Origin of the sequence: Buchnera aphidicola str. Sg (Schizaphis graminum), assembly GCF_000007365.1 — a bacterium.
GTDB lineage: Bacteria > Pseudomonadota > Gammaproteobacteria > Enterobacterales > Enterobacteriaceae > Buchnera > Buchnera aphidicola.
In genome coordinates, this window is sequence record NC_004061.1 from 461,373 (window position 1) to 519,043 (window position 57,671).

Consider the following 57,671-nt stretch of genomic DNA (forward strand, 5'->3'; position numbering starts at 1 on the left):
CCTTTAAGATTAGAATGAACAATTAATTCTATATTGAAAGATTTAGAAATATAATCTCTAAAGGAATACATTTCTTTAAATTTCCATCCAGTATCTATATATAATAATGGAAAAGGTAAATTGCCAGGATAAAAAGATTTTCTCGCAAGATGAAGCATAACTGAAGAATCTTTTCCAATAGAATAAAGCATTACAGGATTTTCAAATTCAGCTATTACCTATCGCATTATATAAATACTTTCTGATTCTAATTGACGTAAATAGGTTGTATTTTTTTTAAACATATTATCACCTTAAATTAAATGTATTATAAAAGAGATATTTTTTTTATTATTAAATACACTAGGGGTATTAAACCATTCTAATTTTTTATGTAAAAAAACAACTTTTCCAATAATTAATAAAGATAGGTTTATAGTAAATTTAACTATTTTATCAAGTTCATCTAAACGTCCTATAATAACTTTTTGTTTTATAGTAGTACCTTTTCCAATAACAGCTATTGGTGTTGATTTAGAGCGACCATGTAAAATAAGATTTTGAGAAATATATGAAGCTTGTAAAGTTCCCATATATACAACTAAGGTATAAGAAGAATCACATAAAGTAGACCAATTATTTGATATATCATTTGAACACTTATGACCTGTAATAAATATTACGCCTTTTGCATAGTCTCGATGTGTTAATGGTATACCCGCATATGCTGAAACACCAATCGCAAATGTGATACCTGGAACAACTTGAACACTAATACCTTCTTTTTTTGCTGCTTCTAATTCTTCACCGCCACGGCCGAAAACAAATGGATCTCCTACCTTTAAAGAAATAACTTTTTTCCCTTTCTTTGCTAAAGATATTAATAATTAAATAATTTTATCTTGAGTAATATTTTTTTCACAAACAGTTTTACCAACGTAAATGCGTTTTGCATCTCGACGAATAAACTCTAAAATTTCTGAAGAAACTAAACGATCATATAGCACTACATCTGCTTCCTGTAATACCTTCAATGCTCTTAAAGTTAAGAGTCCACTATTTCCAGGACCAGCTCCAACCAAAATAATTTCTCCAGTTAATAGATCGGGTTTACGAATCATTTTTGTTAAGAATTTAACTGCTTTCTTTATTTCCCCGTTGATTATATATTAAACAAAAATACTATTAAATAACTTTTCCCAAAAACGACGTCTTTCTAATAGCGTTTGAAATTTTTTTTAATTATAGATCTCCAACTACCTGCAATTTTAGCAACATTACCTAATCTTACAGGAAGAATAGCTTCAATTTTTTCACGTAATAAACGCAATAAAACAGGTGCTATTCCTCCAGAAGAAATACCTATAATTATAGGAGATCGATCAATAATAGAGGGAAAAATAAAAGAACATTTCGATTGATCATCAACTACATTGACCAATTTGCAGGAATTGTTACATGTTTCAAATATTTTTTGATTTAACTGAATGTCATTAGTAGCAGCTATAACCAAAAAAAAATTATTTAAATCAGAGAAATGAAACTGCTTAGAAATCCAAAATATTTTTTTTTGATCTAGAAGTTTTTTAATTTCTAAAGATATATCTTTACTAAAAATACTAATTATAGCTCCTGAACGAAGTAATAATGTAATCTTATTAAAAGCTACTTGTCCGGCACCAACTACCAATACATTTTTATATTTTAAATCTACGAAAATAGGAAGATAATTCACGTTTACCCTGTTTAAAAAAATAATAAAAAATTTATGTCAATTTTTGAAAATATTTAATTTTTTTATCTTTAAATACATAAAATTTTCAAAAGTATGCAATTTAATCTTCATGTAAGCCACATTCACGTTTTAATCCAAAAAAAACGAGTTTCTTCTTCTAACATCATATCTTTTTTAAATTTTTTAGTAGTATGAACATCTCCTACAGATATATAGCCTTCTTTTAATAAGGGATGATTATTTAAGTTATTTTCTTTTATATATTTATATATTTCATCATTAGACCAATCTAAAATTGGTAATACTTTGAAAATTCCTTTCTGAATAGAAATATAGGGTAATGAACTTCGACTTTTAGATTGTTCACGACGTAATCCTGAAAACCATGTTTTTACTGATAATTTTTTAAAAGCTAAATTCATTGGTTCTACTTTGTTGATAGTGTTATATAAATTGATTCCTTCAATTCCTTGCTTCTATAATTTCCCATATCGAGCTTCTTGCCAAGATGAAGAGATAGATGATTGAAACACTTTTAAGTTTAAATTCCACTTCTTCACTAATATATCAATAAAATTATATATTTGAGGAAATAAATATCCAGTGTCAATCAATATAATAGGAATATTAGGTTTTTGTTTTACTATAAGATGTAATAATAAAATGGATTGAATACCAAAACTAGATGACATGACATGTGTAAATGGTAAATTCTTTAATGCCCAAGATATGCGTTTTTCAGGAGAGTATCTAGATACTATCATGTTAAATTCAGATAACATTTCTTTTTTTTTTAGAATCTAACGAATTTATATTTTCATAGTTAAATTGAAACATTTTTCATCACCACTAATTCCAAAAGTCATAAATAGGATTAACAACTTTTTTTACAACATTCCTTCTAATAACAAAATCTCCAAAATGTTCTTTTTTTTGACGTTCAATAGACCAAATTTTTATTAAAAAATCTAAATGAATTAATATTTCTTGTTCTGTAATATTTTCTTTGTATATTTTAGGAATTCGACTTCCTATTCGATTTCCGCCAATGTATAAATTATATCGACCAAGAGATTTGCCAATTAAACCAATTTCAGCTAATAAAGATCTTCCACAACCATTCGGGCATCCAGAAATACGTAAAATTATTATTTCTTTTTCAATGCCATATTTTAACATGATATTCTCTACTTTAGTAATAAAAAAAGACAAAATACGTTCAGATTCAGCTATTGCTAATGGACAAGTAGGAAAAGAAACACAAGCCATCGAATTTTCACGTAAGGAACTTACTTTTTTTATTAATCCATGAGATATAGCAATTTCTTCTATTTTTTTCTTATTTTTGTCTAATATTTCCGATATTACTATGTTTTGATTTGCTGTTAATCTAAAATTACCTGTGTGTAAATTAGCTATTTTTAATAAACCTGATTTTACTAATTGTTTATCATTATCATATATTCTTCCATTTTGAATAAAAACTGTTAAGCTCCAGTCATTATTAATGTTTTTTGTCCATCCAAATCTATCTCCTCGACTAATAAAATAATAAGGTTTTATAGTTTCGAAAGTCATATTAGCTCTTTTTTCTACTTCTTTTTTAAAAACACTTAATCCTACTTTTGCTATAGTGTACCTAGTTTTTGCATTTTTTCGATCAGTACGATTGCCCCAATCTCGTTGCGTTGTTACTATAGATTCAGCAACAGATAAAGTTTTTTCAAGAGTAATATAACCTAACTCTACAGCAAGAAAAGGCCATGTATTTTTATTTCCATGATTGATAGATAAACCACCACCTATTAATACGTTAAATCCTACTATTTTATTATTTTTTGTAATCGCTATAAAATTCATATCGTTAGCATATAAATCTACATCATTATATGGCGGAACTACGACTGTAGTTTTAAATTTTCTTGGCAAATAAGTTTTGCCTAAAATTGGTTCTTGATCTGTAGTAGCAATTTTTTTCTGATTTAACCAGATTTCTGCATATGCTTTAGTTTGAGGTAATAAAAAATTTGAAATTTTTGAGACCATTCATAACATTGTTGATGAATTAAAGATTCCATAGGGTTAGATGTACAAAGAACGTTTCTATTAACATCATTAGCTGTACCTAAGGAATCTAAACCTATTTTATTTAACATTTTATGAGCATCTTTTAATGTTTTCTTTAAAATTCCATGAAATTGAAAAGTTTGAAGATTATTCAAACGAATTGTTCCATATAATGTATTTTTACTTGCAAAATGATCAATTTTCAACCATTTTTTAGCTTTAATAATTCCTCTAGGTAAACGACAACGCAACATCATTGCATAACGGGGTTCTAATTTCTGTTCATTACGTTCTAAACGTAAATCTCGATCATCTTATTGATACATACCATGAAACCGAATTAGGGAAAAATTATCTCCAGTAAAACCATTAGTAATCTCATCTTTTAAATCGTCAATAATAGTGCCTCTAAGATAATTACTGTTTTCTTTAATTCGCTCTTCTTTAGTATTTTTTAAAAATACTTTTTTATAATCTTTTTTCATTAGTATACATCTCTTTGATAACGTCTTGTTATTCTCAAGTTATTTAAAAACTCACTAGATTCTTCAATATCCATTGAACCATTCTTACTAAAAACATCTAACAATTCTTTTTCAACGTCTTTTGCCATTTTAGATGCATTACCACAAACGTAGATTTGTGCCCCTTGATTGACCCATTCCCATAATTCTTTTCCATTTTCTCTTATTTTATCTTGTACATATATTTTTTCCTTTTGATCTCGTGACCAAGCTAAACTCATTTTAGTAAGAAGTTTTTTTTTCAAATATTTTTGCCATTCTAATTGATATAAAAAATCTTCAGTAAAATTAGGATTACCAAAAAATATCCAATTTTTTCCTGTAGCTTTATCATTATCTCGTTGTTGTATAAAAGCACGAAATGGAGCGATACCAGTTCCTGATCCAATCATAATAATAGGTACATCTTTATTTTCAGGTAAACGAAAATTACTCTTTTCTTCAACAAAAATTTTTACAGAATCATCAATTTTTAAAAATTGTGATAAATAACTAGAAGAACCTCCTAAATGTATAGTACCAGAAATTTGTTTCTTCACTACTCCGACTGTAATATGAACTTCATCATTCATTTCAGATTGAGATGAAGAAATAGAATATAATCTAGGTTTTAAAGGTCGTAAAATACTAATTAATTGTTGAGAAGACAGTTTTTTAGGATGATCATATATCATCTTTAACAAAGGTGTTTTTTTTACATAGTTGTTTAATTTTTTATTATCAGATATAATTTTTTTCAAAAATTTATTTTGTGTAACATCAGTATATTTTTGAATAATATGCTTAGTATTTGTAGTTAATTCAAAATTTTTTTTCAAAGCTTCAAAAATAGTAATTATTTTATCTTTAACTTTAACTTTATCAGATATTCTTATAGAAAGTAGTTTTAATATTTGTTTTATTAATTGACTACTATTTTGATACCATACACCTAACGCATCACCAGGTGTATAAACAATATTTGAATTCGTTATATCTAACTCAATATGATGAACATCTTTAGTTGAATTTCGACCGGTAATTTTTTGATTTAATAAAACTGTAGCAACAGCAGGTTTATACTTTGTATAATTTAACTTATCAATAAAATTTTTTTTATCATTTTTTTTGAACACAGAACAAGTAGAAACATCTATTTTGTTTATAGCAAGTAACAACTCTTCTGACCATTGTATATAATTTGATTCATATTCAATATCTGAATCTAGTCTATGAAGTAAACTTTTTCCTCCTAATTCGCTGAATCTTTTATCAAAATCTTTTCCTGCTTGACAAAATAAATTATAAGAAACATCTCCTAATCCAAATACACTATAGTGTAAATTCTCTAATCTCGGAGCTTTTTTTGACATAATAAATTTATAAAAAGATAGTGCTTCTTCTGGAGGTTCACCTTCTCCTTGAGTAGAAATAATTAGAATTAAAAACCTTTCATTTTTAATTTTTTTGAAATTATAATCAGCAGCATCAATTAAATTAGTTTTCTTATTTTCATTTTTTAAATATTTATTAAAACGTTTAGCAAGCTGTCTAGCATTTCCAGTTTGAGAAGCAGATATAATAGTAATTATTTTCTCTTCATTATCTTTTCGAAAAAATTCATTTTTTTCACATATTAATCGAGAAGGAGTTTGATTAGCTAAATTCCAAAAATAACCTGAAAGCCAAGCATATTGAATACTAGAACAATTTTTTTTAATTTTTTCTAAATTTTCTATTTTATCTAAACTAAGGGGAAAAAAAATATTAAAGGGATTTTTATTTTTCATTACACTAAATGCCTAAAGTTTATTAGTTTTAAAAAACTAATATTATTAATTTAGTATAATTTACAGAAAATATTAATTTTTATCTACTAATAAGAAGTCAAAATTTTATAGAAAACTATTTTAAAAAACATTATCACTTTCTAATTCAATTAATTTCTTTTTTGCATCTTGTATTACAATATCTGGAATCCCAGATAAAGAAGCTACTGCTATACCGTAACTTTTTTTTGAAATTCCTTTTTTAATTTTATATAAAAAAGCTATATTTGAATCATGTTCAAAAGCAGAAAAATAAAAATTTTTTATATTTTTAAAAAAATTTTCTAATTTTGTTAATTCAATAAAATGAGTCGATAATAAAATCATAGATTTATTTTTAGTCATTAAATATTTAGAACATGACCAAGCTAATGCTAATCCATCTTTATTTGATGTTCCTCGTCCTAATTCATCTATTAAAATTAAACTATTGCAAGTTGCATTATGAAGAATATTAGATATTTCTGTCATTTCCATCATGAAAGTTGAATAACCATTACTAACATCATCTGCAGAACCAATACGTGTAAAAATTTTATCAATCAAACCAATAGAAGCATACTTTGCAGGTACAAAACTACCTATACAAGCCATAATAATAATAAGTGCAACTTGACGCATATAAGTACTTTTACCACCCATATTAGGGCCTGTAATAATAAGCATTCTATTTTTTTTTGATAAATCAACAGAATTACTAATAAAGGGATTTTCTAAAAAACATTCAACAACTGGATGACGACTTTCTACCAAGGTAATACCATATTTTTTAGTCATTTTAGGACAAACATAATTTAAAGATATAGAACGTTCAGATAAATTGACTAAAACATCTAATTCCGACAATGCAAATGCACTATTTTTTAAGTCTTCTAAAAACGGTTCGATTATATCAAATAATTCCATATATAGCGTTTTTTCTAAAAAAATAGCTTGAAATTTAGCACTAATAACTTGTTTTTCATAATTTTTTAATAGAGGAACACTATATCGTTCTACATTTTTTAAAGTTTGTATCTTAAGATAAGAATGCGGAATTAAATGAGAATGACGTTTGTTAACTTGAATATAATAACCGACGATATTGTTGTATCCGATTTTAAATGAATCAATATTTAATCTACTTTTTTCTTTTACTTCAAAGTCTTGTAAATATTTTTGAGAATTTTTTTTTAAAGAGCGTAATTCATCAAGTTTTTTATTATAATTACATGCTATTACACCTCCATCTCGAATAGAAGAAGGAACTGTTAAATTTATCGATTTTTTCAGCAAAAATAATATTTTTTCAAATTTTCCAATAGACATGAGAACATTATTAATGCTAGTCGATTTTATTTTTTTTAATATTAAACATAAATCAGGTAAAATATTTAATGTCGAACGCATTCGGACAAAATCACGGGGTAAGGCAGTACGTAAAGCTAAACGTGAACATATTCTTTCGAGATCACTCACTTGACGAAGAATACATTGTATTTCTTTATAAAAAGGTCGTAAAAGTTTTACCATTCCATGACGATTTTTAATTAAACTTAAATCTTTTGAAGGAGTATTTAACCAGCGATTTAATAATCTTCCACCCATAGATGTGACTGTTTTATTTAATACTGAAGATAGAGTATTTTTACTTTCACCAGAAATACTTTCAATGATTTCAAGGCTTTTACGTGTACTCGAATTCATAAAAATATTATTTTCTATATAATTAAATTGTATTTTACGAATATGAGGTAAAAATGATATATGCATCAATTTGATATAATTAATTAAACAACCAGCAGGGCGAATAACAAAATGATTTTTCTTAATACCAAATCCATTCAAATTAGAGGTTTTAAACTGTAAAGTTAGTAACTTATATGAAATTTTTATATCAAAATCTAATAATGGACGTTTTTGTATGCATTTCTTATGAGATATCAATAACATATCTTCGAAATTTTCAGGATATAATAATTCTGTAGGATTTGTACGTTCAATTTCTGATAATAAAGAATTTCTATCGAAATGTTCAGAAACACCAAAAAATCCCAAAGAAATATCTAAAATAGCATATGCAAATTTATTATTTTCTTTCCAAACCGCTGCAATAAAATTATCTTTGTTTTCTTCAAGAAATGCTTCATCTGTAATAGTACCAGGAGTAATAACTCGAACTACTTGACGAGTTAGCAATTTTTTTTCAGAATAAACATCTTTTATTTGATCACATACTGCAATAGATTCTCCCATTTTTACAAGTTTAGAGAGATAATACTCTGCAGTATGACATGGCACTCCAGCCATAGGAATAATATTGTTATTTGAATTGCCTTTTTTGGTTAAAGTAATTTTTAATAATCTAGAAACGCGTTTGGCATCTTCGTAAAATAATTCATAAAAATCACCCATTTGATAAAAAAGAAGCATATTAGGATATTGTGATTTTAAAGATAAATACTGTTTGATCATTGGAGTATGATTACTATTTTTAGTAGAAAAATTAGTTTCAGTCATCTGGAACTCAAATATAATTAAAAATTATGAAAAATTTAATATTTCAAGAATTTATAAAATGAAAATTTAACATTATATACTAGATAGGTGTATTCTTTCATTTTATGAATTGTTTTAAAATTTTTTATTTATAAAAAAATTATAGAATATGGATAGAAAAATGAAAAAAATATTGATTGTTTTATACAGTATATTTTTATCTTTTACTGCTTCGTCTTATGAATTTAATAATAAAAAAGAATATGAAATAGAAAAAAGAAATATTTCTAATGTTCCTAAAGTGATGCATTTTTTTTCTTTTTTTTGTCCGTATTGTTATGAATTAGAAAAGATATACAATATTCAATCTTTAATTAAAAATAAAATAGATAAAAAAATAAAAATACAAACTTATCATGTTAATTTTTTAGGAGGAGAATTTAGCAAAATACTAACAAAAATTTGGATAATAGCTCAAAAAATGAAAGTGGAAGAAAAAATTATGATGCCTATATTTAAAGAAATTCAAGAAAATAATACTATAAGTCATACTTCTAATATTAAAAATATATTTTTGCAAAAAACAGGCATAAATAAAGATCAATACAATAAATTTTGGAATAGCTTTACAATTAAAATGCTAATAAAAAAAAATGATAATGATATAAATAAAATTAAATTAAATCATGTTCCTACTATGATAGTAAACGGAAAATATGTAATTGACTATTATAAATTAGAAAAGATTTTTAAAACAAATTTCTCTAAAAAATATATAAAATTAATAAAATTTTTACTTTCAAAAAAGTAAGTTAATACGATATAAATATCAAGATCTATATTTTCTATGGTAAAATTACTTTAAGTAGTAATAAATATTTTTAATATTTAATTTCAATCTTTTTTATACTACTTTTTTAAAATTAAATTAACTTAACTTTTTCAGTTTATTAAAAAATAAAAAAATATTATATTGATATTTTGTATTTTACATATAAAGTCATCTATAAAATCACTTTTACTAAAAAAAATTATTTAATAGTATACTATTTTCTTTTATTTTACTAAATTCAGTTTTAACTAATTAAAAGATAAAATTCATGCCGTACACAAAAAAAAAACCGATTATCATAGTAGATGGAAGTTTATATTTATATCGTTCTTATTTTACATTTCAAAACTTTAACAGTAATGAAGAAAATCCGTCTGGAGCTATATATGGAATGTTAAAAACGATACAAAATATTTTAAACAAAAATTATAATTCAAAAAAAATTATTATTATTTTTGATTCTTCTAAAAAAAATTTTAGAAATACAATATTTAAAGAATATAAAAGTAATAGATCAGCAATGCCTAACAAACTCTACGTACAAATCCAACCTCTTTTTAAAATACTTGAGGAAATTGGAATTAAGACATTAAGTATTTTAGGAATAGAAGCCGACGATATTATTGGAAGTTTAGCATATAAACTAGAACAAAAAGGAGAACAAGTATTAATTGTAAGTCATGATAAAGATATGATACAACTTATAACTGATAATATTAATGTATTGAACATCAGTAAAAACAGTATTCTTACTCCAGAGAAAATACAAGAGAAATATGGCATTTATCCTAAAGAATTTATTGATCTTTTGGCTCTAATGGGAGACTCCTCGGATAATATTCCAGGTGTTCCTAAAATTGGTATAAAAACTGCATTATTTCTATTAAAAAAATTTTCAAATATCAAAAATATTTACAATAACATTGAAAAAATACAATCTTTACCCTTTCGAAATGCTAAAAATGCTGCTATTCAATTAAAAAATTATAAAAAAACTGCTTTTCTTTCATATCAATTAGCCAAAATAAAATTAGATGTTCCTATTAATATTACTTCTGAAGAAATTACTTTAAAAAAAACATGTTTTAAAAAATTATCTAATTTGATTCGATGGTATTCATTTAACGAATAAAAAATATTCATATTCAACGATATTTTTCGTACCAAAAGTTTAATTTAGATTTTAGTTTTTCAATTCCTATTTTTTTTAAAGATGAAAATAGTTGAATATGAAGTTCATTCAAAAATTTATCTAATTTTTCATACACTTTTTGAAATTGAATTTTTTGATTATTTATTGTAAACTTATCACATTTCGTTAGTAATAATAAAATAGGAATTTTACAATTTAAAGCCATACTAATGATATCTTGATCAAGAATTTTTAAAGGATATCTAATATCCATTAACAAAACTAATCCTTTTAAAGATCTGCTATTTTTTAAGTAACTGTATATCATATTTTGCCATTTTATCTTAATTAATAAAGGAGCTTTAGCATAACCATAACCCGGAAGATCAACAATTCTAAAATCAGAAGTCACTTGAAAAAGGTTAATTAATTGAGTACGACCAGGCGTTTTACTGAAACGAGCTAGTTTTTTTTGATTAGTCAACGCGTTAATAGCGCTCGATTTTCCTGAATTAGAATAACCAATAAAAGCAATTTCAATTCCATGTTCAATTTGTATATCAGAAATATTAGAAATACTCTTTAAAAAAAATGTTTTGTTATAATTTAAAATAATCAAAATTTAACCTCAAATGTTTAGAATCAAGGGTAACTTAAAATATTCTTTACATAAAATTAATACTTTTTTTTAAAAAATATTTCTCAAATACGTTTGATATTTTTAACATAAAAAAACATAATCCGCAAAATTTTATCTTTTCTCAAATTCTATCTAAAATTAATCTCTATTATATATCTATCTATTAAAAAAAGATTAATTTTTAAAGGAAGAAAAATGCATCAAAATATAAGAAACATTGCTATTATAGCACATGTTGATCATGGTAAAACCACGCTACTTGATCAACTATTACAACAATCTGGAACTTTTCAAAAACATGAAGAAAAGAAAGAACGTATTATGGATTCTAATGATTTAGAGAAAGAGAGGGGGATTACAATATTATCTAAAAATACTTCTATTAAATGGAAAGAATATAAAATTAATATTGTTGATACACCAGGTCACGCTGATTTTGGCGGTGAGGTAGAACGAGTAATGTCTATGGTTGACTCAGTTTTACTAATAGTAGATGCATTAGATGGACCTATGCCACAAACTCGTTTCGTCACTAAAAAAGCATTTAAATATGGCTTAAATCCTATTGTAGTTATTAACAAAATTGATAGAAAAAATTCTCGTCCTGATTGGGTTATAAATGAAATTTTCGATCTCTTTGTTAATCTTAATGCTAATGATAAACAACTTGATTTTCCAATTATATATACTTCTGCAATTCTTGGAACTTCAGGGATAAATTATCTTGACATGAAAGAAAATATGATTCCATTGTACGAAGCAATTATTAAATATGCCCCAGCGCCTAATGTAGATCCTAATCAAAAATTTCAAATGCAAATTTCGCAACTTGACTACAATAATTATTTAGGAGTAATAGGTGTTGGTCGTATTAAACAAGGTCATATAAAACCAAATGATTCAGTAGTTATTATTGATAGTTTAGGAAACACCAGAAATGGTAAAATTAATAAGGTATTAAATTATTTTGGACTTAAAAGATTAGAAATACAAAAAGGAGACGCAGGTGATATAATTGCTATTACAGGTTTAAATAAATTAAACATTTCTGATACAATCTGCCATCCAGATAATTTATGCCCTCTTCCACCGTTAATTATAGATGAACCTACAGTCAACATGTTTTTTTCAGTAAATACTTCACCTTTTTCAGGAAAAGAAGGTAAATATATTACATCACGTCAAATTTTAGAAAGATTAAAAAAAGAGACCATACACAACGTAGCTTTGCAAGTAAAAGAAACAAAAGATGCAAATATTTTTTCTGTTTCTGGACGTGGCGAATTGCATTTATCTATACTAATAGAAAATATGCGTCGTGAAGGATTCGAATTAGAGGTATCTCGTCCCAAAATAATTTTTCGTGAAATAAATGATATTAAGCAAGAACCGTTTGAAAATATCATCCTAGACATTGAAGAAAAACATCAAGGCAATATTATGAAATTTATAGGAGAAAGGAAAGGTGAATTAAAAAATATAACTGTTGATCCTAATAAAAGGATACGTCTTGAATATCTTTTATCGAGTAGAGCTTTAATTGGATTTCGTACAGAATTTATGAGTATAACTTCAGGAACTGGACTTTTTTACTCATCTTTCAGTCACTATCAAAAATATCAAAAAAATGATATAGGACAAAGAAAAAATGGCGTTTTAATATCAAATAGTACTGGTATGGCGGTAGCTTTTGCTCTATTTAATTTACAAGAAAGAGGAAAATTGTTTTTAGGACACGGTACTCAAGTCTATGAAGGTCAAATAATCGGACTACATAATCGTTCTAACGATTTAACAGTAAATTGTCTTACAGGAAAAAAACTAACAAATATGAGAGCTTCAGGGACAGATGAAGCTATAATTTTAACAACGTTTACAAAATTCACATTAGAAGAAGCTTTATCTTTTATCAATGATGATGAATTAGTAGAAATCACACCAAAATCAATACGTTTAAGAAAACGTTATTTAAAAGAAAACGAACGAAAAAAAGCCAATCGAGATAGAACTACTATAGTTGATTAAGCTATTTTTGTTAAAAAAATCAACTTTTATTAATTATATAATTCTATTTTCTCAATAGAATTATATAAATAATTTTAAATAAAAAAAATATTTCATACAGAAAAAATTTTATAGTTTTAACTTTTTAATAATTGAGAAATTAATACATTATGCTTATTTTTTTGATGAAATAAACATAAATGCTCAGCAATAATAATAGTTCTTAAATCATTTATAGCTTTTTGAAAATCATCATTAATAATTAAATAGTCATATTCTGAATAATGATTCATTTCATCAACAGCTTTTTCCATTCTTTTTGAAATAACTGTATCACTATCTTGTCCTCGTTCTCTTAATCTTTTATATAATTCATCTTTAGATGGAGGAAGCAAAAAAATACTCTTCGAATTTGGCATTTTATACCGAATCTGATTAGCTCCTTGCCAATCTATATCAAGAAAAACATCAATCCCTGAAAGCAACATTTTTTCAATAGATTGACGTGAAGTTCCATAATAGTTATTAAACACTTTAGCATATTCTAAAAAAGATTCTTGTTTAATCATTATTCTGAATTCTTTTTTTGATATAAAATAATAGTGTTTTCCATGAGATTCACCAGGTCTCATAACTCTAGTAGTATGAGAAATAGAAACTTGAATATTATATAAAAATTTTGTTTTTAATAATCCTTCAATTAAGCTAGATTTTCCTGTTCCACTTGGTGCTGAAATAATAAAAAGAATACCTTGAGACATGATTTTTTAAACAATATTATCTAAATTTTTGCAAAAAAAAGAATTTTTTTTAAAAAAAAATCATTAAATAAAAAATACTAATTTTTAATTAAAAAGATATTTTTAAATTCATAAATTCTGAATATGTTTTGAATATTTATAGATTTATTTAATACAGCTTGTATAACAGTTCTATTAAATTCAACATGAACGATTGCTAGTAAGAAGCCAATTCTATACCATTTTTCTTCTTTTTTCATTTCAATAATAGAACCAATTTTAGGATTAATATTTCCTTTACTTGATAAAAGATATAGTGAATATTTATTTAAATTTTTATAAAATACTCGTGCTATTGTTTCCTGTCCATAATAACATCCTTTATCGAAACTTACAGCTTGAAGCAGTATTAAATTAATAGATTGCGGCAAAAATTTTTGAGAAGTTTGTTTGTCAATAATAGGAAACCCTGCTTCTATATCAAATAGAAGCCATTGTTTACTGTTATTCAGCAAGGTTATTTCGTTTTCTTTTCTCTTTAAAAGCAGTAAGTCTTTTAAAGATAAAACTAACAAAAATCTTTCACAAGGTTCTGAAAACCAAAGTATTGTCCTATCCTGATTAGAAATTAATGAACAATTTTTGTTCGGTATATCAACAAAATTTTTTGATAAAAAAAACTTAGCATTAAACCCAGAAAGTCCAAATAAATAAATGTCATCTAACTCTCGAATTTCTACTTTAGAAAAAATAGCATATTTTTTTAATTCTTTAATTTGTATTTTAGCGATGCTTTTACGAATAATATAAGCAAAACCTTTTTTATAATGAAAAATAAACATAGTTGCCCATACTTTTCCATTAAAATTACAATGAGCACAAAGCTTATATTCTTCTTTTTTTAAACAATTTATATCAATAGTAAATTGATTTTGAAGATGTTTTTTACTATCAATACCACATATATAAATTAAACACCATTCTTCAAGTAAACTTAATGTTAAAGGTAAATTAATTGAAGGATAAATAGAATTTTTAAAACATTTAGATAATGACATGACTTTCCTTAAAAAGTTAAAATATATTAACTAAAAAAAAAAAAAATTATCAAATTAAATATATAATAAAAAAATAAATTTTTTTTAATCATTTTTATAAAAAAAACTTAAAATTATTTTTTAAAACAAATTTTTGGAAGAAAAAATGACAATGGAAATTAATATAATAACAAATAAAATAAACAAATTGATACAACGTAAAAAAGATTTGAAGAGGTATCTTTGACTATGTAGCAAAAAGTACACGTATTTTAGAAATCGATTTAGAATTATCATCAACTGAAATCTGGAAAAAAAAAGAATATGTACATAATCTGAATAAAGAAAAGAATTTATTAAATATTATAATAAATAAAATTAATAATATTGAAAAAAATATAAAAGAGATGATTATTTTCTTAGATTTAGCTATAGAAACAAAAGACAATGCAATCATACAAGAGATATCTGAAGAAATTAAAAAAATAGCAGAAAAAATACAAGAACTTGAATTTTATCGTATGTTTTCAAATCAGCATGATCATTGCAATTGCTATATTGATGTACAAGCTGGTTCAGGAGGAGTAGATGCTCAAGATTGGTCAAAAATATTATTAAGAATGTATTTAAAATGGTCTGATAAAAAGGGATTCAAAACAGAGATAATTGAAGAATCTACAGGAGAAATAGTTGGCATAAAATCATCTACTATTAAAGTTTCTGGACAATATGCTTTTGGATGGCTACGAACAGAAACAGGAATACATCGTTTAATTAGAAAAAGCCCATTTGATTCAGGAAAAAGGCGTCATACTTCATTTAGTTCAATTTTTATATATCCAGATATAGAAGATAAAATTAATATTGAAATCAACCCATCTGATCTTAGAATAGATGTATACAGAGCTTCAGGAGCAGGAGGACAACATGTAAACAGAACAGAATCAGCTGTTCGAATTACTCATTTACCTACAAATATTGTTACTCAGTGTCAAAATAATAGATCACAGCACAAAAATAAAGAACAAGCAATTAAGCAAATGAAATCTAAATTATACGAAATGAAAATAAAAGAAAAAAAGGAAAAACAAAAAAAAATAGAGAAAAATAAATCAGATATCAGCTGGGGTAATCAAATTCGTTCTTATATATTGGATAATTCAAAAATAAAAGATCTTAGAACAGGAGTAGAAAAATATAATGTACAATCTGTATTAGATGGTGACTTAGACGATTTTATTGAACAAAGTTTAATAATGGGATTATAGAAAATAAAATGATTAAAAAAACAGATTTAAATAATAATATTTTTCAAAAAGAAAAACAAATAAGAAAAGAAAAACTGATTAATATGAAAAAAAACGGATTTTCTTTTCCAAATAGTTTCAAAAAAAACACTAACTCTATCAAAATACATCAAGAATATGAAAATAAAACAATTAATGAACTTAAAGTTTTAAATGTTGAAGTTACGATTGCAGGTCGTATGATACAACGAAGAATTATGGGAAAAGCATCTTTTTTTACATTACAAGATATGGAAGGAAAAATACAAATTTATACAAGAGAAAAAGAGATTACATCAGATTTTTACAACAATCATTTTAAAAAATGGGATATTGGAGATATTCTAGGAATAGAAGGAATATTGTTTAAAACAAAAACAGGAGAATTATCTATTTTTTCTAAAAAATTAAAAATATTAACTAAATCTTTAAGACCCTTACCTGATAAATTTCACGGATTATCTAACCAAGAAAAACGTTATAGAAAAAGATACTTAGATTTAATTAGTAATAATCAATTATTTAATATTTTTAAAAATCGTTCTAAAATAATCAGGTTCATTCGAAATTTTATGATAGAAAACAATTTTTTAGAAGTAGAAACTCCTATGTTACATAATATTCCTGGTGGAGCAAATGCTCGACCTTTTATTACTTATCATAATGAAATTAATGAAGAAATGTACTTAAGAATAGCACCTGAATTATATTTAAAACAACTAATTGTGGGTGGTTTTGAACGTATTTTTGAACTCAATCGAAATTTTCGTAATGAAGGAGTTTCTGCTCGACATAATCCAGAATTTACTATGATGGAAGCATATATAGCTTATTCTAATTATGAAGATATGATGAATTTTACTGAAAATTTACTAAAAAATATAATCAAATCAATTTGTGGAAAAAGTGAAATAAAATATAATAAGTATTACTTAAATTTTAATATTCCGTTTAAAAAATTAACGATGAAAGAATCTATTTTGCAATTTAATTCAAATATTTGTTTATCAGATTTAAAAAATTTACAAAAAATTAAAAAAATTGCAAATAATATTGGTATCGAAATAAAAGACAATTGGAATATAGGTTATATAGAAAATGAAATTTTTGAAAAAACAGTAGAAAAAAACCTTATTCAACCTACTTTTATTACTGAATATCCAGTGGAAGTTTCTCCCCTAGCTAGACGTAACGATTTTAATTCTAATGTAACAGATAGATTTGAACTTTTTATTGCTGGATATGAAATTGGAAATGGATTTTCTGAATTAAACGATTCAGAAGATCAAAAAAATAGATTTTTAAATCAAATGAAAATAGCAGAAAAAGAAAAAAATAAAGATATGTTGTATGATGAAAATTACATAGAGGCATTAAAATACGGTTTACCTCCTACTTCAGGTTTAGGAATTGGAATTGATCGTCTGATTATGATATTAACTAATCAAATAAGCATTCGGGACGTTATTTTATTTCCAACATTACGTTCATTTAAAAAATAATTCTTATTTTTTTATAAATTTATTTTGAGTAGGTGTGTAATTATACAATAATAAAATAGGAAAAAAAATGCCAGAATTATTAAATAAAACTAAAACAAATCTTAATTTTGAAAACATTAAAATACTAATAAAAAAATTCCAGTCTCCATTTTGGGTTTATGATTCAAATATAATCCATAAAAAAATCAACTTACTAAAAGAATTTGATATTGTTCGATTTGCTCAAAAAGCGTGTTCAAATATTCATATATTGCGTTTAATGAAACAAAAAAATATAAAAGTAGATGCAGTTTCATTAGGTGAAATAGAACGAGCTTTAGTAGCTGGATTTAAACCTAATTCCAACGAAATAATTTTTACTGCAGATCTCTTTGATGAAGAAACCTTATCTAAGGTAATTGATTTTAAAATTCCAGTTAATGCCGGATCAATAGATATGCTAGAACAATTAGGTAAACTTTCCCCTGGTCATCATGTTTGGTTAAGAATTAATCCAGGATTTGGACATGGACATAGCAAAAAAACTAATACTGGAGGGGAAAACAGTAAACACGGCATTTGGAATCCTCGTTTAGCGATACCTATTATAAAAAAATATAAATTAAAACTGATAGGTCTACATATGCATATTGGTTCCGGAGTCAACTATAAACACCTTAAAAAAGTCGGTCAGGCCATGATAGAAAAGGCAATGGAAATAAATGAAAAAATATTATTTATTTCCGCTGGAGGTGGTTTGCCAATACCCTATACATTTAATGAAAAACCTATTGATACCAAAAAATACTTTATAATTTGGGATGAAGCAAGAAAAAAAATATCTCGTTTTTTAAATACACCAATACAATTAGAGATTGAACCAGGTAGATTTTTAGTAGCAGAATCAGGAATTTTAATTTCACAGGTAAGAGCAATTAAAAAAATGGGAGATAAAAATTTTGTTTTAATTGATGCTGGTTTTAACGACCTTATGCGTCCAACTATGTATGGAAGTTATCATCATGTATCTGTTGTTACTAAAGATGATCGGAATATACACGAAACAGAAACAATAGATACGATTATAGGTGGTCCTTTGTGCGAATCAGGTGATATTTTTACACAAAAAGAAGGAGGAAATATAACTACTAGAAAATTACCAATATTAAAAATAGGGGATTATTTGATTTTTCACGATGTAGGTGCTTATGGTGCTTCAATGTCGTCTAATTACAATACAAGACCACTTATTCAAGAAATTTTGCTAGAAAACAACACATTTAGAACAATTAGAAGACGACAAAAAATCAATGAATTATTAAATTTAGAAAAATAATACTTTTAAAAATATTATTTATTACACTAAAATCTAATTTCAGTTTAAAAGGATACAATACAATATATGTATATCAATTTTCCAAATATCAATCCTATTATTTTTTCGATTGGTTCTTTTAAAGCTCACTGGTATGGTTTTATGTATCTTATAAGTTTTATGTTTGCTGTATGGTATGGAAAAAAGAGCGTTAAAAAAAAAATCAGATAAAAAAAACATAGAAAATTTATTATATATTATTTTTATAAGTTCATGTATTGGAGGTAGGATAGGATATATAATTTTTTATAATTTTTCATATTTTTCTCAAAACATATTATGCTCATTACACATTTGGGAAGGTGGTATGTCATTTCATGGAGGATTAATAGGAGCAATAATTGCTATGTATTACCTTTCTTTAAAACAAAATGTAAAAATATTAAAAATATCTGATTTCATAGTTCCACTAGTACCTTTTGGATTAGGAGCAGGAAGGTTAGGAAATTTTATTAATAGTGAATTATTCGGTCGTATAGCACCAAATTTTCCATATGCCTTTCTTTTTCCTAACACATATAAAGAAGATTTAAAAATAGTTTCTAAAAATCCTGAATTACAAGACATATTAGATAAATATGGAGTATTGCCTCGTCATCCCTCACAATTATATGAATTTTTTTTAGAAGGCATCTTTTTATTTTTCATAATCTATTTTTTTACTAGAAAAAAAAGGAATACAGGTAGTATTAGTGCTTTATTTTTAATAAGTTATGGAATATTAAGAATAATAAGTGAATTTTTTCGAGAACCAGACCCTCAAATTGGACTATTAAAAAACATAATAACTATGGGTCAAATATTGTCTATTCCGATGATTATTATTGGATGTATTATAATATGTAAATCTATTTATAAAAAATAATTCTTTTATTGAGGCAGTATGAAACAATATTTAGATTTAATAAAAAAAATAATTAAAAATGGAAATTCAAAAAAAGATCGAACCGGTACAGGAACTTTATCTATTTTTGGACATCATATGAAATTTGATTTAAAAAAAGGTTTTCCTCTTATCACAACAAAAAAATGTCATATACCATCAATTATTCATGAACTTTTATGGTTTCTTAGGGGAGAAACAAATATTAAATATCTTAACGAAAATAAAATATCAATTTGGGATAACTGGGCAGATAAATTTGGTGATCTAGGTCCAATTTATGGAAAACAATGGAGAAGTTGGGATACATCTAACGGAAAAAAAATCGATCAAATAAAAAACGTACTAAAACAAATAAAAGAAGATCCTGATTCACGTAGAATTTTAGTATCTAGTTGGAACGTTGGAGAAATTGATAAAATGTCTTTAGCTCCATGTCATATATTATTTCAATTTTACGTATTAAAAAAAAAATTAAGTTGTCAACTTTACCAACGTTCTTGCGATGTATTTCTTGGTTTGCCTTTTAATATAGCTAGCTATGCAATACTGATACATATGATAGCTCAACAATGTAATCTACAAGTTGGAGAATTTTTATGGACAGGAGGTGACGTTCATTTATATAAAAATCATGTTGAATTGGCGAAAAAACAAATATTGAGAATACCTAAAAAATTACCAGAGTTAATAATTTTAAAAAAACCTCAATCATTATTTCAATATTCTTTTGAAGATTTTAAAATTGTTGGGTATAAACCATATTCCTTAATTAAGGGAAAAATATCTGTATAAAAATACGATATTTTTACATAAAAGTAGGATTAATTTTACTAAAATGAAATATATATATATAAAAACTTGGGGTTGTCAAATGAATGAATATGATTCATCTATGATAACGGTATTTTTAGAGAAAACAGGAAGATATTTAATTACTAAAGAAGTTGAAAAAGCAGATATATTAATTTTAAATACTTGTTCTATAAGAGAAAAAGCTCAAGAAAAGGTTTTTCATCAATTAGGAAGATGGAAAAAATTAAAAAATAAAAAACCTGATGTTATTATTGCCGTAGGAGGTTGTGTAGCAACACAAGAAGGTAAAGAAATTTTTAAAAGAGCAAACTATGTAGATATTGTATTTGGTACACAAACTTTACATAAACTAGCTCAAATGATTGATAAAGTAGAAAAAAATCGTCGATTTATGATTGATATTAGTTTTCCTCAATTAGAAAAATTTAATTATTCTTTAGAACCTAAAAAAACAGGATATACAGCTTCTATTTCTATCATGGAGGGATGTAATAAATACTGTTCATTTTGTGTTGTACCATATACTAGAGGACATGAAATCAGTCGTCCATCTGATGATATTTTGTTAGAAATATCAATCTTAGCTGAAAACGGTGTAAGAGAAATTAATTTATTAGGACAAAATGTTAATGCATATCGAGGTCGAACGTTTAATGGAAAAATTTGTTTTTTCTCAGAATTATTGCGATTAGTTTCTGAAATAGATGGTATCGATAGAATTCGTTTTACAACAAGTAATCCACTTGAATTTACTGATGACATTATTGAAGTTTATCAAGATACACCAAAATTAGTGAGCTTTCTCCATCTTCCTGTACAAAGTGGATCAAATAGAATCCTACAACTAATGAAAAGATCGTATACAACAGAAGAATACGAAAAAATCATCGAAAAACTTATTTTAGCTCGTTCAAATATTCAAATTAGTTCTGATTTTATTGTTGGATTTCCTAGTGAATCTGAAGAAGATTTTCAAAAAACTATTAATTTTATAAAAAAAATAAATTTTGATATGAGTTTTAGTTTTATATATTCTAGTCGACCAGGTACACCAGCTTCAGAAATGAAAGATAATATTGATTTACAAGAGAAAAAAAAACGCTTATATACTTTACAGAATTGTATCAATAAGCAAACTATGTCTTGGAGTAGAAAAATGTTAAAAAGCACACAATCTGTTTTAGTAGAAGGTGTATCAAAAAAAAACATTATGGAATTATATGGAAAAACAGAAAACAATAGAATTGTTACTTTTAAAGGATCGCATAAGATGATTGGTAAATTTATTAAGTTAAAAATTAAAAAGGTACATACTCATTCATTACAAGGTGAATTAATTTAAAATTAAATGAAAAAAAAAAATAACATTATTTTAACAATTCAAAAAAATTGTAAAAACACTAAAAATATACCAAAAAAATATATTTTTGAAAAATGGATAAAAAAAGTCTTATATAAAAAAAAAATGTTAATTTAATTAACATTAGAATTGTTGACGAAAGAGAAATGAAAAATATAAATTTAAAATATAGAGGAAAAAATAAATCAACAAATATTTTATCTTTTAAATTTGATTTGTTTATAAATAAAAATCAAACATTGTTAGGAGATCTTGTTTTATGTAAAAAAATAATTGAAAAAGAATCGTTAAAATATCAAAAAACATTAGAATCACGTTGGGCACATATGATAATACATGGAACACTTCATCTTTTAGGATATGATCATAAAAACAAAAAAGAAAAAAAAATCATGGAAAAAATAGAAAACAAAATAATGTTATTTTTAAATTATGAAAAACCATATTTTATGAAAAGTTCGTAATTTTTTTATAAAAAATATTTTAACCTATCTCTTTCTACCTATAGAATAAGAAAGATATATTTTTAAAAATAGATAATCATAATACTATGAGTAACAAAGATACACAAGGTACTGATAAAATTAATCGCAAAGGTTTTTTTTCTATTTTATTAAATCAAATTTTTCATGATGAACCAAAAAATAGAGAAGAACTGTTAGTATTGATTCGTGATTCAGAACAAAATGAATTAATCGATCAAGACACTTGTGATATGTTAGAAGGCGTTATGCATATTGCAAAAAAAAGGATTAAAGATATTATGATACCAAGAACGCAAATGATAACATTAAAATTAAATTATAATCTTAATAAATGTCTTGATATTATAATCGAATCGGCACATTCTCGTTTTCCAGTAATGAGTAGAGATCAAAATTATGTAGAAGGATTTTTAATTGCAAAAGATCTGTTACCATTTATGAAACATCCAGAAGATGCATTCTGTATAAAAAACATATTAAGATCTGCTGTTGTAGTGCCTGAAAGTAAATCTGTAGATACAATGCTAAAGGAATTTCGTTTAAAAAGAAGTCATATGGCTATAGTCATAGATGAGTTTGGAGCAGTGTCAGGATTAGTTACAATAGAAGATATTCTTGAATTAATCGTAGGAGAAATTCAAGATGAATATGATGACGAAGAAAAAGTTAATATTAGAAAATTAAAAAAATGTATATTTTCTATTAAAGCACTTACAGAAATAAAAGAATTTAATGATACCTTTGAAACTAATTTTAGTGACGAAGAAGTAGATACAATTGGTGGATTAGTAATGAAGGCTTTTGGACATCTACCAAGTAGAGGAGATCATATTAATATTAATGGATACAACTTTAAAGTTTCTATAGCTGATAGCCGAAAAGTTATACAAATACATGTAACAGTTCCAGAAAATAAAATTCCTAAAAAATTAGAAAAATAAGAATCATATTATATTTTATAAAAAATTATAATAAAATCATACTATTTAGTATGTCTTTATACCTTTTAAGTTAACAAAAATGAATTTCAATAATAAAATTTATTAAAATCATAAAAATTCTCTTATTTTTTTAAATAATTTTTTATCTATGAAAAATTCAACTTAAAAAACATTTTATTCATATTTTTATCAAAATTAATTTTTTTAAACTATTATATATTTCATGTGAGTGAAATTATGGAAAAAGAATATTGTCCGAAAAATATCGAACCATATGTACAGCAATACTGGAAAGATAATAAAGTTTTTCACGTTTATGAAGATGATAAAAAAGAAAAATATTATTGTCTTCCTATGCTTCCATATCCTTCTGGAAAATTGCATATGGGTCATGTAAGAAACTATACAATTAGTGATGTTATTTCAAGATATCAAAGAATGTTAGGAAAAAATGTTTTACAACCAATTGGTTGGGACGCCTTCGGATTACCTGCCGAAGAAGCTGCTATTAAAAATAAAACTAAACCATCTGATTGGACACAAAAAAATATTAAATACATGAAAAAACAACTCCAATCTCTAGGTTTTAGTTATGATTGGAGTCGAGAAATAACTACATGTAAACCAGATTATTACTGTTGGGAGCAATGGTTTTTCATTCAGTTATATAAAAAAAAACTAGTTTATAAAAAAAATAGTTTTGTAAATTGGTGTCCTTATGACAAAACTGTTTTAGCTAATGAACAAGTGATAAAAGGATGTTGCTGGAGATGTCAAAACAAAATAAAAGTAAAAAAAATACCGCAATGGTTTATAAAAATTAGAAATTATGCAGAATCTCTACACAATGATTTAAATGACTTAGAAAACTGGCCTGAAAAGGTAAAAAACATGCAAAGAAATTGGATTGGACGATCAAAAGGATTCGAAATTGTTTTTAATGTTTTAAACAGCAATAAAAAAATTAAAGCATTTACTAATAGATTAGATCTAATAATGGGAGCAACATATATTTCAATATCTCCTTGTCATGAATTTTCTGTACATGTTTCTAAAGAAAAAAAAGAAATACAAAAATTTATTGATCAAAAAATTAATAACAGTGCTTCTCAAGAAGATATAGAAAAAATAAAATTTGAAGGTATAAATAGTAATATGTTTGTCATTCATCCAATTACAAATAAAAAAATACCTGTTTGGATATCAAATTTCATTCAAAAGGAATACGGTACAAATGCTATTATATCAGTGCCAGGACATAATCAAAACGATTGGAATTTTTCTATAAAACATAATTTAAAAATAAAATATGTTATTAAAAATAAAAAATATAAAAATACACAACTACATAATTTATTTACAACTGAAAAAGGAATACTATATAATTCTGGAGAATTCAATAATCTTAATTATCACAACGCTACTGAAAAAATCAAAAAAACATTATTAAAGAAGAAAATCATAAAAGAAAAAATAAATTACAAATTACAAGATTGGTGTATATCAAGACAGCGTTATTGGGGTACACCTATTCCTATGGCAACAAAAAAAAATGGAGAAATTATAGCAATACCAGAAAAAAACTTACCTGTATTGTTGCCAGAAATAAAAAACTATTCTGATTCGTTACAAAAACCTATGGATAGTAGTTCTAAATGGGCTAACATTAAAATTGAAAATCAAGATGTCATCCGTGAAACTGATACCTTTGATACATTTATGGAATCATCTTGGTACTATGCAAGATACACTTGTCCGAATTTTAATACAGGTATGATTGATCCTACAGCATCAAAATATTGGTTACCTGTAGATCAATATATTGGAGGAATAGAACATGCAACTATGCATTTAATATATTTTAGATTTTATCATAAATTACTACGTGATTTTAAATTAGTTGAACTTAATGAACCAGTAAAAAATTTAATCTGTCAAGGTATGGTACTTTCTGAAGCATTTTATCAATTTGATAAAAATAATCAACGCAATTGGATTCATCCATCTTGTGTACAAGTAGAAAAAAATTTAAAGGGAGAAACTATTAAAGTTGATATTAAAAACAAAAAAAAAGTTATATATGCAGGTATGATTAAGATGTCTAAATCTAAAAATAATGGAATTGAACCAGAATTAATGATAAATCGTTACGGCGCTGATACTTTACGTTTATTTATAATGTTCGCTGCTCCAATAGAGTCATCATTAGAATGGAGAGAATCTGGTGTAAAAGGAATTTATCGATTTTTAAAAAAAATTTGGAAATTAGTATTTAATCATATTGAGGTAAAAAAAATAAATAAAAAAGTAAATTTTGATATCTTAAACAAGAAACAAAAAAAAATGTACTGTTTATTACACAAAACTATTATTAAAGTTTCTGATGATATAGGACGTCGAAAATCATTTAATACTGCAATCTCGTCAATTATGGAATTAGTAAACGAATTATCAATTTTTAAAATAGAAAATGAAGAAGACAAATCTATTATAAAAGAATCTTTAATGTCTATTATTAAAATGCTTTATCCATTTACACCTCATTTCTGTTTCAGATTATGGCAATATTTAAATAAAAATTGCTGTATTGATTATGAAACATGGCCAACATTTGAAAAAAAAATTTTATCTTCAGATAAAAATACATTAATTATACAAATTAATGGAAAAAAACAATGTGCTATAGAAGTGAAAAACCATTTAAATAAAGAAGAAATTTTATCTTATATAGAAAATCAGTCAATTATTCAAAAAAAAATAAAAAATTTAAAAATAATTAAAATAATTTATATTCCTCAAAAAGTGATTAACTTTGTAGTATAAACCTAAGAGATCATAAAAGTGATATTTTTATTCAAATGAAAATTATATACCCAGAAGAATTAAAACAAAAGTTAATTAAAAAATTAAATTATTTTTATATATTACTAGGAGAAGATTCAATTTTATTGAGTAAAGCTGAACAATTAATATTCTATTTTGCAAAAGATAAAAAATTTATAGAAAAAAATACTATTAATATAGAAAAAAGTACAGACTGGAACAAAGTTATTAATTTCCATAAATCAAAAAATTTATTTTTTAAAAAAACTATTTTAATCATTAATTTTACTATAAAAAAATTAAATTTATCTTTAGTTAAAAATATAAACAAAATACCTCTTTTTAAAAATAAAGATATACTTACAGTAATAAAATTGAATGCACTATCTAGTTTAATAAAAAAAAGTACAATATTAAAAATTCTGATTTTAGAAAGCGAGATTATATATTGCTCCACTCCATATGAATGGGCATTTAAAAAATGGTTGCAATATGAAATAAAAACAAGAAATTTAAAAATAACACAGGAATCTTTTTTATTATTACATAAATATTATGAAGGAAACACATTATGTTTAAATCAAATATTAGATATTCTTTCGATTACATGGCCTAATGAAAACATCAAAATAGAAAAAATAAAAAAAATCATTAATCAATTTTCAATTTTCTCTCCTGTAAATTGGATAAATGCAATTTTTAATAAAAACAAAAAAAAAGCTATTTACATATTAGATAGTTTTTTTAAACAAAAATATAATCCTCTTATTTTAATACGAACCTTGCAAAAAGATCTATTGATTTTACTAAACATGAAAAGAGAAAAAAAATTAAATATAAATTTTTTCTTAAAAAAAAATAATATTTCGTTGAATAGATCAAAATTTTTTGCTAATGCGCTGTATTATATTGATTTTAATAATTTTTTAAAAATAATAAGAATCTTATTGCAAATAGAAATAAAAATAAAAAAAGAATATAATAATTCTGTATGGATTCAATTAAAAACACTAACATTATTACTATCTTCACCAATGAAATATACACCGTAAAAACATGAAAGAAATATATGCAATATTTGGAGGGAATTTTGATCCTATTCATTATGGTCATATTACTTCTGCTGAAAAATTATCGCGCGAAATTTCAATAAAAAAAATAATATTACTGCCTAATTATGGCCCTCCTCATCGTTCTAAAACAAAAACATCTATAATAGACAGATTAAAAATGATTAAATTCGCTATTAAAGATAATAAACTATTTACAATAAGTTATTTAGAAACAAAAAAAAATACAACTTTTTATACGATAGAAACATTAAAAAAAATAAGAAAAAAAATTGGTTATCTGCAACCATTATGTTTTATAATAGGAGAAGATAATCTAAATAATTTAAATATCTGGAAAGATTGGAAAAAAATATTATCTTTATCTCATCTATTAATTTGTCCTAGAATTCATATAAAAAAAAGTAATCCTAAATTAAAAAAATGGATCTCGGATCATACTACTAAAAATAGTAATTTATTACATAAAAAACCATTTGGTTTTATTTTTTTTTCAAAAATGTCTATGCTTAATATCTCTTCAACTGCAATCAGGAAAAGTTATTACGAAGGTAAAAGCGCTTGTGGATTATTACCTTCAAAAATAGATAAATATATTTTATCAAAAAATCTATATAAAATTTATAATCAAAATTGATTTCTATTTCTTTAAAAAAAACAAAATATGAAAAAAAAAATATTATATTAAATTTAATTGGACTTCGATGTCCAGAACCTATTATGGTAATAAGAAAAACATTAAGAAAAATGAAAAAAAATGAAAAGATACTAGTATTAGCAGATGATCCATCAACGAAAAGAGATATTCCTTATTTTTGTTATTTTATGGAACATCAACTTCTAGATCGTTTCATTCATGTAAAACCTTATCGCTACTTACTAAAAAAGGGATGATCTTCTACTAAGATAGATTAAATGAATCAATACAATTTATGTAAAAAAATCAAAAGATTAATATACACACTGGGTGTGTATATTAATATATACTATATAATTAAGAATTATTAAAAATAAATTAAATATTAACTAATAAGTTTAGCATTCTTCTTAAAGGTTCAGCGGCACCCCATAACAACTGATCTCCCACAGTAAAAGCAGAAAGATATCGATCATCTATATTTAATTTTCTTAATCGACCTATTGGTATATTTAATGTATCAGTCACCGCAGATGGAGTTAAATTACATAATGTTTTTTGCATATTGTTAGGAATAACATCAACCCATTGATTATGATTAACAATTATTTTTTTTATATTTTCTAGAGAAATATCTTTGTTTAATTTAATTAAAAATGACTGACTATGACATCGAATTGAACTTATACGAACACAAGTTCCGTCAATTAATACTTTTTTTTTCAAATTTAAAATTTTGTTTGTTTCAGCTTGTCCTTTCCACTCTTCTCGACTTTGACCATTTTTCATTTCTACATCTATCCATGGTATTAAACTAGTTGCTAATGGTACAGAAAAATTTTCTAATGGAAAATTTTTACTACGACTTTCTTGAGTAACTTTTTTTTCAATATCTAAAACAGAATAAGATTTATCTAATAAATCTTTAGAAACGACATTATATAAAGAACCCATTTGTTTTAATAATTCAATTACATAACGAGAACCAGCTCCTGATGCTGCTTGATAAGTAGATACAAAAACCCAATCTATTAAATTGTTTACAAACAACCCTCCTAAAGCCATTAACATCAAACTCACAGTACAATTACCACCTACAAAAGTTTTAATTCCTTTATCCAATGCATTATTTATAACATTTAAATTAACAGGATCTAATATAATTGTAGCATCTTTTTCCATTCGTAATGTAGAAGCAGCATCTATCCAATAACCTTGCCAATTATTATTACGCAATTTTGGATAAATTTTTTCAGTGTAAGAACTTCCTTGACATGTAATAATAATATCCATTTCCTGTAATAAATTAATATTATATGCATCCTTTAAATTTTTAGATAAAATATTATTTATAATAGGACCATCTTGACCAGATTGAGACGTTGAAAAAAAATAAGGAATAATTTTTGAAAAATCATTTTCTTCTTGCATTCTTTTTAATAAAACTGATCCTACCATTCCGCGCCAACCAATTATTCCAACAGACTTCGTCATTAATTAATATACGGATTTTTAAATTAACAATAATTTTTATCAAAATTGACAACTTATTCAGTTAAAGTAAAAACTTACCGTCCTCCGAAAATAAATACTATATAATTTTTATAAAAAAATAGTTATTGATAGAAAATATAAAATTTTATTTAAATTTTTAATATACTATAAAATTATAAATTTATCTTAAAATTAAGATTTATATATAAAAAATAATATTAATATGTTTATATTAAATAAAAAATTTTAGTGTTTTATTCAAATTACATATCGTGAAAAACTTTACATTTCTAAAAGGACATAATAAATTAAAATGAATGAAATAATCTCTACAACTATATTACTAATTTTAATAATGGATCCCTTAGGGAACCTTCCAATTTTTATGACCATACTAAAAAAATTAGATGCAAAAAGGAGAAGAATAGTAGTTATACGTGAAATGATTATAGCTCTGATTGTGATGTTAATATTTTTATTTGTCGGAGAAAAAATACTTACTATTCTTAATTTAAAAACTGAAACAGTTTCTATATCTGGAGGAATTATTTTATTTCTTATTGCTATTAAAATGATTTTTCCATCCGATGAAGGTAACAATGGAACTTCTTCAGAAGAAGAACCATTTTTAGTTCCATTAGCCATCCCATTAGTTGCAGGACCTTCTTTATTGGCTACATTAATGTTGTTATCTCATCAGTATTTACATCATATGCCTTATTTAGTGGGATCATTACTGATTGCATGGTTTTTTACAATCATAATATTGTTATTATCTGGTTTATTTTTAAAATTATTTGGTGATAAGGGTGTAAATGCATTAGAACGATTAATGGGTCTTATATTAATAATGCTTTCTACACAAATGTTTCTTGATGGAATAAAAGCATGGTTTAAAAATTAAAAATTATTAAATAAGGATGATTATATGAATTTAAGAAAAATGACTGAATTAAATATAACAGGAAAAAAAATTTTAATAAGAACAGATTTAAATGTTCCTATAAAAAATGGCGTGATTCAATCTGATGCAAGAATACTTGCTGCTCTTCCTACCATTGAAATAGCTATTGAAAAAAAAGCTAAAATAATTATTTTATCTCATTTAGGACGTCCAAAAGAAGGGTGCTATACAAAAAAATATTCTTTATTTCCTATTTTTGAGTATCTAAAAAAGAAATTAAAAAAAACAAAAATTTACTTTTCTGATAATCACTTAAAAAAAGTTGAAATAAATTCAGGAGAAATATTAATTTTAGAAAATGTTCGTTTTAACGTGGGAGAATTAAAAAACGATGAAAATTTATCTAAAGAATATGCTAATTTATGCGATATTTTTGTTATGGATGCTTTTGGTAGTGCACATAGAATGCAATCTTCAACATATGGCATTGGAAAATTTGTTAAAATTGCATGTGCAGGACCTCTTTTAATATCTGAAATTAACAACTTAAAAAAAGCGTTAAAAAATCCGAAACGTCCTATGGTCGCTATAGTAGGAGGTGCAAAGGTATCAACCAAATTTAATGTGTTAAATAAATTAGCTGCAATTTCAGATACAATCATTGTTGGAGGAGGTATAGCTAATACATTTTTAGCTATTGATAATAAAATTGGAAAATCGTTACATGAACCGAAATTTATACTAAAAGCTAAAAAGTTACGTGATAAATACAACAACATTGTGATACCAATCGATTCTCGTGTAGGAAAAAACTTTTCTCATAAAGAAAAATGCACAATAAAATTATCTTCTAATATTGAAAAAAACGAAGAAATCATGGATTTAGGTGATAAAACAATAAAAAAAATTATCAAAATACTTAAAAAATCAAAAACAATTCTTTGGAATGGACCTGTTGGTGTTTTTGAGTTTCCTAATTTTCGTAAAGGAACTGAAATGATTGCAAAAGCAATTGCAGAAAATAATGGATTTTCAATAGCTGGCGGTGGAGATACACTATCTGTTATTGATATGTTTCAAATAAAAGATAAAATTTCTTATATTTCAACAGGAGGAGGAGCATTTTTAGAATTCATAGAAGGGAAAAAATTACCTGCCATGAAAATGTTAGAAGAAAATTTTCACAAATAAGTTTTAAACAATTCATTGTAATAAAAAATTCAATATAGCAGGAAAAAAAATGAAAATATTAAATCTTATTCAACCTGGAGTTGTAACAGGTAATGAATGTCAGATAATATTCGAATTAGCTAAAAAAAAGAAATTTGCAATACCGGCTGTTAATTGTATAGGTACGGATTCAATAAATGCAGTCTTAGAAACTGCTTCTAGGGTAAAGTCTCCAGTTATTATACAATTTTCTTATGGAGGCGCTTCTTTTATTGCAGGTTATAAGAGAACATCTTCAAAAAATCCAGAAGATCAGGCTATTCAAGGATCTATATCAGGTGCTCAACACGTACATTTAATGTCACAATACTATCAAATACCTGTAATACTTCATACAGACCACTGTTCTAAGGAAATGTTACCATGGATTGATGGATTACTAGAAGAAGGTAAAAAACACTATAAAAATTTTGGAAAACCTCTTTTCACTTCTCATATGATTGATTTATCAAAAGAACATTTAAAAGAAAATATTGCCATTTGCAGCAATTATTTAAAAAAAATTAAAAAAATAAATATGATTTTAGAAATTGAATTAGGATGCACAGGAGGAGAAGAAGACGGTATAGATAACAGTAACATAGATAAAAAACTACTTTATACACAACCTAAAGATGTTAATTATGCATATAAAAAATTAAGTAAAATTAGCACAAATTTTACCATTGCAGCTTCATTTGGAAATGTACATGGCGTATATCAACCTGGAAATGTTAATCTTAAACCAAATATTCTAAAAGAATCTCAGGAATATGTAAGTACTAAACATAATTTAAAAAAGCTTCCATTAAATTTAGTATTTCATGGTGGTTCAGGTTCAGATTTAAAAGAAATACATGAATCTATTGAATACGGTATAGTAAAAATGAATATTGACACCGATATACAGTGGGCAAGTTGGAAAGGAGTTTTCAATTTTTATAAAAAAAATAAAGACTTCTTACAAAAACAAATAGGAAATAAAAATGGTAAAAACATACCTAATAAAAAATATTATGATCCTAGATCATGGATAAGAGAATCTCAAGAATCAATGTCTAAAAGATTAGAAAAAACATTTAAGGATCTTAATGCTTTTAATATTTTATAAAAAAAAATAAAGAAATTTTATATTTAAGTCCGGGGAATAAATAAAAATATTCTCCGAAATTTTTTAAAACATCTATCTTATATAATCTATAAAAATGTTTCATCACAATTAATTTAATAATTTTTAAAAAAATATTAATTAAAATAATCTGAATTTCTTAAGAATTATTTAAATCAAAAAAATAAATAGAGATAAAAATGAATGAATTAAATGTAGTAAATGATATTAATCATGCAGGCAATTGGTTAATACGAAATCAAGAATTATTATTTGGATATGTAATTAATTTGACATCCGCAATTATAATTTTAATTTCTGGAATGTTTATAGCTAAAATAATATCTAACGGAGTGAATCAAATATTGATAACACGTCATATAGACGCTACTATTGCTGGTTTCCTTTCTGCATTAATGAGATATATTATCATAACTTTTACACTTATTGCGTCACTTGGAAGAATCGGAGTACAAACAACGTCAGTAATTGCTATATTAGGAGCTGCTGGTATGGCAATTGGATTAGCACTACAAGGCTCTTTATCTAATTTTGCAGCAGGGGTACTATTAGTAACTTTAAGACCTTTAAAAACAGGAGAATATGTTAACTTAGGAAATGTGGCAGGGACAGTTTTAAACATTCATATCTTTTATACTACTTTACGAACCTTAGACGGGAAAATTGTAGTTGTTCCAAATAATAAAATTATTTCTGGAAATATCATTAACTATTCCAGAGAACCTGCGCGTCGTAATGAATTTTCTATTAGTGTTTCGTATAACACGGATATTGATTTAGTAATAAAAGTACTTAAAAGGGTAATAGAAAATGAAGATAGAGTTATGAAAGATCGAGATATTGTGATTGGTTTAAGTGAATTAGCTCCATCTTCTTTAAATTTTATTATTCGATGTTGGAGCAGCACAGATGAATTAAATGCAGTATATTGGGATTTAATGGTTAAATTCAAGAAAGAATTAGATAAAAACAATATTAATATTCCTTATCCTCAAATAGACGTTCATCTTTATAAAAAAAATAAAAATTAGTTATTTCTAACTAATACTAGATTGTTGTTTGAACTTCTATTTTATTAAAAATAAGGTATTTATGTTTTTTGTTTACAGATCAAATCAAATTGATATTTTATTTACTAAAATATGTAAAATAATAAAAAAAAAACCACTTCTTAATATTTTTGAAAGAGAAATTATTATTCATGACAATGAAATATTATTTCAAAATTTAAATACATTTATTGCTAATCATACAGGAATTGCTGCAGATTTTAAATTAATTTACCCTAACGTTTTTATATGGAAATTATTTAAACAAGTTTTTTCTGATATTCAATTAAATAATATTTTTTCAAGATCTACTATAACTTGGAAAATTATGAAAATTATAGAAGAAAATGATTTTTGTAAATTTGTTCAAAAAAAAGATAAAATAATGAAAAAATTTGAATTTTCATTTTTAATGTCTCATTTATATCAACAATATATTCTATACCGACCAAATTGGATTAATATGTGGGAAAAGAATAAAAAAAATACATTAAAAATTGAAAAAAAAGATGAATGGCAAGCAAAACTATGGATTAAAATTATACTTTATACCGAAAAACTTCAACAATCAAAATGGCATTTTTCAAATTTATTTAAAAAATTTAAAACATTAAAAAAAATAGAACATATAAAATTTCCAAAACGTATTTTTATTATTTATTCTATAAGTTTAAATCCAAAATATATGGAAATTTTTAAAAAAATAAGCACATATACAGATATATATTTTTTATCTATTAACGCTTGTGAAAAAAAAATTTTTCATATTAGTTTTGCTAAAAACTATGTTGTTCAAAAAAATAATTTATTAATGAATTTATCCGAAAAATATGAAAAATTTTATTTTTTATTTTTTAAAAAGTTTAAAAAAATAAAATATAATAATTTTTTTCAAAAAAACAATAGTAACAATTTACTTAACATTGTTAAAAATGACTTTTTAAATTTTAAAGAAAAAGAAAATTTATTAAAAAAAAACTCTTTTTTACTCAAAGATAATTCAATATCAATAAACATTTGCTGTGATAAAAAACATGAAATTGAAGTTTTATATAATAAATTATTGAGTTTTTTTAACGAAGACTCGAAACTCAAACCTAGTGATATTGTTATTACTTCATTTTCATTAAATACTTATATAATTTACATTAATTCAATATTTAAATCTAAAAATAAAAAAGAAAAAATACCTTTTTATATATCTAAAAAACATTCTGATAAAATAGAAAAAATACTATTTATTTTTAATAAAATACTAAATTTACCAAATATCCGTTGTAATAATGAAGAAATATTAGATTTAATTGAAATTCAAGATATAAGAGATAAATTTGATATTTCAGAAGAAGAAATAAATATTTTATACGAATGGATTGAAAAAGCAAATATAAGATGGGGTCTTCACGAAAATGAAAAACAAAAAAATAATTTAATTTTTATAAAAAAAAATCAAAATACCTGGTTTTACGGTATTAAAAAATTACTAATAAGTCATGCAATAAATGAAGAAGAAGAAGTTTGGAATAATGTTTTATCATGTACCTCTATTAACACTTCAAGAACAGAATTAATAGGAAAACTAATAAATTTTATTAAAGTTCTTGATCAATGGAGAGATAAATTATTTTTTTCAAAAAAAATTAAATCTTGGCGTCCACTTTTTCTTTGTTTTATAAAAGATTTCTTTTATAAAAATGAAAAAATAAGAGATAGCATCGATATCATTAATAAAACTTGGACAAAAATGATCGATGATGCAACTTTATCTAATTATGAGAAAAAAATTCCTATAAGTATTTTAAAGAAAAAATTTTCACATATTATGAATAATTTCAGTGAAAAAAAATTTTTACCAGGTGTAATAAATTTTTGTCATCCATCTTTAGTATGTTATATACCATTTAAAATAAAATGTATTATTGGAGCAGAATATCAAGAAATTCCTAAAAAAAAATTAAGTTCTTTTAACTTAATCGATAAATATCCATTAACTAGCGATTTGCACATTTGTAAAGAAAATTATATATTTCTTCAAAATTTTATTTCTACCCAAGAAACTTTATATATTAGTTATGTTGGACATTCTTTAAAAAATAATAATAAAGTTCGTTCATCAATATTAATTGATCAACTATTGAATCATATCACATCAAATTTTTATGTTTCAGAACATCATGATTATAAAAATAATAAAAAAGAGATATTTGAACATATTTGTAAAAAACATAAAAAAGAAAATCTTTATGAAAAAAAACAAGTCAATAAAATTAATTTGAATACACTTCAAAAAACAAAAAAAATAAATCAAGAAATATATAATAAAATTTTTTCTATAAAAAATAGAATAATTTCTACTTCTACTCAAATAAGCTTAAAAAGCTTGATATCTTTTTGGAAAAATCCAATACGTTATTTTTTTAATTATACATTAAATATAAAGTTAAAAATAGCAAAAAGAAATATTATAACAGAACCTTTTTCAATTAATCTATTTGATGATTTTAAGATCAGTAATATAATCTTTAAAAAAATATTAAACAATGAAAGTATAAAAGATGAATTCAAAAAAATTATTTTATCTGGTATTTTACCATATGGACATTTTGGATCAATTTTACTAAAAGAAAAAAAGAAAGAAATAGAAAATATAGTAAAAGCAATTTATAAATATCGAATATCATCTCCTAAAAAAGAAAATTTTGATATAAAAATAGAAAAATATAATATTAATGGATGTTTAGATGAAATACAAAATACAGGTTTACTTAGATGGAAATTAGGTACAATTAATTATAGAGATAGAATATCCCTTTGGTTAGAACACTTAATTTATTGTATTTTAGGAGGTACTGGAGAAAGTAAAATTATAGGTTATAAAAAAAATTTTTTTTCTTTTTATCCTTTATCATCTCACTTAGCATATAATTATCTTTTCACCTATATTGAAGGATATATGAAAGGAATGAAAAATCCTTTGTTACTAATAAAATCAGGATCTAATTGGTTTGATAAAGTCTATGATAAAAAAAATGATTGTATCAAAAAAAACGATGATATAAAAAGAAAAGCATATAAAATACTATATCATACATGGATGGGAAACGAGTATATAACAGGAGAAAAAGAAGACTTATATATACAACAAATTATTTCTGAACTAAACGTAAAAAAAATTTGTAAAATTTCTCAAAAATGGTTTACTCCGATACTAAAACATCAAAAAAAATAAAAAAATATAAAATTAATATAATGAAAAAAAAATTAAATATATTTCAAATACCTTTAAAAGGAATCCACTTAATTGAAGCTTCTGCAGGCACAGGAAAAACAAGTACAATTGCATTTTTATACTTACGTTTATTATTAGGATTAGAAAAAAATAAAGAAAATATAAGAAAATTATCAGTAAAAGAAATACTAGTAGTAACTTTTACTAACGCAGCAAAGGAAGAACTATACATAAGAATAAAAAAAAGCATCAAGGAATTACATTTATCATGCATAAAAAAGAAAAGCAAAGATCCTATTTTTCAGTCTTTTTTAACAAAAATAAAAAATTTTGATGAAGCTATTCATATATTAGAAGATGCTAAAATAAACATAAATAATGCTGCTATTTATACAATACATGGATTTTGTCAAGATGTTTTAGAAAATAATACTCTTATTAGCAATAGAGAAATAATTGAAAACGAATCTTTTTTATATTTACAAGCAACACAAGATTTTTGGAGATATTTTTTTTATAATTTACCAAAAAAAATTATTAAAATTATTTATGAAGAATATCGTAGTCCAGAAGATCTTTTAAGAGAAATAAAACCAATATTAAAAGTTAATTCATCAATAAATTTCAAAAAAAAGTTCGATAAAAAAGAAACATTAATCACTTTTCATGAAAAGATAATAAACAAAATAAATATTTTTAAACAAAAATGGTTAAATTATAATTTAATTATATTAAAAATAATTAATCAATTAAAAGTTAATAAAAAAATATACAGTAATTTTAATATCCTTAAATGGAAAAAAAAAATAACAGAATGGGCTGAGTCAGAAACTAAGAATTATAAAATGCCAATTTGTTTAAAATATTTTTCAGAAACAAGTATAGAAAAAAATATAAAAAATTATAATTTTAAAAAACATATTTTTTTTGAAGAAATTGATAAAATATTAAAAAAAAATTTTTCTCTAAAAAATATAATTTTATTTTATGCTATAAAAAACATTCCTAAATTTGTAAAAAGAGAAAAAGAAAAAAAATTATTATTAGGATTTAATGATTTATTAAAAATTTTGTTAAAAAATATAAAAAAAGAAGAATCGTTAAGAGAAATCATAATTAAACAATATCCAGTAGCATTAATTGACGAGTTCCAAGACACTAATATACAACAATATCAAATTTTTAATACTTTATACAAAAATAAAAAAACAGCACTATTTTTAGTTGGAGATCCTAAGCAATCCATATATAGTTTTAGAGGAGCTGATATTTTTTCATACTTACATGCTAAATTTAAAATTAAAAATTATTACTATCTTGACACAAACTGGCGTTCTTCAAAAAATATATGCAAAGCTATTAACTATTTATTTTCAAAAAATAAAAATCCTTTTTATTTTAAAAATATTCCTTTTGAACCTATTTTATCATCTTCTAAAAACTTAAATATGAAGTTTAAAATAAAAGAAAAAAATCAAACTGCAATCTCTTTCTTTTTTCAAAAAAAGGAAGAAGTAAATATTGAAGAATACAGAGATTGGATTGCAAAACAATGTGCAAATGAAATCAGTTATTGGTTAACTTGTTCAAAAAAAGGTGAAGCAATTATTTCAGATGGAAGTCAAGAAAGAATTTTGACAGAAAAAGATATCGTTATATTAGTTAGAAATAGAACAGAAGCTCAAATTATTAAAGAATCATTGAAAAAAGTTAATATTCTGTCAAAATATTCATCTCCCTATGAAAGTGTATTTAAAACATTTGATGCTCTTGAACTACTTTCAATACTTAAATCTATTTTAGATCCAACTGATATAAATTTATTAAAAAAATCTATTTTAACACATATTTTAAATAAAATTGCTTTTCAAAAAATAAAAGAAAATTCTAAAACAAAAATATCACATTTCTTAATACAAAAACTATACGAATACAACGACAAATGGAAAACAATAGGCATATTTTATACTATAAAAACAATGATATTAGAATATCAAAAATATGCTAATAATTTTGAAATGTATAAAAATCAACAAAGGAATATTAATTTTTTACATATAGCTGAATTATTACAGGAAAAATCTCAAAATTGCTATAAAGAAAATTCTTTAATGAGATGGTTTGAAAAAAAGATATTAGAGAAAAATAACATATCAGAAAATGAATATATTAAAAATTTTGCAGAATCGAAAATAATAAGAATTATTACTATACATAAATCAAAAGGATTAGAGTATCCTATTGTTTGGATACCTTTTATTGTAGATTTTAATGTATCAAAATCATATTTTTATCATGAAAAAAAAACTTTAAAAATATTTTTTGATAATAATAAAAGTTCTGAAACTTTAAAAAAATCAGATGAAGAAAGATTAGCAGAAGATCTACGTTTTTTATACGTAGCTTTAACAAGATCAATTTATCATTGCAGCATAGGTATATCTTACTTAGTTAAAAAACGAAAAAAAAATAAAAAAAGTAGTGATATTCATAAAAGTTCTTTAGGATATATCATACAAAATGGAAAATGTATGAATTATAAAGAATTACTTTATGAATTAAAAATATTGAATAAAAAATTGTACATTGAAGTAAAATATCAAGCTATGAATTGTAAAAGTTTAACGATAAAAAAAGATGATCTTTATATATTATCACAACCCCAATTTTTACTTAAAGAAATAAAATTATATTCTCAAATAACTAGTTTTACAAAAATAAAACAAGAAAATAAACATTTTAATAATATTCAATACAACAATATTGAATCATATTTTTTTAAAGAAAAAGATAAGAAAAAAACAATTCATAATTTTCCACATGGTAATAAAGCAGGTATCTTTATTCATTATATCTTAAAAACAATAAAATTTAACAATACATTCAATATTGATTGGTTTTATACAATTTTAAAAAAATATGAATTTTCAGAAAAATGGGCAAAAACATTAATGTTTTGGATAAACAATATTTTAAATTTTAAAATAAATAATTTAAATATTACTTTATCATCATTGAAAAAAACACAATATATAAAAGAATTAGAATTTTTTTTACCGATAAAAAATACATTATATTGTGAAGATCTTAATCAAATTATTCAGTCCATTGATTTAATTTCTTCTATTTCTCAAAAGATATTTTTTAATCCTGTTATAGGAATTTTAAAGGGTTTTATCGACTTAGTTTTCATTTTTAATAAAAAATATTATATACTTGACTATAAGTGTAATTATTTAGGTAATAATGATAACTGTTATTCTTCTAAAAATATAAAAAAAGAGATTATTAAAAATCGATATGATATACAATATCAGTTGTACACGTTAGCATTGCATCAATATTTAAAGAAAAAAGTAAAACAATATCATTATAAAACTCATTTCGGGGGAGTGTTTTATCTCTTTTTACGAGGTATAAACGTAAAAGATAGTATCTTTTATATTCTTCCAGATTATTTGTTAATTAAAAAATTAACTAAATTAATTTTACAAAAAAAATAGTTTAATGAAAAATGAACATGTCTCATTTATTACAAAATTTCGCAAATAAAAAGATTATAACTTTAGTTGATTTTTATTTTTCGCAGTTTATTTCAAAAAAAAATTCTATTATTATGTTAATATCTGCTTGTGTAAGTTTTGAAAGTAAAAATGGTCATATTTTTTTACCAATTGAATATTTTGAAAAAAACTGCTTTTTTTCTATCTCAAATAAACAATTCATTAATAAAATTTTAAAATGTTTAAATAAAAAGAAAATAAATTGGTCATTAGAATTGTCAGAACATATATCTTGCGGAGATGGTTCCATCATAACTCCTTTAGTATTTTATAAAGATAAAATATATCTTTATAAAATATGGAAAGCTGAAAAAAAAATATTAGAACGTTTATATGAAAAAAATCAATTTGATACAATTGATACACAACAATGTTTAAATATACTAAATAATTTATTTTCTAAAAAAAAACATGATCTTCAAAAAATAGCTGTAATATTAACTTTAATAAATAACATTATTTTTATAACTGGAGGACCTGGAACTGGTAAAACTACTATAATATTAAAAATTATTATTGCTTTAATAAAAAATGCAAAAAAAAAAATAAAAATTCAATTGTCAGCGCCAACAGGAAAAGCTACAGAAAATTTAATAGAAATATTGAATGATAAATGGTTGAATCGTTATCTTCTTAAAGAAGAAAAAAAACAATTTTCTTTCAACCCTATAATGACTATACATCAGTTATTAGGAATTTCAAAAAAATCTGAAAAAATTTTTTTTAACAAAAACAACCTGCTAATGATAGATATTTTAATTATTGATGAAGCATCTATGATAGATATTTTAATGATGAGTAATATATTGTCAGCACTTTCGAAAAAAACTAAAATAATTTTTATTGGAGACCACAATCAATTAAAACCAGTAAAATCAAGTTCTATTTTGAAATATATTTGTAGTTATGCTGAAGATGGGTACAGTTTAAAAACTCAATCTATTTTACAAGAAATTACACAAAATTCAATAATAAATTATAAAATAAATAAAAAAAATACTTCTTATATAAGTGATAAAATATGTGTTCTGAAAAAGAGCTATCGATTTGAAAAAAAAACTGGAATATATATATTATCAAATGCAGTTTATAATAAAGAAACAAAAATTTTTGAAAAATTATTCAAAAACTCGATAGAAAACGTTTTTTTCTATGAAATCAATTCTGAAATAGAATATAAAAAAATGATTAATATTATTATTAATAATAATAAAATATTTTGGAGAAAGATATACGAAAAAAAAAATATAAAAGAAATAATAAAAACCTTTAAAAACCATCAAATATTATGTATTGTAAAAAACGGTTTTTTTGGTGTAAATTTTATAAATAAGATTTTAGAAGAAGAAATGTATAAAAGAAATATTTTCAATAAACGCTTTTATATAAATAATAAGTTATGGTATATAGGAAAACCTATTATAATTACAGAAAATAATCAATGTCTAGGAATATTTAATGGTGAAATAGGTATAACTAATCTTAGTCAAAAAAATACCTTACAGGTATCTTTTTTAAAGAAAGATAATTTTATTGAAAATATTCCCATAGAAATATTAAAAAATTATAAAACTTCTTGGTCAATTACTGTACATAAAGCACAAGGTTCTGAATTTAATAATATAAGTCTAATACTGCCAAATAAAAATTTAAAAATTTTGAAAAAAGATATTTTGTATACTGGAATTACAAGAACTCGGAAACAATTAAATATTTTTTCAACAAAAGAAATATTTATTAAAACAGTCTTAAAAAATTAAGATACTTTAAAAGTAATCATCTAAAATAAATCAATCATTAAAATTTTCGAACAACGTTGATAATTATACATTTTCTTTTTACTTTCAGGCAATATTTCAACATCTACTAAAATGAAGCCTCTTTCTTGAAACCAATGAATACTTTGAGTAGTAAGGACAAAAATTTTTTTTAAATTTAGCTTTTTAGCATTTAACTTCATTGTTTGCAATAATAAATCTCCCCTTGAAGAATTTCGGTAATCAGGATGAACAGCTACACATGCCATTTCACCTATTTTTTCCTTAAAAAAAGGGTATAATGCAGCACAAGCAATAGTTAAATTATCACGTTCAATAATAGTGAATTTATCTACTTCCATCTCTAATTGTTCTCTAGATCTGCGTACTAAAATACCTTTTTTTTCTAAAGGACGAATTAATTCTAAAATACCTCCAATATCATTAATATTTGCTTGTCTGATTTTTTCTGCAGATTCCATAACCATCTGCGTTCCAATTCCATCACGCGAAAATAATTCTTGTAGTAATGCTCCATTTTTATGATAGCTAATTAAATGACTACGATTGACTCCGCTTTTACAAGCTTTAATTGATCCTCTTAAAAATCGTATTGTTGAAGAAATATAATCACCTTTCCCTTCTAATTTTTTAATTTCATTTTGTATATTATTAGGAAGTAATTCAGAAATAGTTTTTCCTTGACTATCAATTACACCTTGTTTACTGCAAAAACCTATCATTTTTTCTGCTTTTAACTTAATACTAACTTGAGTTGCAATTTCTTCAGAAGTTAAATTAAAACTTTCTCCTGTAACAGAAACAGCTACAGGTCCAATTAAAACTATGGCTCCATTTTCTAATTGACAATTAATAGCTTTTTTATCAATTCTTCTAATACGACCGCTGTGACAATAATCTATACCATCGTCTACACCTAAAGGCTGAGCAATAATAAAATTACCGCTAACAACATTAATATTAGCTCCTTGTAAGGGGGTGTTACTTAAACTCATAGAAAGACGTGCTGTTATGTCAAGCTGTAATCTTCCTGCTGCTTGTTTTACTTGTTCTAAAGATAATAAGTCAGTGACGCGTATATACTTATGATAAGTTATTTTAATATTTTTTTCCTTTAAATTAGCATTAATTTGAGGACAAGATCCATACACTACAATTAAACGAATACCTAAACTATGCAGTAATCCTATATCATTAATAATACCAGAAAAATTTCCATATTTAATGGCTTCACCACTTAGCATTATTACAAATTTTTTACCTCGATGAGCATTAATATAGGGTACACTGTGGCGAAAACCCTGAACTAATTCAGTAGTACGCTCTCTCATGACAATCCTCTTGCATTTTTATTCAAATATATATATTATTTTTTATATAATTTACTTTTTTTAAAAATACACAATTTATCTTAAAAAAAACAAAAAAATTATTATTATGATAATGATATGACCTTGTAAAAAAAGGGTAGAATTTGGAGTATTTTTTAAGATGGGAGTATTTTTTAGAATCTGAAAAAATTGGTTGCGGGGGCTGGATTTGAACCAACGACCTTCGGGTTATGAGCCCGACGAGCTACCAGACTGCTCCACCCCGCGCCTTTTAGTATTAAAGAATACATCTTTAATAAAAAAAAAGCAACCTTTTTAAAAAAATTTTTTAAAAAAATTTTTAAATATTATGCTTATATTATGCTTATTAAAAAAACTTAAAAATATTTAATAAAACTGCTATGCTTAATTCTTGCATTAATAAAATTAAAAAGAAAAAAAATATAAAAAAAATAATTTTAATGTTGATTTTTATCTTTTCAGTCAATTTTTTCACTAAAAATACAAATCAAGGTAAACAATATGAAGATAAATTAAACAAAGATTTTACGAATATAAAAAAAATAAATATAAAAAACAAATTAGTTAATCAAAAAGAATTTCTTCTACAACTTGAAAAAATTAAAATTTTCTCTCCAAATCTATATTCGAAAAATATATCTATTTATAACGCTATATTAAAATGGTTAAAAAAAAGAGCAGAAATAAATGAACTAAATAAATTTAGAATAAAGTTATTTCAAATGAAAGGCGTAGATCAATATGGAAATGTTAAGATAACCGGATACTATACACCAATAGTAAAAGCCAGTAAGATCAAAAAAAATAACTTTATATATCCGATATACAGAACACCTTCTAATTTTAAAAAAAATGAAAAATTACCACAAAGAAAAGATATATACAATGGTTTTTTAAAAAAAGAATATATTTTAGCTTATAGCGATTCTTTAATAAATAATTTTATTATGGAAATTCAAGGTAGTGGTTTTATAGATTATGGTGATAACAAACCATTAATTTTTTTTGGTTATGCAAAAAAAAATAATTGGCCTTATACAAGTATTGGTCAAATTTTAATCAAAAATGGCGATATACAAAAAAAAAATATTTCAATGAACACTATTAAAAACTGGTGTACACACCATACTCAAAAGGAAATACAAAATTTACTTGAAAAAAATAAATCCTTTGTTTTCTTTCAAGAAACCAAAAGAAAAGAGGTATACGGTTCTAGCGCAGTGCCATTAGTTGAAAAAGCAGCTATAGCTGTAGATAAATCAGTAATAAAAATTGGAAGTGTCGTATTAGTAAAAATACCTGTTCTTGATAAAAACGGCATTTTTATTCATAAATATGAAATGCATTTACTAATTGCATTAGATGTAGGAGGTGTCATTAAAGGACAACATTTTGATGTATATCAAGGAATCGGAGAAAAAGCTGGTAAATTGGCAGGTTTTTATAACCATTATGGATACGCTTGGGTACTGAAAATTTAACTCAAAAAACATAAACAAAAAGGAAAAAAAATGAATATAATTCAATCAGGAATCAACGTTAAAAATGCTTCTATTACTATAATAATAGCAAGATTTAATGAATTTATTAATAAAAATTTATTATCTGGAGCAATAGACACACTAACAAGAATAGGTCAAATAGACAAAGAGAAAATTTTAACAATATATGTTCCTGGAACTTATGAAATACCTATAGTAGCAAGTTATATTGCAAATACTAATAAATATGACGCTATAATTGCAATTGGTACAATTATTAAAGGTAGTACTGATCATTTTAAACATATTGCGAATGATGCTTATAGTAATCTTTCGAGAATTAGCACAAAATATTTTATACCTATTACAATGGGAATATTAACTACAGAAAACATTCAACAATCTATTGAAAGGTCTGGTACAAAAATGGGTAATAAGGGATCTGAAGCTGCATTAGCTGCATTAGAAATGATTAATATTATGAAAAAATTAAAAAAAATAAATAATTAAATTATGGAATATAACGAATTTGAAATTATATCTAAATTTTTTAAAAATCATCAAAAAAAAGATAAAAATCAAATTAAGGGAATTGGAGACGATAGTGCCTTAATAAAAATACCAAAAAACAATCTTCTTGCAATTAGCACTGATACCTTGGTTGAGGGAAAGCACTTTTTAAAAAATATAACTCCTAAAGATTTAGCATATAAATCTGTTGCAGTTAATCTTAGTGATTTAGCTGCTATGGGAGCAAAACCAACATGGATCACATTATCTATCACAATGCCAAAATCTGATAGTGTATGGCTAAAATCATTTAGTAAAAGTTTTTTTAAAATTTTAAATAAATATAAATTAAATTTAATTGGAGGAGATACGAATTCGGGTCCCTTAAGTATCACATTAAGCATTTACGGATTAATAGAAGGAAAAAATGCACTACTACGAGGAAATGCTAAAAATGGAGATTTAATATATATCACTGGAAATCTTGGAGAAAGCGCTGCAGGTTTATCCTTACTTCAAAAAAAAACTTTTTTAAAAAACGTGAAAATATGCAATTATTTAATTAAAAAACATCTGAAACCTATTCCTAGAATTTCTGAAGGCATAGCATTAAGAAACATTGCTAATGCAGCTATCGATATATCAGACGGTTTAATTTCTGATTTAGGTCATATATTAAAAAATAGTAAATGTGGAGCTGATATTAATTTAAATACAATACCTATTTCTAAAATATTAACTGATAATTTTAAGATTGATGAATATTTAAACTGGGCTTTAAATTCTGGAGAAGATTATGAATTGTGTTTTACCATCTCAAAAAAAAATATTAAAAAATTAAATGTAGCTATTAAAAAAAAAATAATTAAATGCACATGTATAGGTTATATTACATCTGCAGAAAAGGGATTGAATTTGATACAAAATCAAAAAAAAATAATTTTTAAAAAATCAGGTTTTAATCATTTTATTTAATAAATATGAAAAATTGGTGAAATATGAAAGATAGATTTTATATGACAAGAGCAATAAAACTTAGTAAATTAGGAGAATTTACAACTTCTCCAAATCCTAATGTAGGATGTGTAATAGTACAAAATAAAAAAATTGTAGGAGAAGGTTGGCATAAAAAATATGGAGAAAATCATGCTGAAATTAATGCTTTAAACATGGCAGGAGAAAAAGCAAAAGGATCCACTGCTTATATAACACTTGAACCATGTAACCATTTTGGAAAAACTCCTCCATGTTGTGATGCAATCATACAATCCGGGATAAAAAATGTAATAATATCTAGTTTAGATCCTAATCCCAAAGTTTCTGGAAAAGGGGTGTTATATCTTAGAAAAAAAGGTATCAGCGTAAAAATAGGTCTCATGTCAAAAGAATCTCAAAAATATAACAAAGGATTTTTTAAGAGAATGAGAACAGGATTACCATGAATACGACTAAAATTAGCAATGTCGATAGATGGAAGAATAGCTATGAAAAATGGAGAAAGTCGATGGATTACTTCAAAAGAATCACGTGAAGATGTGCAAAAATTCCGTGCAAAAAGTTCAGCTATTCTTACTAGTAGTGCTACTATATTAAATGATGATCCTTTACTGAATGTACGTTATAAAAAATTTGATAAAAATACATTATCTACTTTTCCTAAAAAAATATTTCAACAGCCTATAAGGATCATTATAGACAGTAAAAATCGTGTTAAAAAATCACATAAAATAATACAAACAAAAGAAAAAATTTTATTAATGAGATTAAAATTAGATAAAGAAATATGGCCAGAAAATACAAAACAAATTATAATAAAACCGTATAAAGAAAATATTGATTTATTATGTGTTTTAAAATTTTTAGGAAATTTAGAAATTAACAATTTATGGATAGAAGCAGGAAGTACTTTATCTGGTTGTTTTTTAAAACTAGAATTAATTGATGAAATTATTATATATATAGCACCAAAAATATTAGGACATGAGGCGAAACCATTATTTATATTTAATAATCAATTAAAATTGTTTGATTGTCTTAAATTTGATTTTAAAGACATTCGTCAAATAGGACCTGATATACGAATAAAATTAGAGCCTAAAAATAAAAAATTTTAAAATAAAGTATAATTGAGAAAACAAATGATAATAAAACCAAATTTTCGAAGAAAAGCTCGCGCCTGTGCTTTACAAATGTTATATTCTTGGGAAATTTCTCAAAATAATATAAAAGATAGTGCAATAGAATTTCTAAAAGAAAAAAATAAAAAAAACATTGATATTATATATTTCTATGAATTAATTATAGGTATAACCTATAATTGTAGAAGTATAGATGATTTGATGAAACCATATTTATCTCGTTCACTAAAAGAACTAGGACAAATTGAAAAAGCAATTCTCAGAATTTCGTTTTATGAGCTTTATAAAAGAAAGGATATACCTTATAAGGTATCTATCAACGAAGGTATTGAATTAGCAAAATTATTTGGATCTGAAGATAGTCATAAGTTTATTAATGGTGTTTTAGATAAAGCAGCATTAAAAATTAAAAGATAAATAATAATTAAAAAATTTTTATTATTCTAATATGACAACCAAGCAAGTATTTTGTTTTGAATGCCTTCCGGATCTAATTGATAATCATGTTTAATCTCTTCCTGACTACCGTGAGCAATAAACATATCAGGTAATCCAATATTTAAAACTGGAAGTAAAATTTTCCTCATCATAATAAACTCATTTACTGCACTTCCTGCTCCACCAGCAATAACACCCTCTTCAATTGTAACTAAAAAGTTATATTTTAATGATAACTTTAAAATCATATTTGTATCTAATGGTTTAACAAATCTCATATCAATCAATGTAGCATTTAATTTTTCTGCTGCTAAATAAGCATTTTGCAATAAAGCTCCAAAATTTAAAATAGCTATTTTTTCTCCAACTCGTTTAATAAGAGATTTACCTAACGGAATTAGCTTCATCGGGGATAATGACATTCCAATACCTTTGCCTTTAGGATATCTAACTACACTAGGACCTTCTTTGTACATATATCCTGTATACAACATTTGTCTGCATTCATTCTCATTACTTGGAGTCATAATAACAATGCCAGGAATGCATCTTAAATAAGACAAATCAAAAATTCCTTGATGTGTTGGACCGTCATGTCCTACTATCCCTCCTCTATCAATAGCAAATAAGACTGGTAATTTTTGTAACGCTACATCATGTATAATTTGATCATAAGCACGTTGTAGAAAAGTAGAATAAATTGATACAACAGGTTTATATCCTGCAATAGCTAGACCAGCTGCAAAAGTAACTGCATGTTGCTCAGCAATAGCAACATCAAAATATTGATTAGGAAAAAGACGAGAAAATTTTAGCATTCCCGAACCTTCACACATAGCAGGTGTGATAGCCATTATTTTTTTATCAAATTCAGCTATTTCGCATAACCAAGAACCAAAAACATCTGAATAAGTAAGAATTTTAGAAGATGAAGAAAAAGATTGAGATATTGTATGCCATTTAATTGGATCTAATTCTGCAGGAAGATAACCTTTTCCTTTTTTAGTAATTAAATGCAATAAACAGGTTTTTCTATAATCTTTTGTTTTTTTAAAAATTTCAATCAATTTAAAAATATTGTGTCCATCAAATGGTCCTAAATATTTAAAATTTAAACTTTCAAATATTGAAAAATTAAAAATTTTGCTGCTTTTTTTTATATCTCTTAAAAATTTTAAATGTTTATTTAAGGCACCTATATTTTTTGAAATAGACATTTGATTATCATTTAGAACTACTAGAAGGTCAGATTGTATTATACCAGCATGATTCATAGCTTCAAAAGCCATACCTGCAGTCATAGAACCATCACCAACAACACAAATGGTTTTTCTATTTTTTCCCTCTTTTCCAGCTGCAATTGACAATCCCAATCCTGCACTAATTGAAGTAGAAGAATGTCCAACACTTAAAATATCATATTTACTTTCTTCTCTAAAGGGGAAGGGATGCAATCCATTTTTCTTTCTGATACTGCCTATTTTTTCAGCTCTTCCTGTCAATATTTTATGCGGATAAGATTGATGTCCTACATCCCACAATAAATTGTCAAAAGGAGTATCATAAACATAATGCAAGGCAACGGTAATTTCGATGACACCTAATCCAGAAGCAAAATGTCCTTGAGTAATAGAAACTACATCCAATAAATATTTTCGTAATTCTGTGCATAATTGTGGTAGTTGTTCAATCGATAAAAGTCGTAAACGTCTTACTGAATGAGCAAAAGATAAAATTGGATATCTTGTAATGTCAAAATTCATTGGAAACTCATTTTTAAACTTATTTAAAACGTTTCATTATAAACTGTGTCAGTAATTTTAATATATTAACATTAAAATTTTTTTTTAAAATTTCTAATGTAAAAAAAGCTTCTTTATATAATTCTTTTATTTTAATTTTAGATTTTTTTAATCCTATTAATAATGGATATGTATTTTTTGTTTTATTTCTTTTACTCTCTAACTTTTTGATATCATTTTTTAAATCCAAGATATCATCTTGAATTTGAAAAGCCAAACCAATAGAAACTGAAAATTTATCTAAAATAAATAAAACTTCTTTAGAAAAATTGTTAGAAGCAAAATAAGCTAAACGTATAGAGCACCGAATTAAAAATGCAGTTTTATATAAATTAATCTTTTCTAATTCAGATATATTTATTTTTTTTCTTTCTTTTTCTAAATCTAGCATTTGACCAATACACATCCCAGAATAACCAATTGCATTAGAAAACTCAGCAATCATTTTTAAACGAATAGAATCGTGTACTCCTGGCATATTACTATTTGATAAAATATTAAATGCCAATCCTTGTAATGCATCACCTGCCAATAAAGCAAAATTTTCACCATACTTTATATGACAAGAAATTTTCCCTCTTCTAAAATAATCGTTATCAATACATGGCAAATCATCATGAATTAAAGAATACGAATGAACTAATTCAACAGCAGCAGATATAACATCAAGTGCAGCAATATTGACTTGAAATGTTTCTCCAGTAGCATATATTAAACATGCACGTAATCTTTTTCCTCCTGATAAGGTACTGTATTTCATTGCTCTAAAAAGAACAGAATCCTGAAAGGGCAATTCTTGTATTATTTCGAACAACTTTTTATTTATACGATTATAGTAGATGTCATATAAATGAGAAAAATTCATATTTAACACCTAAAAGATTAATTATAAAATTAATAAAAAATTAAATTAAAATATATAAACATTTAAGATATTCATATAAATTATACTATAAAAAAATTATTTCTTACAAAAAAAACTAAATATAAACCATATAAGGGTAATAAAAATCTCAAATAAAAAAATATGATTAGTATTGAAAAAGGTACATAACAATCCATTTAAAACACCTCCACATGCTATTCCTAAGAATTGACTAGTAGAATAAATACTCATAATACTACCTTTATAATAATTTATAGATATTTCTTGACTTAAATGTGAAGGAAAAAAAATTTCTAATATATTAAAAGCAATAAAAAAAATTTGCAAAGCAAATGTTAAACATATCAGATTATGTTGTGACAATAAAAAAAGCAGAAGTGATAAAAAAATAAAAAAAATACATATTTCAATAATATTTTTTAAAAAAAAATGAAATTTAAAATAAAAAACAATTAAAAATAAAAAAAAGAAAGAAAAAACTATAGTAGCAAAATATACTATCCAATGATAATGCAATGCAAGACCAGAAAGCTCAAACTCATATGGTATAATTAAAAAATTCATAGTCAGTAGAAAATGAAGCAAAAATACACCTAAATAAAATCTAAAAAATATTTTATTAAAAATAAACTTTATTTTTTTCTGATAAATATTTTTTTTATAATTTTTCAAAATTTCATTTTGAGATGAAGGAATAAGAAAAAAAACAATTAAAATAGAAAAAATAGAAAATACAGCTGAAATCCAAAAAATAGAAAAAAAACCAAAATTTTCAGCAATAATCGGAGCAGAAACCACAGAAATTAAAAAAGAAACAGCAAAGCTTACTCCTATAATAGAAATTGATTTTATACGATTTTCTTTACGAATCAAATCAGATAATAGTGCCATGGACACCCCAGAAATAGCTCCAGAACCTTGAATAGCTCTACCAATTATTAAACCAAAAATTGAATTAGTACTAACAACAATAAGACTGCCAATGAAAAAAATAAAAAGACCAAATATAATTATTTGCTTTCGGCCAAACCTATCAGATAATATTCCAAAAGGAATCTGAAATACGATTTGAGTGGCTCCATAAATACCAACAGCTAATCCAATTAAAAATTTATTTCCACCATTTAAATATAATCCATATTTGCTTAAAATGGGAAGAACTGAAAATATGCCTAACATCCGTAATAAAAAAACAACACAAAAACTTAATGTAACTTGTAATTCTATAAAATTCATTTTATAATTTTTCATATTCAACTCAATTATTATTAATAATTTTATATCTTATATATATCATGTTAAAAAATAATCATACAAAAAAATTATATGAAAAAATTGAAAAAGACACAGAAGGATATTTGAAAAAAGCTGCAGATTGGAGTATAGAATTAGCAAAAGAAATTGCAAAAAAAGAAAAAATAGTTTTGACCAATGATCATTGGACAGTCATAAATTTTATAAGAAAATTCTATTTTAAATTTAATATAACACCATCTATGAGAATGTTAATTAAAAGCATAGAAAAAAAAATAGGTCTAAAAAAAAGCAATAGTATTTATTTATTTAGACTTTTTCCTGAAGGACCAGCTAAACAAGCAAGTAAAATAGCTGGTATACCAAAACCTTCACGATGTTTATAAAATTTAAAATATAAAATCTATAGATATTAAAAAATTAAATAATATAACTACTGCAATAGAATAATAAAATAATTTACTGGAAAATTTTCTATCATCTTTTTCTCGAATACTTAAATAAGATATGTATAACCAATAAAAACTAAAAAAAGAAAAAAATAAAAGAAATATATAACTCAAATAACCTAAAAAAGTTAACATTGAACTAGCGATTATAAAACACGTTATATAATAAAAAATATGTTTTTTAGTTTTTAAAATACCTTTTACTACAGGAAAAAAGGGCAAATTTGCTTTTCTATAATCATTAATATAAAGAATCGCAATAGCATAAAAATGAGACATTTGCCAAAATATAAAAATAATAAATAATAAGAAACAGAATAAATCAATACTATTACTAATAGCAGTATGTCCAATAACAGAAGGAATAGAACCGGAAAAACTTCCAATAAAAGTTGAATACATTGATTTTCTTTTTAAAAAAAATGTATAGAAAAAAACATAGATAACAAATCCTATAAAAGATAAAAACATTGATAGAATATTCACAAACAAACCTAATATAAAAAACCCCACAATTCCAATAAAAGAAGCAAAAATCGATGCTGATGTGGGGCTTATTAGGTTCTTTACCAAAACTCTATTCTTAGTCCTATTCATCTTAGTATCTATATCTATATCAATGAGATTATTAAAAATACAGCTTGAAGCAATTACTAGAGACGTTCCCAAAATAGTAAAAAAAAATAAAAAAACATTAAAAAAGGGAAAAGATGAAAACAAAAAACTACCTATTATTAAAATAATATTTCCAATAATAATACGAGGTTTCGTTATTTCTAAATAATCTTTTAACATATAGATAAAATACTTTTAAGTAAGTAATAGTTACAAAATAACATGATGATTTAAATTATACATAATCCATATAGAACCGAACACAATAATAAAAACAATAATTAATATAAATAATAAAGATATAATGTTCCATGAATTTTTTTTAGAAAAATCTAAATGTAAAAAATATATAAAATGAATTATAATTTGACTTAAAGCACATAGTAAAATTACAAAAAAATTAATCTTTCTAGAAAATAAATGATTTAAAGTACAAAAAAAGGGAATAATAGTTAAAAATAAAGAAAATAAAAAACCTACTATATAAGACTTTTTTTCTTTATCAAAATTATTTTTTATTTTTTTATATTTATTCATTAAATAACTCCATTTAAATAAACAAAAGTAAAAACACAGATCCATATAATGTCTAAAAAATGCCAAAATAAACTAAAACATAATATTCGAATGCGAATAGTGTTAGTTATTCCTAAATAAAACAGTTGATACAAAATAGATAATATAAAAATTAAACCAAAAAAAACATGAATACCATGAACACCAACAATGGTAAAAAAAATAGAAAAAAAAGCATGTTGACTAGGACTACAATTTTCTAAAATAAGCTTATAAAATTCATTTACTTCCATTAATAGAAAAGACAAGCCTAAAAAAAATGTTAAAAGTAAATAAAAATATATTATTTTAATGTTGTTTTTATTTTTTTGTATGGTGAGCATACCAGATGACAATGAACTTAATAACAAAATCAATGTTTCGAGAAAAACATAAGATAAATTAAAAATTTTATGATTGATCAAATTTGTAGAAAAATTTGAAGAAATAATAGCATATACTGCAAAAAGAACAGCGAATATGATACAATCGCTCATCAAATATATCCACAAGCCGAATAGTTTATTATTTCTCATTGTTTCTTTTATCATTTTAAACCTGCTTTTTGAACATTTTCTAAGTGTCGATTTTCAATACTTTCAATCTCTTTTACTGATACAGTATATTCAGTATTTTCATCTATACTTTTAAAAATTAAACTTATAATAACAACTAAAAAAGATAAAAAAGATAACCAAATAATATTCCATACTGCAGAAAAACCAAAAAGTAAAGAAAAAAAACTAATAAATATACCTAATCCTGTATTTTTAGGCATATGAATTGCACTGTATTGTTTTTTTTGAACTTGATTCTTTTGTTTTTTTAGTTCCCAAAAATCATCTTTGTTTTTAATATGAGGGATAATAGCAAAATTATATAATGGAGCAGGAGAAGAAGTAGACCATTCTAAAGTTCTTCCATCCCATGGATCACCAGTAACATCTAAATTAATATGACGATCTCTTACTGAAACCCAAAATTGAATGATTTGACAAAGTATACCTATACCAATAAGAATAGCACCAATAGCAGCAATAGATAATAAAAAATGAAATTCAATATCAATATTTTGACTTAGACGACGAGTCATTCCCATAAAACCTAAAAAATATAATGGCATAAAAGCAGTAAAAAAACCTATGATCCAAAACCAAAAAGCACGCTTACCCCATAATTCATTTAAAATAAAACCAAATAATTTAGGAAACCAATAATTAATGCCAGCAAAACAACCAAAAACAACACCACCAATAATGACATTATGAAAATGAGCAACTAAAAATAAACTATTATGCAAAATGAAATCAGCAGGAGGAATAGATAACAGTACACCTGTCATTCCACCAATAGAAAAAGTAATCAAAAATCCAATAGTCCATAGCATAGAAGAATGCATATGAACACGACCTTGATACATTGTAAATAACCAATTAAAAATTTTTACTCCAGTAGGAATAGCTATAATCATAGTAGTAATGCCAAAAAAAGCATTAACATTTGAACCAGCACCCATAGTAAAAAAATGGTGAAGCCAAACGATAAAAGACAAAATAGTAATAGCTAAAGTTGCCCAAACTAAGGATACGTATCCAAATAAACGTTTTTTTGAAAAAGTAGCAACTACTTCTGAAAATACACCAAATACTGGAAGAACTAAAATATAGACTTCTGGATGACCCCAAATCCATATTAAGTTAACATACATCATTGGATTTCCACCAAAATTATTAGTAAAGAAATGAAAATCAAAACAACGATCTAATGTTAGTAATAAAAGAGTAGTAGTCAAAACTGGAAAAGAAATGACAATAAGAATATTAGTACATAAAGCAGCCCAAGTAAAAACTGGCATTTTAAAAAAACACATTCCTGGTGCTCTCATTTTTAAAATTGTTATTAAAAAATTAATACCTGTTAAAGTAGTCCCAACACCAGAAATTTGAAGACTCCAAATCCAGTAATCTACACCTACTCCTGGACTATATTTAACTTCAGATAATGGAGGATAAGCTAACCATCCTGTTTGTGCAAATTCACCTATTCCTAAAGAAAGAGTAAGCAAAATAGCACCACTAACATTCAACCAAAAACTTAAATTATTAAGAAAAGGAAAAGCTACATCGCGAGCTCCAATTTGTAATGGAACAACTAAATTCATTAGTCCAATTACAAGTGGCATAGCTACAAAAAAAATCATTATGACACCATGAGCCGTAAATATTTGATCATAATGATGAGGTGGTAAAAAACCTGTATTACCTGAAGATGCAATGACCTGTTGGGTACGCATTAATATTGCATCAACGAAACCACGAAATAACATAATGAATGCAAGTATTCCATACATAATAGATATTTTTTTATGGTCAACTGTGGTAAACCACTCATACCATAAATATTTCCATTTTTTAAAGTAAGTAATACTAAAAGAAATAAATAGTGCAATTAGAATAATAGAAATATATGTAACCATTATAATTGGTTCATCAACAGGTATAGCTTTTAATGTTAATTTTCCAAACATTGTATTTCCTCATACGCCTAATATTTTATATAAATTTTTCTAATGTTTGAATACTTTATTCTTTGAATAAGTTTGATTAATTATCTCATAAAATAAATTTTTTTTAACATCAGAAAAATATTCTATGAAATGATTTTCGTTAGGTAAAGAAATGATGTTAAAAATACTCATTTTATTTAATTTTTTAGGAGATTGTTGTGCTTTTTTAATCCAATTTTCAAAGTCTTTTATATTCAAAACAGATATTGCAGTAAATTTCATATTAGAAAAACCCTTACCACTGTAATTAGATGATATCCCTTTATATTTTCCGGGAGAATTAGACATTAAATTCAATGTAGTCATCATTCCAGGCATAGCATATATTTGACTACCAAGAGACGGAATAAAGAAAGAATTCATAACAGAATTAGAAGTAATATGAAAAATTATAGATCTATTTATAGGAAACATAATTTCGTTAATAGTTGCTATATGATATTCAGGATAAATAAATAGCCATCTCCAGTCTAATGATACAACATCTATTTTTATAGGCTTATATTTAGAAATAATAGATTTTTTAGGATCTAATATATGACTATAATTCCATGTCACAAAAGCCAAAAATAAAATTATTGAAATCGGAATTGTCCATACTATTATTTCTATTTTTTTAGAATCGCACCAATCTGGTTTATATTTTGCATTTATATTAGATGCACGATATTTAACTGAAAAATATATAGTCATAAAAATTACAGGTATTATAACAAACAGCATTATTAAAAAAGATATTAATAATATTGAACATTCTTGTATCGCAATTATTCCATGAGGATTGAACAAAATACTATCGCAACCGTGTAATGTAAAAGCAATTAAAATTAATAATAATGTCTTAAAAAAATTATTAAAATTTATAGATATCATCAAAAAAAACCTCAAATATAATATTTATTATTAAAAATTTTTCTCTTAAAAATATTATTTTTATATTAAATTTCAATTAAATTTTTTATTTAATGTAAATCAAGAAACAATCTTATAAAATCAATAATTTGTGAAATAATTGAATTATTTTTTAAAAATTGATAAAATTTAAAATAAAAAAATATATTTTTATCAATAAAATCAATTACACATTGAATTCTCATTTAAAAAATTGTTTTTAAAAAAATACTATAAATATAATAT

The 57,671-nt window shown here is 24.3% G+C and carries 41 protein-coding genes, 1 tRNA gene and 6 pseudogenes (1 of these 48 only partly in view); 28 read left to right on the top strand and 20 right to left on the bottom strand.

Annotated features, from left to right (window positions below):
• The 6 genes and pseudogenes from cysD to mutS form a co-directional block, all read right to left on the bottom strand.
• Positions 1-284, bottom strand: a pseudogene (cysD, locus tag BUSG_RS02145) (sulfate adenylyltransferase subunit CysD); it reaches 627 nt to the left of the window's first position.
• A 9-nt stretch (positions 285-293) separates the two neighbouring features.
• Positions 294-1,714, bottom strand: a pseudogene (gene cysG / locus BUSG_RS02150) (siroheme synthase CysG).
• Between the two features lie 100 nt (positions 1,715-1,814).
• Positions 1,815-2,551, bottom strand: a pseudogene (locus BUSG_RS02155) (phosphoadenylyl-sulfate reductase).
• A 12-nt stretch (positions 2,552-2,563) separates the two neighbouring features.
• Positions 2,564-4,266 (bottom strand): annotated as a pseudogene (cysI, locus tag BUSG_RS02160) (assimilatory sulfite reductase (NADPH) hemoprotein subunit).
• The gene (locus tag BUSG_RS02165; RefSeq protein ID WP_011053925.1) at positions 4,266-6,074 is read right to left on the bottom strand and encodes an assimilatory sulfite reductase (NADPH) flavoprotein subunit; all 1,809 of its coding nucleotides are present in this window, start codon (positions 6,072-6,074) and stop codon (positions 4,266-4,268) included. Before BUSG_RS02165 ends, cysI begins: the two are co-directional and overlap by 1 nt.
• Positions 6,075-6,194: 120 nt before the next feature.
• Positions 6,195-8,612: a DNA mismatch repair protein MutS gene (gene mutS, locus BUSG_RS02170; RefSeq protein ID WP_011053926.1), complete on the bottom strand. Its 2,418-nt coding sequence runs from the start codon at positions 8,610-8,612 to the stop codon at positions 6,195-6,197.
• A 160-nt stretch (positions 8,613-8,772) separates the two neighbouring features.
• Here mutS and BUSG_RS02175 point away from each other — a divergent pair, with 160 nt between their 5' ends.
• Together BUSG_RS02175 and BUSG_RS02180 are read left to right on the top strand one after the other, a co-directional pair.
• The gene (locus BUSG_RS02175) at positions 8,773-9,402 is read left to right on the top strand and encodes a DsbA family protein (RefSeq protein ID WP_011053927.1); all 630 of its coding nucleotides are present in this window, start codon (positions 8,773-8,775) and stop codon (positions 9,400-9,402) included.
• A gap of 289 nt (positions 9,403-9,691) precedes the next feature.
• Positions 9,692-10,555, top strand: a complete 864-nt coding sequence (locus tag BUSG_RS02180; protein ID WP_011053928.1) for a 5'-3' exonuclease — start codon at positions 9,692-9,694, stop codon at positions 10,553-10,555.
• A 13-nt stretch (positions 10,556-10,568) separates the two neighbouring features.
• Here the strand turns inward: BUSG_RS02180 and yihA are convergent, their stop codons facing one another.
• Positions 10,569-11,174, bottom strand: coding sequence for a ribosome biogenesis GTP-binding protein YihA/YsxC (yihA, locus tag BUSG_RS02185; RefSeq protein WP_011053929.1), 606 nt, complete (start codon positions 11,172-11,174; stop codon positions 10,569-10,571).
• Positions 11,175-11,390: 216 nt separating this feature from the next.
• Between yihA and typA the strand changes: the two genes are divergently transcribed.
• Positions 11,391-13,220 carry a translational GTPase TypA gene (typA, locus tag BUSG_RS02190; protein WP_011053930.1) on the top strand — a complete coding sequence of 610 codons (1,830 nt, stop codon included), beginning with the start codon at positions 11,391-11,393 and terminating at the stop codon, positions 13,218-13,220.
• Between the two features lie 116 nt (positions 13,221-13,336).
• Here typA and gmk read toward each other — a convergent pair whose 3' ends face one another.
• Positions 13,337-13,960, bottom strand: coding sequence for a guanylate kinase (gene gmk, locus BUSG_RS02195; RefSeq protein ID WP_011053931.1), 624 nt, complete (start codon positions 13,958-13,960; stop codon positions 13,337-13,339).
• Between the two features lie 77 nt (positions 13,961-14,037).
• Positions 14,038-14,997, bottom strand: coding sequence for a tRNA-modifying protein YgfZ (gene ygfZ, locus BUSG_RS02200; protein WP_011053932.1), 960 nt, complete (start codon positions 14,995-14,997; stop codon positions 14,038-14,040).
• Positions 14,998-15,148: 151 nt separating this feature from the next.
• Between ygfZ and prfB the strand changes: the two genes are divergently transcribed.
• The 12 genes and pseudogenes from prfB to tusA all read left to right on the top strand — a co-directional run bounded on the left by prfB (position 15,149) and on the right by tusA (position 28,390).
• A protein-coding gene (gene prfB, locus BUSG_RS02210) for a peptide chain release factor 2 (RefSeq protein WP_108926791.1) occupies positions 15,149-16,244 on the top strand; the annotation gives its coding sequence in 2 pieces (ribosomal slippage) (positions 15,149-15,220 and positions 15,222-16,244; 1,095 coding nt in all).
• 8 nt (positions 16,245-16,252) lie between these two features.
• Complete coding sequence (lysS, locus tag BUSG_RS02215; protein WP_011053933.1) at positions 16,253-17,764, top strand: lysine--tRNA ligase; 1,512 nt, start codon at positions 16,253-16,255, stop codon at positions 17,762-17,764.
• A 67-nt stretch (positions 17,765-17,831) separates the two neighbouring features.
• On the top strand, positions 17,832-19,079 hold the full coding sequence (lysA, locus tag BUSG_RS02220; protein ID WP_011053934.1) for a diaminopimelate decarboxylase: 1,248 nt from the start codon (positions 17,832-17,834) through the stop codon (positions 19,077-19,079).
• Between the two features lie 57 nt (positions 19,080-19,136).
• Positions 19,137-19,983: pseudogene (lgt, locus tag BUSG_RS02225) on the top strand (prolipoprotein diacylglyceryl transferase).
• Between the two features lie 18 nt (positions 19,984-20,001).
• Positions 20,002-20,796: a thymidylate synthase gene (gene thyA, locus BUSG_RS02230; protein ID WP_011053935.1), complete on the top strand. Its 795-nt coding sequence runs from the start codon at positions 20,002-20,004 to the stop codon at positions 20,794-20,796.
• 43 nt (positions 20,797-20,839) lie between these two features.
• On the top strand, positions 20,840-22,159 hold the full coding sequence (gene miaB, locus BUSG_RS02235) for a tRNA (N6-isopentenyl adenosine(37)-C2)-methylthiotransferase MiaB (RefSeq protein WP_011053936.1): 1,320 nt from the start codon (positions 20,840-20,842) through the stop codon (positions 22,157-22,159).
• 164 nt (positions 22,160-22,323) lie between these two features.
• Positions 22,324-22,641: an rRNA maturation RNase YbeY gene (gene ybeY / locus BUSG_RS02240; protein ID WP_011053937.1), complete on the top strand. Its 318-nt coding sequence runs from the start codon at positions 22,324-22,326 to the stop codon at positions 22,639-22,641.
• An 86-nt stretch (positions 22,642-22,727) separates the two neighbouring features.
• The gene (corC, locus tag BUSG_RS02245) at positions 22,728-23,603 is read left to right on the top strand and encodes a CNNM family magnesium/cobalt transport protein CorC (RefSeq protein ID WP_011053938.1); all 876 of its coding nucleotides are present in this window, start codon (positions 22,728-22,730) and stop codon (positions 23,601-23,603) included.
• Positions 23,604-23,840: 237 nt separating this feature from the next.
• Positions 23,841-26,426: a leucine--tRNA ligase gene (gene leuS / locus BUSG_RS02250; RefSeq protein ID WP_011053939.1), complete on the top strand. Its 2,586-nt coding sequence runs from the start codon at positions 23,841-23,843 to the stop codon at positions 26,424-26,426.
• A 35-nt stretch (positions 26,427-26,461) separates the two neighbouring features.
• A complete protein-coding gene (gene holA, locus BUSG_RS02255) occupies positions 26,462-27,478 on the top strand; it encodes a DNA polymerase III subunit delta (RefSeq protein ID WP_011053940.1) in 1,017 nt (338 codons plus the stop codon).
• A 4-nt stretch (positions 27,479-27,482) separates the two neighbouring features.
• Positions 27,483-28,133 carry a nicotinate-nucleotide adenylyltransferase gene (gene nadD, locus BUSG_RS02260; protein WP_011053941.1) on the top strand — a complete coding sequence of 217 codons (651 nt, stop codon included), beginning with the start codon at positions 27,483-27,485 and terminating at the stop codon, positions 28,131-28,133.
• Positions 28,134-28,138: 5 nt separating this feature from the next.
• Positions 28,139-28,390 (top strand): sulfurtransferase TusA, encoded by a 252-nt coding sequence (gene tusA / locus BUSG_RS02265; protein WP_044006093.1) that lies wholly within the window; start codon positions 28,139-28,141, stop codon positions 28,388-28,390.
• A gap of 121 nt (positions 28,391-28,511) precedes the next feature.
• Here the strand turns inward: tusA and asd are convergent, their stop codons facing one another.
• Positions 28,512-29,627 (bottom strand): aspartate-semialdehyde dehydrogenase, encoded by a 1,116-nt coding sequence (gene asd, locus BUSG_RS02270; protein WP_011053943.1) that lies wholly within the window; start codon positions 29,625-29,627, stop codon positions 28,512-28,514.
• A 313-nt stretch (positions 29,628-29,940) separates the two neighbouring features.
• On the opposite strand from asd, the gene BUSG_RS02275 reads away from it, so the two are divergent.
• From BUSG_RS02275 to recD, 7 genes are all read left to right on the top strand, one after another.
• Positions 29,941-30,531: a YhgN family NAAT transporter gene (locus BUSG_RS02275; RefSeq protein WP_011053944.1), complete on the top strand. Its 591-nt coding sequence runs from the start codon at positions 29,941-29,943 to the stop codon at positions 30,529-30,531.
• Positions 30,532-30,555: 24 nt separating this feature from the next.
• A complete protein-coding gene (locus BUSG_RS02280) occupies positions 30,556-31,722 on the top strand; it encodes a phosphoglycerate kinase (RefSeq protein WP_011053945.1) in 1,167 nt (388 codons plus the stop codon).
• 49 nt (positions 31,723-31,771) lie between these two features.
• On the top strand, positions 31,772-32,851 hold the full coding sequence (fbaA, locus tag BUSG_RS02285) for a class II fructose-bisphosphate aldolase (protein WP_011053946.1): 1,080 nt from the start codon (positions 31,772-31,774) through the stop codon (positions 32,849-32,851).
• A gap of 197 nt (positions 32,852-33,048) precedes the next feature.
• Positions 33,049-33,900: a small-conductance mechanosensitive channel MscS gene (gene mscS / locus BUSG_RS02290; protein ID WP_011053947.1), complete on the top strand. Its 852-nt coding sequence runs from the start codon at positions 33,049-33,051 to the stop codon at positions 33,898-33,900.
• Between the two features lie 61 nt (positions 33,901-33,961).
• The gene (locus tag BUSG_RS02295) at positions 33,962-37,147 is read left to right on the top strand and encodes an exodeoxyribonuclease V subunit gamma (RefSeq protein ID WP_011053948.1); all 3,186 of its coding nucleotides are present in this window, start codon (positions 33,962-33,964) and stop codon (positions 37,145-37,147) included.
• On the top strand, positions 37,111-40,650 hold the full coding sequence (recB, locus tag BUSG_RS02300; protein WP_011053949.1) for an exodeoxyribonuclease V subunit beta: 3,540 nt from the start codon (positions 37,111-37,113) through the stop codon (positions 40,648-40,650). The genes BUSG_RS02295 and recB overlap by 37 nt, the downstream gene beginning before the upstream one ends.
• A gap of 11 nt (positions 40,651-40,661) precedes the next feature.
• Complete coding sequence (gene recD, locus BUSG_RS02305) at positions 40,662-42,470, top strand: exodeoxyribonuclease V subunit alpha (RefSeq protein WP_011053950.1); 1,809 nt, start codon at positions 40,662-40,664, stop codon at positions 42,468-42,470.
• Between the two features lie 20 nt (positions 42,471-42,490).
• Here recD and argA read toward each other — a convergent pair whose 3' ends face one another.
• Together argA and BUSG_RS02315 are read right to left on the bottom strand one after the other, a co-directional pair.
• Positions 42,491-43,819, bottom strand: a complete 1,329-nt coding sequence (gene argA / locus BUSG_RS02310; protein ID WP_011053951.1) for an amino-acid N-acetyltransferase — start codon at positions 43,817-43,819, stop codon at positions 42,491-42,493.
• A 190-nt stretch (positions 43,820-44,009) separates the two neighbouring features.
• A tRNA-Met gene (locus BUSG_RS02315) sits at positions 44,010-44,086 on the bottom strand.
• Positions 44,087-44,220: 134 nt separating this feature from the next.
• On the opposite strand from BUSG_RS02315, the gene mltA reads away from it, so the two are divergent.
• The 5 genes and pseudogenes from mltA to nusB all read left to right on the top strand — a co-directional run bounded on the left by mltA (position 44,221) and on the right by nusB (position 48,386).
• The gene (mltA, locus tag BUSG_RS02320; RefSeq protein ID WP_011053952.1) at positions 44,221-45,321 is read left to right on the top strand and encodes a murein transglycosylase A; all 1,101 of its coding nucleotides are present in this window, start codon (positions 44,221-44,223) and stop codon (positions 45,319-45,321) included.
• Between the two features lie 30 nt (positions 45,322-45,351).
• Complete coding sequence (gene ribE, locus BUSG_RS02325; RefSeq protein ID WP_011053953.1) at positions 45,352-45,831, top strand: 6,7-dimethyl-8-ribityllumazine synthase; 480 nt, start codon at positions 45,352-45,354, stop codon at positions 45,829-45,831.
• A 3-nt stretch (positions 45,832-45,834) separates the two neighbouring features.
• Positions 45,835-46,806 (top strand): thiamine-phosphate kinase, encoded by a 972-nt coding sequence (gene thiL / locus BUSG_RS02330; RefSeq protein ID WP_011053954.1) that lies wholly within the window; start codon positions 45,835-45,837, stop codon positions 46,804-46,806.
• Between the two features lie 23 nt (positions 46,807-46,829).
• A pseudogene (gene ribD / locus BUSG_RS03310) lies at positions 46,830-47,945 on the top strand (bifunctional diaminohydroxyphosphoribosylaminopyrimidine deaminase/5-amino-6-(5-phosphoribosylamino)uracil reductase RibD).
• Between the two features lie 30 nt (positions 47,946-47,975).
• The gene (gene nusB / locus BUSG_RS02345) at positions 47,976-48,386 is read left to right on the top strand and encodes a transcription antitermination factor NusB (protein ID WP_044006097.1); all 411 of its coding nucleotides are present in this window, start codon (positions 47,976-47,978) and stop codon (positions 48,384-48,386) included.
• A gap of 26 nt (positions 48,387-48,412) precedes the next feature.
• Here the strand turns inward: nusB and dxs are convergent, their stop codons facing one another.
• From dxs to BUSG_RS02360, 3 genes are all read right to left on the bottom strand, one after another.
• Complete coding sequence (gene dxs / locus BUSG_RS02350) at positions 48,413-50,170, bottom strand: 1-deoxy-D-xylulose-5-phosphate synthase (protein ID WP_011053958.1); 1,758 nt, start codon at positions 50,168-50,170, stop codon at positions 48,413-48,415.
• A gap of 19 nt (positions 50,171-50,189) precedes the next feature.
• Complete coding sequence (locus BUSG_RS02355; RefSeq protein WP_011053959.1) at positions 50,190-51,074, bottom strand: polyprenyl synthetase family protein; 885 nt, start codon at positions 51,072-51,074, stop codon at positions 50,190-50,192.
• A gap of 96 nt (positions 51,075-51,170) precedes the next feature.
• A complete protein-coding gene (locus BUSG_RS02360) occupies positions 51,171-52,331 on the bottom strand; it encodes an MFS transporter (RefSeq protein WP_011053960.1) in 1,161 nt (386 codons plus the stop codon).
• Positions 52,332-52,390: 59 nt separating this feature from the next.
• Here BUSG_RS02360 and BUSG_RS02365 point away from each other — a divergent pair, with 59 nt between their 5' ends.
• Entirely contained in the window at positions 52,391-52,735 is a 345-nt protein-coding gene (locus BUSG_RS02365) for a TusE/DsrC/DsvC family sulfur relay protein (protein ID WP_011053961.1), read from the top strand.
• 3 nt (positions 52,736-52,738) lie between these two features.
• On the opposite strand, the gene cyoE is transcribed toward BUSG_RS02365, so the two are convergent.
• From cyoE to cyoA, 5 genes are read right to left on the bottom strand one after another with little or no spacing between them, the layout of a single operon-like run.
• Entirely contained in the window at positions 52,739-53,593 is an 855-nt protein-coding gene (gene cyoE / locus BUSG_RS02370; RefSeq protein ID WP_011053962.1) for a heme o synthase, read from the bottom strand.
• A gap of 30 nt (positions 53,594-53,623) precedes the next feature.
• A complete protein-coding gene (gene cyoD, locus BUSG_RS02375) occupies positions 53,624-53,950 on the bottom strand; it encodes a cytochrome o ubiquinol oxidase subunit IV (RefSeq protein WP_011053963.1) in 327 nt (108 codons plus the stop codon).
• Entirely contained in the window at positions 53,950-54,519 is a 570-nt protein-coding gene (cyoC, locus tag BUSG_RS02380; RefSeq protein WP_011053964.1) for a cytochrome o ubiquinol oxidase subunit III, read from the bottom strand. The genes cyoD and cyoC overlap by 1 nt, the downstream gene beginning before the upstream one ends.
• Entirely contained in the window at positions 54,516-56,495 is a 1,980-nt protein-coding gene (gene cyoB / locus BUSG_RS02385) for a cytochrome o ubiquinol oxidase subunit I (RefSeq protein WP_011053965.1), read from the bottom strand. Before cyoB ends, cyoC begins: the two co-directional genes overlap by 4 nt.
• Positions 56,496-56,534: 39 nt before the next feature.
• Positions 56,535-57,407, bottom strand: coding sequence for a ubiquinol oxidase subunit II (gene cyoA, locus BUSG_RS02390; RefSeq protein WP_011053966.1), 873 nt, complete (start codon positions 57,405-57,407; stop codon positions 56,535-56,537).
• Between the last annotated feature and the right edge of the window lie 264 nt (positions 57,408-57,671).

Coding starts and splice junctions, on each gene's coding strand:
- BUSG_RS02165 (WP_011053925.1), bottom strand. CDS start 6,074: ATGAAAAATAAAAATCCCTTTAATATTTTTTTTCCCCTTAGTTTAGAT.
- mutS (WP_011053926.1), bottom strand. CDS start 8,612: ATGACTGAAACTAATTTTTCTACTAAAAATAGTAATCATACTCCAATG.
- BUSG_RS02175 (WP_011053927.1), top strand. CDS start 8,773: ATGAAAAAAATATTGATTGTTTTATACAGTATATTTTTATCTTTTACT.
- BUSG_RS02180 (WP_011053928.1), top strand. CDS start 9,692: ATGCCGTACACAAAAAAAAAACCGATTATCATAGTAGATGGAAGTTTA.
- typA (WP_011053930.1), top strand. CDS start 11,391: ATGCATCAAAATATAAGAAACATTGCTATTATAGCACATGTTGATCAT.
- gmk (WP_011053931.1), bottom strand. CDS start 13,960: ATGTCTCAAGGTATTCTTTTTATTATTTCAGCACCAAGTGGAACAGGA.
- ygfZ (WP_011053932.1), bottom strand. CDS start 14,997: ATGTCATTATCTAAATGTTTTAAAAATTCTATTTATCCTTCAATTAAT.
- lysS (WP_011053933.1), top strand. CDS start 16,253: ATGATTAAAAAAACAGATTTAAATAATAATATTTTTCAAAAAGAAAAA.
- lysA (WP_011053934.1), top strand. CDS start 17,832: ATGCCAGAATTATTAAATAAAACTAAAACAAATCTTAATTTTGAAAAC.
- thyA (WP_011053935.1), top strand. CDS start 20,002: ATGAAACAATATTTAGATTTAATAAAAAAAATAATTAAAAATGGAAAT.
- miaB (WP_011053936.1), top strand. CDS start 20,840: ATGAAATATATATATATAAAAACTTGGGGTTGTCAAATGAATGAATAT.
- ybeY (WP_011053937.1), top strand. CDS start 22,324: ATGAAAAATATAAATTTAAAATATAGAGGAAAAAATAAATCAACAAAT.
- corC (WP_011053938.1), top strand. CDS start 22,728: ATGAGTAACAAAGATACACAAGGTACTGATAAAATTAATCGCAAAGGT.
- leuS (WP_011053939.1), top strand. CDS start 23,841: ATGGAAAAAGAATATTGTCCGAAAAATATCGAACCATATGTACAGCAA.
- holA (WP_011053940.1), top strand. CDS start 26,462: ATGAAAATTATATACCCAGAAGAATTAAAACAAAAGTTAATTAAAAAA.
- nadD (WP_011053941.1), top strand. CDS start 27,483: ATGAAAGAAATATATGCAATATTTGGAGGGAATTTTGATCCTATTCAT.
- asd (WP_011053943.1), bottom strand. CDS start 29,627: ATGACGAAGTCTGTTGGAATAATTGGTTGGCGCGGAATGGTAGGATCA.
- BUSG_RS02275 (WP_011053944.1), top strand. CDS start 29,941: ATGAATGAAATAATCTCTACAACTATATTACTAATTTTAATAATGGAT.
- BUSG_RS02280 (WP_011053945.1), top strand. CDS start 30,556: ATGAATTTAAGAAAAATGACTGAATTAAATATAACAGGAAAAAAAATT.
- fbaA (WP_011053946.1), top strand. CDS start 31,772: ATGAAAATATTAAATCTTATTCAACCTGGAGTTGTAACAGGTAATGAA.
- mscS (WP_011053947.1), top strand. CDS start 33,049: ATGAATGAATTAAATGTAGTAAATGATATTAATCATGCAGGCAATTGG.
- BUSG_RS02295 (WP_011053948.1), top strand. CDS start 33,962: ATGTTTTTTGTTTACAGATCAAATCAAATTGATATTTTATTTACTAAA.
- recB (WP_011053949.1), top strand. CDS start 37,111: ATGGTTTACTCCGATACTAAAACATCAAAAAAAATAAAAAAATATAAA.
- recD (WP_011053950.1), top strand. CDS start 40,662: ATGAACATGTCTCATTTATTACAAAATTTCGCAAATAAAAAGATTATA.
- argA (WP_011053951.1), bottom strand. CDS start 43,819: ATGAGAGAGCGTACTACTGAATTAGTTCAGGGTTTTCGCCACAGTGTA.
- mltA (WP_011053952.1), top strand. CDS start 44,221: ATGCTTAATTCTTGCATTAATAAAATTAAAAAGAAAAAAAATATAAAA.
- ribE (WP_011053953.1), top strand. CDS start 45,352: ATGAATATAATTCAATCAGGAATCAACGTTAAAAATGCTTCTATTACT.
- thiL (WP_011053954.1), top strand. CDS start 45,835: ATGGAATATAACGAATTTGAAATTATATCTAAATTTTTTAAAAATCAT.
- dxs (WP_011053958.1), bottom strand. CDS start 50,170: ATGAATTTTGACATTACAAGATATCCAATTTTATCTTTTGCTCATTCA.
- BUSG_RS02355 (WP_011053959.1), bottom strand. CDS start 51,074: ATGAATTTTTCTCATTTATATGACATCTACTATAATCGTATAAATAAA.
- BUSG_RS02360 (WP_011053960.1), bottom strand. CDS start 52,331: ATGAATTTTATAGAATTACAAGTTACATTAAGTTTTTGTGTTGTTTTT.
- BUSG_RS02365 (WP_011053961.1), top strand. CDS start 52,391: ATGTTAAAAAATAATCATACAAAAAAATTATATGAAAAAATTGAAAAA.
- cyoE (WP_011053962.1), bottom strand. CDS start 53,593: ATGTTAAAAGATTATTTAGAAATAACGAAACCTCGTATTATTATTGGA.
- cyoD (WP_011053963.1), bottom strand. CDS start 53,950: ATGAATAAATATAAAAAAATAAAAAATAATTTTGATAAAGAAAAAAAG.
- cyoC (WP_011053964.1), bottom strand. CDS start 54,519: ATGATAAAAGAAACAATGAGAAATAATAAACTATTCGGCTTGTGGATA.
- cyoB (WP_011053965.1), bottom strand. CDS start 56,495: ATGTTTGGAAAATTAACATTAAAAGCTATACCTGTTGATGAACCAATT.
- cyoA (WP_011053966.1), bottom strand. CDS start 57,407: ATGATATCTATAAATTTTAATAATTTTTTTAAGACATTATTATTAATT.